53 protein-coding genes and 1 riboswitch (2 of these 54 running past the window's edge) are annotated in these 56,451 nt (G+C 71.0%); of the genes, 17 read left to right on the top strand and 36 right to left on the bottom strand.

What is annotated here, in order from left to right; all coding sequences use genetic code 11:
• Nucleotides 1–728: the 3' portion of an MFS transporter gene (locus ACLQ25_RS03685; protein WP_425729038.1), read on the top strand. 454 nt of this gene lie to the left of the window's left edge; only the last 728 of its 1,182 coding nucleotides appear in the window; the start codon falls outside the window, past its left edge; the stop codon is at nt 726–728.
• A 110-nt stretch (nt 729–838) separates the two neighbouring features.
• Here ACLQ25_RS03685 and ACLQ25_RS03690 read toward each other — a convergent pair whose 3' ends face one another.
• The 20 genes from ACLQ25_RS03690 to mqnC all read right to left on the bottom strand — a co-directional run bounded on the left by ACLQ25_RS03690 (nt 839) and on the right by mqnC (nt 24,031).
• On the bottom strand, nt 839–1,924 hold the full coding sequence (locus ACLQ25_RS03690; RefSeq protein ID WP_425729040.1) for a polyprenyl synthetase family protein: 1,086 nt from the start codon (nt 1,922–1,924) through the stop codon (nt 839–841).
• A 90-nt stretch (nt 1,925–2,014) separates the two neighbouring features.
• Nucleotides 2,015–3,568 carry an NADH-quinone oxidoreductase subunit NuoN gene (gene nuoN, locus ACLQ25_RS03695; protein ID WP_355048261.1) on the bottom strand — a complete coding sequence of 518 codons (1,554 nt, stop codon included), beginning with the start codon at nt 3,566–3,568 and terminating at the stop codon, nt 2,015–2,017.
• Between the two features lie 55 nt (nt 3,569–3,623).
• On the bottom strand, nt 3,624–5,159 hold the full coding sequence (locus ACLQ25_RS03700; protein WP_425729042.1) for an NADH-quinone oxidoreductase subunit M: 1,536 nt from the start codon (nt 5,157–5,159) through the stop codon (nt 3,624–3,626).
• Between the two features lie 64 nt (nt 5,160–5,223).
• Nucleotides 5,224–7,149, bottom strand: a complete 1,926-nt coding sequence (gene nuoL, locus ACLQ25_RS03705) for an NADH-quinone oxidoreductase subunit L (protein WP_425729044.1) — start codon at nt 7,147–7,149, stop codon at nt 5,224–5,226.
• 12 nt (nt 7,150–7,161) lie between these two features.
• Nucleotides 7,162–7,461: an NADH-quinone oxidoreductase subunit NuoK gene (gene nuoK, locus ACLQ25_RS03710; RefSeq protein ID WP_355048264.1), complete on the bottom strand. Its 300-nt coding sequence runs from the start codon at nt 7,459–7,461 to the stop codon at nt 7,162–7,164.
• 117 nt (nt 7,462–7,578) lie between these two features.
• Nucleotides 7,579–8,352 (bottom strand): NADH-quinone oxidoreductase subunit J, encoded by a 774-nt coding sequence (locus ACLQ25_RS03715; protein ID WP_425729046.1) that lies wholly within the window; start codon nt 8,350–8,352, stop codon nt 7,579–7,581.
• Nucleotides 8,349–8,990 carry an NADH-quinone oxidoreductase subunit NuoI gene (nuoI, locus tag ACLQ25_RS03720; RefSeq protein ID WP_355048266.1) on the bottom strand — a complete coding sequence of 214 codons (642 nt, stop codon included), beginning with the start codon at nt 8,988–8,990 and terminating at the stop codon, nt 8,349–8,351. The genes ACLQ25_RS03715 and nuoI overlap by 4 nt, the downstream gene beginning before the upstream one ends.
• A gap of 1 nt (nt 8,991) precedes the next feature.
• A complete protein-coding gene (gene nuoH, locus ACLQ25_RS03725; protein ID WP_355048267.1) occupies nt 8,992–10,344 on the bottom strand; it encodes an NADH-quinone oxidoreductase subunit NuoH in 1,353 nt (450 codons plus the stop codon).
• A complete protein-coding gene (locus tag ACLQ25_RS03730) occupies nt 10,341–12,833 on the bottom strand; it encodes an NADH-quinone oxidoreductase subunit G (protein WP_425729049.1) in 2,493 nt (830 codons plus the stop codon). Before ACLQ25_RS03730 ends, nuoH begins: the two co-directional genes overlap by 4 nt.
• Nucleotides 12,833–14,149, bottom strand: a complete 1,317-nt coding sequence (gene nuoF / locus ACLQ25_RS03735; RefSeq protein WP_425729051.1) for an NADH-quinone oxidoreductase subunit NuoF — start codon at nt 14,147–14,149, stop codon at nt 12,833–12,835. Before nuoF ends, ACLQ25_RS03730 begins: the two co-directional genes overlap by 1 nt.
• Entirely contained in the window at nt 14,146–15,354 is a 1,209-nt protein-coding gene (gene nuoE / locus ACLQ25_RS03740; RefSeq protein ID WP_425729053.1) for an NADH-quinone oxidoreductase subunit NuoE, read from the bottom strand. The genes nuoF and nuoE overlap by 4 nt, the downstream gene beginning before the upstream one ends.
• Nucleotides 15,355–15,406: 52 nt before the next feature.
• On the bottom strand, nt 15,407–16,732 hold the full coding sequence (locus tag ACLQ25_RS03745) for an NADH-quinone oxidoreductase subunit D (protein WP_357175883.1): 1,326 nt from the start codon (nt 16,730–16,732) through the stop codon (nt 15,407–15,409).
• Nucleotides 16,729–17,466, bottom strand: coding sequence for an NADH-quinone oxidoreductase subunit C (locus ACLQ25_RS03750; protein WP_425729055.1), 738 nt, complete (start codon nt 17,464–17,466; stop codon nt 16,729–16,731). Before ACLQ25_RS03750 ends, ACLQ25_RS03745 begins: the two co-directional genes overlap by 4 nt.
• Entirely contained in the window at nt 17,463–18,140 is a 678-nt protein-coding gene (locus ACLQ25_RS03755; protein ID WP_007454590.1) for a NuoB/complex I 20 kDa subunit family protein, read from the bottom strand. Before ACLQ25_RS03755 ends, ACLQ25_RS03750 begins: the two co-directional genes overlap by 4 nt.
• Before the next feature lie 14 nt (nt 18,141–18,154).
• Nucleotides 18,155–18,520: an NADH-quinone oxidoreductase subunit A gene (locus tag ACLQ25_RS03760; protein ID WP_007454588.1), complete on the bottom strand. Its 366-nt coding sequence runs from the start codon at nt 18,518–18,520 to the stop codon at nt 18,155–18,157.
• A gap of 135 nt (nt 18,521–18,655) precedes the next feature.
• Nucleotides 18,656–19,933 carry a geranylgeranyl reductase family protein gene (locus ACLQ25_RS03765; RefSeq protein WP_425729058.1) on the bottom strand — a complete coding sequence of 426 codons (1,278 nt, stop codon included), beginning with the start codon at nt 19,931–19,933 and terminating at the stop codon, nt 18,656–18,658.
• A gap of 139 nt (nt 19,934–20,072) precedes the next feature.
• Nucleotides 20,073–20,297, bottom strand: a complete 225-nt coding sequence (locus tag ACLQ25_RS03770) for a hypothetical protein (protein ID WP_357123511.1) — start codon at nt 20,295–20,297, stop codon at nt 20,073–20,075.
• A gap of 91 nt (nt 20,298–20,388) precedes the next feature.
• Entirely contained in the window at nt 20,389–21,099 is a 711-nt protein-coding gene (locus ACLQ25_RS03775) for a demethylmenaquinone methyltransferase (RefSeq protein ID WP_425729060.1), read from the bottom strand.
• 128 nt (nt 21,100–21,227) lie between these two features.
• Nucleotides 21,228–22,478: an LPXTG cell wall anchor domain-containing protein gene (locus ACLQ25_RS03780; protein ID WP_425729062.1), complete on the bottom strand. Its 1,251-nt coding sequence runs from the start codon at nt 22,476–22,478 to the stop codon at nt 21,228–21,230.
• A 362-nt stretch (nt 22,479–22,840) separates the two neighbouring features.
• Nucleotides 22,841–24,031: a cyclic dehypoxanthinyl futalosine synthase gene (mqnC, locus tag ACLQ25_RS03785; protein WP_425729064.1), complete on the bottom strand. Its 1,191-nt coding sequence runs from the start codon at nt 24,029–24,031 to the stop codon at nt 22,841–22,843.
• 166 nt (nt 24,032–24,197) lie between these two features.
• On the opposite strand from mqnC, the gene ACLQ25_RS03790 reads away from it, so the two are divergent.
• Together ACLQ25_RS03790 and ACLQ25_RS03795 are read left to right on the top strand one after the other, a co-directional pair.
• On the top strand, nt 24,198–24,593 hold the full coding sequence (locus ACLQ25_RS03790) for a hypothetical protein (protein ID WP_421474105.1): 396 nt from the start codon (nt 24,198–24,200) through the stop codon (nt 24,591–24,593).
• A 39-nt stretch (nt 24,594–24,632) separates the two neighbouring features.
• A complete protein-coding gene (locus ACLQ25_RS03795) occupies nt 24,633–25,160 on the top strand; it encodes a hypothetical protein (protein WP_425729067.1) in 528 nt (175 codons plus the stop codon).
• Nucleotides 25,161–25,344: 184 nt separating this feature from the next.
• Here ACLQ25_RS03795 and ACLQ25_RS03800 read toward each other — a convergent pair whose 3' ends face one another.
• Both ACLQ25_RS03800 and ACLQ25_RS03805 read right to left on the bottom strand, forming a co-directional pair.
• Nucleotides 25,345–25,539 carry a DUF397 domain-containing protein gene (locus tag ACLQ25_RS03800; RefSeq protein WP_425729069.1) on the bottom strand — a complete coding sequence of 65 codons (195 nt, stop codon included), beginning with the start codon at nt 25,537–25,539 and terminating at the stop codon, nt 25,345–25,347.
• 7 nt (nt 25,540–25,546) lie between these two features.
• Nucleotides 25,547–26,395 carry a helix-turn-helix domain-containing protein gene (locus tag ACLQ25_RS03805; RefSeq protein ID WP_425729071.1) on the bottom strand — a complete coding sequence of 283 codons (849 nt, stop codon included), beginning with the start codon at nt 26,393–26,395 and terminating at the stop codon, nt 25,547–25,549.
• 299 nt (nt 26,396–26,694) lie between these two features.
• Here ACLQ25_RS03805 and ACLQ25_RS03810 point away from each other — a divergent pair, with 299 nt between their 5' ends.
• Nucleotides 26,695–26,919 carry a hypothetical protein gene (locus ACLQ25_RS03810; protein WP_425729073.1) on the top strand — a complete coding sequence of 75 codons (225 nt, stop codon included), beginning with the start codon at nt 26,695–26,697 and terminating at the stop codon, nt 26,917–26,919.
• On the opposite strand, the gene paaE is transcribed toward ACLQ25_RS03810, so the two are convergent.
• Genes paaE through paaA form a run of 5 tightly spaced genes read right to left on the bottom strand, consistent with a single transcriptional unit; the run spans nt 26,907 to nt 30,598 of the window.
• Complete coding sequence (paaE, locus tag ACLQ25_RS03815) at nt 26,907–28,016, bottom strand: 1,2-phenylacetyl-CoA epoxidase subunit PaaE (RefSeq protein WP_425729075.1); 1,110 nt, start codon at nt 28,014–28,016, stop codon at nt 26,907–26,909. The genes ACLQ25_RS03810 and paaE overlap by 13 nt on opposite strands.
• A complete protein-coding gene (gene paaD / locus ACLQ25_RS03820; protein WP_425729077.1) occupies nt 28,013–28,519 on the bottom strand; it encodes a 1,2-phenylacetyl-CoA epoxidase subunit PaaD in 507 nt (168 codons plus the stop codon). The genes paaE and paaD overlap by 4 nt, the downstream gene beginning before the upstream one ends.
• Nucleotides 28,516–29,241 carry a 1,2-phenylacetyl-CoA epoxidase subunit PaaC gene (gene paaC, locus ACLQ25_RS03825; RefSeq protein WP_425729079.1) on the bottom strand — a complete coding sequence of 242 codons (726 nt, stop codon included), beginning with the start codon at nt 29,239–29,241 and terminating at the stop codon, nt 28,516–28,518. Before paaC ends, paaD begins: the two co-directional genes overlap by 4 nt.
• Nucleotides 29,238–29,525: a 1,2-phenylacetyl-CoA epoxidase subunit PaaB gene (paaB, locus tag ACLQ25_RS03830; RefSeq protein WP_266248073.1), complete on the bottom strand. Its 288-nt coding sequence runs from the start codon at nt 29,523–29,525 to the stop codon at nt 29,238–29,240. The genes paaC and paaB overlap by 4 nt, the downstream gene beginning before the upstream one ends.
• Entirely contained in the window at nt 29,522–30,598 is a 1,077-nt protein-coding gene (paaA, locus tag ACLQ25_RS03835; protein WP_425729082.1) for a 1,2-phenylacetyl-CoA epoxidase subunit PaaA, read from the bottom strand. Before paaA ends, paaB begins: the two co-directional genes overlap by 4 nt.
• Nucleotides 30,599–30,969: 371 nt before the next feature.
• Between paaA and ACLQ25_RS03840 the strand changes: the two genes are divergently transcribed.
• Together ACLQ25_RS03840 and ACLQ25_RS03845 are read left to right on the top strand one after the other, a co-directional pair.
• Nucleotides 30,970–31,956 (top strand): hypothetical protein, encoded by a 987-nt coding sequence (locus ACLQ25_RS03840; protein WP_425729084.1) that lies wholly within the window; start codon nt 30,970–30,972, stop codon nt 31,954–31,956.
• The gene (locus tag ACLQ25_RS03845; protein ID WP_425729086.1) at nt 31,956–32,918 is read left to right on the top strand and encodes a hypothetical protein; all 963 of its coding nucleotides are present in this window, start codon (nt 31,956–31,958) and stop codon (nt 32,916–32,918) included. Before ACLQ25_RS03840 ends, ACLQ25_RS03845 begins: the two co-directional genes overlap by 1 nt.
• A 187-nt stretch (nt 32,919–33,105) precedes the next feature.
• Here ACLQ25_RS03845 and ACLQ25_RS03850 read toward each other — a convergent pair whose 3' ends face one another.
• A complete protein-coding gene (locus tag ACLQ25_RS03850; RefSeq protein WP_425729088.1) occupies nt 33,106–33,957 on the bottom strand; it encodes a menaquinone biosynthetic enzyme MqnA/MqnD family protein in 852 nt (283 codons plus the stop codon).
• A gap of 187 nt (nt 33,958–34,144) precedes the next feature.
• Between ACLQ25_RS03850 and ACLQ25_RS03855 the strand changes: the two genes are divergently transcribed.
• The 7 genes from ACLQ25_RS03855 to ACLQ25_RS03885 all read left to right on the top strand — a co-directional run bounded on the left by ACLQ25_RS03855 (nt 34,145) and on the right by ACLQ25_RS03885 (nt 41,839).
• On the top strand, nt 34,145–35,395 hold the full coding sequence (locus ACLQ25_RS03855; RefSeq protein ID WP_425729090.1) for a DUF222 domain-containing protein: 1,251 nt from the start codon (nt 34,145–34,147) through the stop codon (nt 35,393–35,395).
• 411 nt (nt 35,396–35,806) lie between these two features.
• Nucleotides 35,807–38,104, top strand: coding sequence for a HelD family protein (locus tag ACLQ25_RS03860; RefSeq protein WP_425729220.1), 2,298 nt, complete (start codon nt 35,807–35,809; stop codon nt 38,102–38,104).
• Between the two features lie 221 nt (nt 38,105–38,325).
• A complete protein-coding gene (locus ACLQ25_RS03865; RefSeq protein ID WP_425729092.1) occupies nt 38,326–38,964 on the top strand; it encodes a transporter in 639 nt (212 codons plus the stop codon).
• Nucleotides 38,961–39,287, top strand: a complete 327-nt coding sequence (locus tag ACLQ25_RS03870; protein WP_425729093.1) for a transcriptional regulator — start codon at nt 38,961–38,963, stop codon at nt 39,285–39,287. Before ACLQ25_RS03865 ends, ACLQ25_RS03870 begins: the two co-directional genes overlap by 4 nt.
• On the top strand, nt 39,284–40,231 hold the full coding sequence (locus tag ACLQ25_RS03875; protein WP_425729095.1) for an ABC transporter ATP-binding protein: 948 nt from the start codon (nt 39,284–39,286) through the stop codon (nt 40,229–40,231). The genes ACLQ25_RS03870 and ACLQ25_RS03875 overlap by 4 nt, the downstream gene beginning before the upstream one ends.
• A gap of 11 nt (nt 40,232–40,242) precedes the next feature.
• Nucleotides 40,243–40,980 carry an ABC transporter permease gene (locus tag ACLQ25_RS03880; RefSeq protein WP_425729097.1) on the top strand — a complete coding sequence of 246 codons (738 nt, stop codon included), beginning with the start codon at nt 40,243–40,245 and terminating at the stop codon, nt 40,978–40,980.
• Between the two features lie 94 nt (nt 40,981–41,074).
• Nucleotides 41,075–41,839, top strand: coding sequence for a VOC family protein (locus ACLQ25_RS03885; protein WP_425729099.1), 765 nt, complete (start codon nt 41,075–41,077; stop codon nt 41,837–41,839).
• Between the two features lie 21 nt (nt 41,840–41,860).
• On the opposite strand, the gene ACLQ25_RS03890 is transcribed toward ACLQ25_RS03885, so the two are convergent.
• From ACLQ25_RS03890 to ACLQ25_RS03905, 4 genes are all read right to left on the bottom strand, one after another.
• Nucleotides 41,861–42,649, bottom strand: a complete 789-nt coding sequence (locus tag ACLQ25_RS03890) for an ABC transporter ATP-binding protein (RefSeq protein ID WP_425729101.1) — start codon at nt 42,647–42,649, stop codon at nt 41,861–41,863.
• Entirely contained in the window at nt 42,646–43,743 is a 1,098-nt protein-coding gene (locus ACLQ25_RS03895) for a FecCD family ABC transporter permease (protein WP_425729103.1), read from the bottom strand. The genes ACLQ25_RS03890 and ACLQ25_RS03895 overlap by 4 nt, the downstream gene beginning before the upstream one ends.
• A 31-nt stretch (nt 43,744–43,774) precedes the next feature.
• Nucleotides 43,775–44,704, bottom strand: coding sequence for an ABC transporter substrate-binding protein (locus ACLQ25_RS03900; RefSeq protein ID WP_425729105.1), 930 nt, complete (start codon nt 44,702–44,704; stop codon nt 43,775–43,777).
• A gap of 110 nt (nt 44,705–44,814) precedes the next feature.
• A riboswitch (cobalamin riboswitch) is annotated at nt 44,815–44,879 on the bottom strand.
• 165 nt (nt 44,880–45,044) lie between these two features.
• Nucleotides 45,045–46,925, bottom strand: coding sequence for a M14 family zinc carboxypeptidase (locus ACLQ25_RS03905; RefSeq protein ID WP_425729107.1), 1,881 nt, complete (start codon nt 46,923–46,925; stop codon nt 45,045–45,047).
• Between the two features lie 212 nt (nt 46,926–47,137).
• Here ACLQ25_RS03905 and ACLQ25_RS03910 point away from each other — a divergent pair, with 212 nt between their 5' ends.
• Nucleotides 47,138–48,475, top strand: coding sequence for a C39 family peptidase (locus ACLQ25_RS03910; protein WP_425729109.1), 1,338 nt, complete (start codon nt 47,138–47,140; stop codon nt 48,473–48,475).
• Nucleotides 48,476–48,617: 142 nt separating this feature from the next.
• On the opposite strand, the gene ACLQ25_RS03915 is transcribed toward ACLQ25_RS03910, so the two are convergent.
• The 4 genes from ACLQ25_RS03915 to mqnE form a co-directional block, all read right to left on the bottom strand.
• Nucleotides 48,618–49,091, bottom strand: a complete 474-nt coding sequence (locus tag ACLQ25_RS03915) for a hypothetical protein (RefSeq protein ID WP_425729111.1) — start codon at nt 49,089–49,091, stop codon at nt 48,618–48,620.
• Nucleotides 49,092–49,169: 78 nt separating this feature from the next.
• Entirely contained in the window at nt 49,170–49,466 is a 297-nt protein-coding gene (locus ACLQ25_RS03920; protein WP_425729113.1) for a DUF4229 domain-containing protein, read from the bottom strand.
• A 38-nt stretch (nt 49,467–49,504) separates the two neighbouring features.
• Nucleotides 49,505–49,942, bottom strand: coding sequence for a hypothetical protein (locus tag ACLQ25_RS03925; RefSeq protein ID WP_425729115.1), 438 nt, complete (start codon nt 49,940–49,942; stop codon nt 49,505–49,507).
• Nucleotides 49,943–49,965: 23 nt separating this feature from the next.
• Nucleotides 49,966–51,135, bottom strand: coding sequence for an aminofutalosine synthase MqnE (mqnE, locus tag ACLQ25_RS03930; protein ID WP_425729117.1), 1,170 nt, complete (start codon nt 51,133–51,135; stop codon nt 49,966–49,968).
• A gap of 235 nt (nt 51,136–51,370) precedes the next feature.
• Between mqnE and ACLQ25_RS03935 the strand changes: the two genes are divergently transcribed.
• From ACLQ25_RS03935 to ACLQ25_RS03945, 3 genes are all read left to right on the top strand, one after another.
• Complete coding sequence (locus ACLQ25_RS03935; RefSeq protein WP_425729119.1) at nt 51,371–52,918, top strand: C40 family peptidase; 1,548 nt, start codon at nt 51,371–51,373, stop codon at nt 52,916–52,918.
• Between the two features lie 112 nt (nt 52,919–53,030).
• A complete protein-coding gene (locus tag ACLQ25_RS03940; protein WP_425729121.1) occupies nt 53,031–54,800 on the top strand; it encodes a hypothetical protein in 1,770 nt (589 codons plus the stop codon).
• A gap of 268 nt (nt 54,801–55,068) precedes the next feature.
• A protein-coding gene (locus tag ACLQ25_RS03945; protein WP_425729123.1) for a DEAD/DEAH box helicase crosses the window boundary here: on the top strand, nt 55,069–56,451 show its 5' portion. It continues 510 nt past the right edge of the window; only the first 1,383 of its 1,893 coding nucleotides appear in the window; it begins with the start codon at nt 55,069–55,071; its stop codon lies off the right edge, out of view.

A 56,451-nucleotide genomic window follows, 5' to 3' on the forward strand; every position in this document is an offset into this window, starting at 1 on the left:
CGGTCTCGACGCTGCTAGCCGGCGCGGCGGTGCCCACCATCGCGCTCACCGCCGGCTGGCGTTGGGCGTTCGTGGTGGCGGCAGTCGCGGCGCTCACCACGCTGCCGGCCGTACCCCGGGAGGTTTCCGGTCGTGCGCGTCGGGCCGACGGGACGCGCGGAGGCCGGGGCACGACGGCCCTGGTGGTGGTCGGCGCGGCGGCGACGTTGGCGTCGGGCGCGGCCAACGCGCTCGGCACCTTCCTGGTCGACTCGGCCGCCGCCCGGGGCCTCTCGCCGGGTCTCGCCGGCCTCACCCTGACCCTCGGCAGCGCGGTCTGCGTCGTCGCCCGGGTGGGCGCTGGCGGACTGGCCGACAGACGGGCCAACGGTCACGTCGCGCTCATCGCCGCGATGCTGGTGATCGGGGCGGTCGGGCTGGGCCTGCTCGCGGTGGCCGGCCTGGTGCCGCTGGTGGCGGGCGTGGTGCTCGGGTTCGGCCTGGGCTGGGCGTGGCCCGGCCTCATGAACTTCGCGGTGGTCCGGCTGCACCCGCAGGCTCCGGCCGCCGCCACCTCGATCACACAGACCGGGGTGTACGCGGGCGGCTGCCTCGGCCCACTGAGCCTCGGCCCGCTCGCCGCCCACCTGGGCTACCCGACAATGTGGGCCACGGCCTCGGTGTCGATGCTGCTGGCCGCCGCCCTGATGCTGACCGGCAGCCGCCTCCTGAAAAACCCCCACCCCTGACCCGGTGATCATGAAGTTATTGCCCGATCACACGGCGTGTCGGGGCAATAACTTCATGATCACCGGAGCTGGAGGGTGGACCCGAGCCGGGGAAGGTGGGAGGGGGTGGGTCAGCTTGTGCGGTCGGCTATGTAGTCGCAGAGCGACTCCAGAGCCTGGCGGGACGAGTTCGCCGGGAGCGGGGCCAGACAGGCGCGCGCGTCCTCGGCGTAGCTGCGCACGATCTCCCGGGCCCGCTTGAGCGCCGGGCTCTCCCGCAGCAGCCCCAGCGCCTCGGCGTGCAGCGCGTCGTCGGTCAACGGACCGGTCGCCAGGATCTCCCGCAGCCGCACCGAGGAGGCGTCGGAGTCGTCGGCCGCACGGGCGTAGAGCACCGGGAGCGTCGGGACTCCCTCGCGCAGGTCCGTGCCGGGCGTCTTGCCCGACTGCACCGACTCGGACGCGATGTCGAGCAGGTCGTCGGAGAGCTGGAAGGCGACACCGATCGTCTCGCCGTACCCGGCGAGCGCCTCTACGTACTCCGCCGGAGCGCCACTAAACATGCCGCCGAAGCGGGCCGACGTGGCGATCAGTGAGCCGGTCTTCTCGGCGATCACGCTCAGGTAGTGCGCGACCGGGTCGTCGCCGGCACGCGGCCCCACCGTCTCGGCGATCTGCCCGTGCACCAGCCGGGCGAAGGTGCGCGCCTGCAACCGGACGGCCTCCGGGCCCAGGTCCGCCGCGATGTCCGCGGCGCGGGCGAAGAGATAGTCGCCGACCAGGATGGCGAGCGAGTTCGTCCAACGCGAGTTGGCGCTCGGCGCGCCCCGCCGCACGTCCGCCTCGTCCATCACGTCGTCGTGGTAGAGGGTGGCCAGGTGCGTGAGCTCCATCACCACGGCCGCCGGGACCACCTGCGCGCCCGTGGGATCGCCGAACTGGGCGCCGAACGCCACCAGCAACGGCCGGAACCGCTTACCCCCGGCGTCGAGAAGGTGCCGGGCCGCCTCGGAGACGAACGGGTCGGCGCTGGCCACACTGGCGCTCAGCTCGACCTCGACCGCTTCCAGCAGACCCAGCACGGACGCCTCGACGCGGGGATCGGCGAGATGAAGGCCGAGCGCGCCGAACTGACTCATGCTCGCCCGACCCCGGCGACCGCCGGAACCGGTGGCACCTGAACGCTCGCCAGCCGGAATCACCACACCATCAACCATGCCACACCCGTTCTACCTGCTCCGGCTCGGGGATACGCAGCGGGGGCCGGCACGCTGTCGCGCGCCGACCCCCGGTGGTAGAGCCACGTCTCACCGCACGAATTCGGCGGCTCCGGTAGCCAGGTCGAGCAGCGGTGCCGGGGCAACGCCCAGCGCCAGGGTGGCGAGCACGCCGATCATCAGGGCGGCGGAGGTGAGCCCGCCCGGCACGGTCACGGTCGGGGTGGACTCGCCCGGCTCGGACAGCCACATCATCACCACGACCCGCAGGTACGGGAACGCGAGCACCATGCTGGTCAGCACACCGGCGATCACCAGCCACGCCTGACCGCCCTCCAGGGCCGGCCCGAAGATGGCGAACTTGCTGGTGAATCCGCTGGTCAGCGGGATACCGGCGAACGCCAGCAGGATGAACGTGAACAGCGCGGCGAAGAACGGCGAACGCCGGCCCAACCCCGCCCACCGGGACAGGTGGGTGGCCTCGCCGTCGGCGTCCCGGACCAGGGTCACCACGGCGAACGCGGCGAGCACCGAGAAGCCATACGCGACCAGGTAGAACATCGTGCCCGACAGCCCGTCCTTGCTCGGGGCCAGCACGCCGACCAGCAGGTAGCCGGCGTTGGCGATCGAGGAGTAGGCGAGCAGCCGCTTGATGTCGGTCTGGGTGACCGCGAGCACCGCGCCGATGAGCATGGTCAGCACCGCCACCGCGCCGAGGACCGGGGTGAAGTCCCAGCCCCCGCCCTCGAACGCGACGTGGAAGACGCGCAGCAGGGCACCGAACGCGGCGACCTTGGTGCAGGCCGCCATGAAGCCGGTGACCGGGGTCGGCGCGCCCTGGTAGACGTCCGGGGTCCAGACGTGGAACGGGGCCGCGGCGGCCTTGAAGAGCAGACCGATGGCGAGCAGCGCCATGCCGGCGAAGAGCAGCACCGGGCTGGCCGGAGACTCACTCACCGCCGCGTTGACGGTCGCGAAGTCGACACCGGCGGAACGGCCCGGAACACCGGCGGTGAAGCCGTAGATCAGGGCCACACCGAACAGGAAGAACGCCGAGGCGTACGCGCCGAGCAGGAAGTACTTCATCGCCGCTTCCTGGCTCAGCAGCCGCCGGCGGCGAGCCAGCGCGCAGAGCAGGTACAGCGGGAGGGAGAAGACTTCCAGCGCGATGAACATGGTCAGCAGGTCGTTCGCCGCCACAAAGATCAGCATGCCGCCGATGGCGAACGTGACGAGCGGGTACACCTCGGTGAGGCCGTTGCGGCCCTCAGCCTGCTTCCGGTCGTCGGCCGACTCCGCCGTCACGGCGGCCTGGGCGACGAACGCGCCGCCCCGCTCGACGGAGCGGTCGCCGATCAGGAGCAGCGCCATGGCCGCCAGCACCAGGATCGCGCCCTGGAGGAACAGCGTCGGCCCGTCCACCGCGATAGCCTGACCGGCCGTGATGAGCCGGTCGTCGGCGTTGAGGACCACCATGGTCAGCGCGGCGAGCACGGCCAGCAGTGCCAGCGTCAGCTGCACCAGGTGTCGCGAGCGCCGGGGCACGAAGGCCTCGACCAGCACGCCGAGCAACGCGGTGCCCAGCATGATCAGGATCGGGGCGAGCGCCGCGTAGTCGAGCGACGGCAGTTTCAACTCGGTCACTGTGCCGACCTTTCGTTCGCGACTGCGGGGCTCCGCTGCGCTGCACTCCTCGCGCTCACCGGCCTGCCTCCTGGAGAGTGCCGCCCACCGACGGGGCGGGGTCGGTCCTGCCGATGTCGTCCATGGTCGCCTGGACGGCCGGGTTGATCACGTCGGTGACCGGCTTGGGGTAGAAGCCGAGCAACACGATCAGCGCGATCAGCGGGGCGACCACGACCTTCTCACGCAGGCTGAGGTCCCGGCGCATGCCGTCGACCTCGGTCAGCGCCGGGTTGAGCGTGCCCTGCGTGGTGCGTTGCACCATCCACAGCACGTACGCCGCCGCCAGGATGATGCCGAGCGTGGCGATGACCGCCACCGGCTTGTTCACCGTGAACGTGCCGATCAGCACCAGGAACTCGGAGATGAACGGCGCGGTTCCCGGCAGGGCGAGCGATGCCAGACCGGCGAAGAACAGCACACCGGCGAGCACCGGGACCAGCTTGCCGGCCCCACCGAAGTCACTGATCAGCGCCGAGCCACGTCGGGCGACGAGCATGCCCACCACGAGGAAGAGCAGGCCGGTGGCCAGGCCGTGGTTGAGCATGTAGAGCACCGCACCGGTGCCGGCCTGGGTGGTGAACGCGAAGATGCCCACCCCGATGAACCCGAAGTGCGCGATCGAGGTGTACGACACCAGCCGCTTGAGATCGTTCTGACCGACCGCCAGCAGCGCCGCGTAGATGATGCCGATCACGCCCAACGCCAGCGCCCAGGGCGCGAACCACTTCGACGCCTCGGGGAACAGCGGCAGGCAGTAGCGCAGGATGCCGAACGTGCCGACCTTGTCCAGCACACCGACCAGCAACGCGGCAGCGCCCGCCGGGGCGGCGCCACCGGCGTCCGGCAGCCAGGTGTGGAACGGGAAGAACGGGGCCTTGATGGCGAACGCGAGGAAGAAGCCGAGGAACAGCCACCGCTCGGTGCCGGTGCTGATGTCGACCTGCGACAGCGCCTGCCAGTCGAACGTCTTGCCACCGACCACCCACAGGCCGATCACCGCGGCCAGCATGAACAGACCGCCGACCAACGAGTAGAGGAAGAACTTCACCGCCGCGTACTGCCGCTGGTGGCCGCCGTAGCTGCCGATCAGGAAGTACATCGGCACGAGCATGACCTCGAAGAACACGTAGAACAGGAAGACGTCGGCGGCCGCGAAGACGCCGATCATCGTGCTCTCGAGGATCAGCAGCAGCGCGAAGTAGACCGGGATGGACCGCTTCGACGACTCCGCGTCGTGCCAGGACGCCAGGATCACCAACGGCACCAGCACCGCGATCAGCATCAGCATCACCAGCGCGATGCCGTCGGCGGCGAAGGTGAAGCTGACGCCCCAGTTCGGGATCCAGGTGTACGACTCCCGGAACTGGAACCGGTCACCGCCGGCGTTGAAGCTGACCCACATCACCACCGAGAGCACCAGTACGAGCAGCGACCAGGCGAACGCCACCTGCTTGGCCAGCTCGGGCCGGTGGCGCGGCACGAAGGCCACCACCAGAGCGCCCACCAGTGGCGCCACGGTGAGCACCGAGAGGAACGGGAAGTTGGACATTATGCGGCCTTACCTCCGTGGTGGATGCGTGGTCCGCCGGCGGGGGCGGGCGTCTTCGGGTCGGTCATGCCAACCACCCCGCCTGCACCGCGAGGAACGCCGCCATCACCAGCAGCGCGCCGGCCAGGATCGAGGTGGCGTACGAGCGGACGAAGCCGGTCTGCATCCGCCGGAGCCGACCCGAACCACCGCCGACGGCGGCGGCGAGCCCGTTGACGAGACCGTCGATGCCCCGGTTGTCGAGGAAGACCAGCGCCCGGGTGAGGAAGATGCCCGGCTTCTCGAAGACCGCCTCGTTGACGGCGTCGGTGTAGAGGTTGCGTCGGGCGGCGGTGACCAGGATCCCGGCCGGCTGCGGCGCGGTGGCCGTGCCGGCCCGGAACAGGAACCAGGCCAGGCCGGCGCCGAGCACGGTGACCAGCAGCGACAGCGTGGTGATCACGAGGTGCGAGAGGACCGGCTCGTGCTCCGCGTGCTCGCCGCCCAGACCGGCGGTGGACGTCAGCCAGTCCGGTACCGAGGTGGAGAGCAGGAAGCCAGCGCCGACCGAGCCGATCGCCAGCAGGATCAGCGGAATGGTCATCAGCTTCGGCGACTCGTGCGGGTGCTCGATGTCCTCGGTCCACCGCTTCGGGCCGTGGAAGGTGAGCACGAACAGCCGCGTCATGTAGAACGCGGTCAGGCCCGCACCGAGCAGCGCGGCACCGCCGTAGAGCCAGGCGGTCCAGTCCTCCCGCTCGAAGGCGGCCACGATGATCGGCTCCTTGGAGAAGAAGCCGGAGAACGGGAACATGCCGATGATGGCCAGCCAGCCCATCATGAACGTCAACCAGGTGACCTTCATGTACGACGACAGCCCACCGAAGCGGCGGATGTCCACCTGGTCCTTCATGCCGTGCATGACCGAGCCGGCGCCCAGGAACATGTTGGCCTTGAAGAAGCCGTGCGCCAGCAGGTGCACGATGGCCAGCGCGTAGGCCCCGCCGCCGAGACCGACGCCGAGGAACATGTAGCCGATCTGGCTCACCGTCGACCAGGCGAGTACCCGCTTGATGTCGTCCTTGGCCGCGCCGATGATGCAGCCCATCAGCAGGGTGAGCGCGCCGACGCTGACCACCACCAGCTGGAGCGTCGAGTTCGCCGAGAAGATCGGGTTGGAGCGGGCGATCAGGTAGACGCCGGCGGTGACCATGGTGGCGGCGTGGATGAGCGCCGACACCGGGGTGGGGCCCTCCATCGCGTCCGGCAGCCATGCCTGCAACGGGAACTGGCCGGACTTACCGGCCGCGCCGAGCAGCAGCAACAGGCCGAGGACCAGCACGGTGGTGCCGGTCAGTGAGCCGACGCCGTTGAAGACCTCGTCGTACTGGGTGGTGCCCAGGGTCGCGAACATGATGAAGATGCCGATGGCGAGGCCGGTGTCACCGACCCGGTTCATCAGGAACGCCTTCTTGCCGGCCGTCGCGGCGCTCGGTCGCCCGTACCAGAAGGAGATCAGCAGGTACGATGCCAGACCGACGCCCTCCCAGCCGAAGTAGAGCATCACGTAGTTGTTGCCGAGCACCAGCAGCAGCATGGCGGCGACGAACAGGTTGAAGTACGCGAAGAACCGGCGGCGACCCTCGTCGTGCGCCATGTACTCGACGGCGTACAGGTGGATCAGGAAGCCGACGCCGGTGATGAGGAGCACGAAGACGGCGGCCAGCGGGTCGAACAGCAGGCCGAAGTCGACCCGCAGGTTACCGACCGCGATGAAGTCCCACAGGCTCAGCTCGACGGACTTGTTCTCCAGGCCCCGAAGCTGAAAGAAGGACGCCAGCCCGAGCACGAACGCGGCGCCGATGGCCGCGACGCCCAACCAGTGCCCCCAGCGGTCGGCCCGCCGGCCGAGCAGCAGCAGGATGGCCGCGCTGACCAGCGGGATCGCCACCAGCAGCCAGACGCCCCCGAGCAGCCCCGTGGCCTGGGCGTATTCCACAGTCTCTTCCACCGGTGGACCCCTTTAGTACTTCAGCAGGTTGGCGTCGTCGACGCTCGCCGAGCGTCGCGTCCGGAAGATGGCCATGATGATCGCGAGGCCGACCACGACCTCGGCGGCGGCCACCACCATCACGAAGAACGCCATGATCTGGCCGTTGAGGTCACCGTTGATCCGGCTGAAGGTGACCAGCGTCAGGTTGGCCGCGTTGAGCATCAGCTCGACACACATGAACAGCACGAGCGCGTTGCGCCGGACGAGCACCCCGGCTGCGCCGATGGTGAACAGCACCGCGGCCAGCACCAGGTAGTAGTCGGGAGTCATGGCCGGGCCTGCCTTTCGTTCGCGATTGCGGGGCTCCGCTTCGCTGCACTCCTCGCGCTCACCGGGCCTGCCTTTCGTTCGCGACTGCGGGGCTCCGCTTCGCTGCACTCCTCGCGCTCACCGCTGATCCGTCCCCTTCAAGGTGGTCTCCTGCGCGGTCAGCTCACGCACCGGCAGGATGTCCGGCGTGCTCCGCTCGGTGAGCCGGCCGTCCGGCAGTCGCGCCGGGGTGGCCACCGAGGAGGAGGTCGCGAAGACGCCGGGGCCCGGCTTGGGGCCCGGGTAGTTGCCCGGCGCGAAGCGCGCCCGCATGGTCGCCGGCTGGTCCATCTTGTCCTGCTTGCGCCGCTCGACGTGCGCGAGCACCATGGCGCCGACCGCTGCGGTGATCAGCAGCGCCGACGTCAGCTCGAACGCGAAGACGTACTTCGTGAAGAGCAGCCGGGCGATGCCCTGCACGTTCCCCTCCGCGTTGGCCTCGTCCAGACCGACCGCGGTGGAGCCCTCGACGGCCCCGTAGAGGGCGCTGCCGACGAGGCCGGCGAAGCCCAGCCCCAGCACGATCGCGGCGACTCGCTGACCGCGCAGGGTCTCGATCAGCGAGTCGGACGCGTCCCGACCGACCAGCATCAGCACGAACAGGAAGAGCATCATGATCGCGCCGGTGTAGACGATGATCTGCACCATGCCGATGAACGGCCCGGCCTGGAGCACGTAGAACACGCCCAGGCAGAGCATGGTCAGCACCAGCCAGAGCGCCGAGTGCACCGCGTTGCGGGCCGCCACCATCCCGATCGCGCCGATCAGCGCGAGCGGCGCGAGGATCCAGAAGGTGACCTGCTCGCCGCCGGACACCCCGCCCGCCGCGGCGAGCACCGTAGACGTGGTCATGCGTTCTCTCCCTTGCCGACCGCCGCACGCTGGGCGGCCTGCTCGGCGCCCGGGAACGTCACGCCGGGGTGCTCCTCGACCTGGTAGCGGCCGGGGCCCATCGGCGACGTCTCGGCACCGGCGGAGGTGCCCGGGTTGTCCAGCGCGCCGACGTAGTAGTCCTTCTCGCTGTCACCCAGCCGCATCGGGTGCGGAGGCTGCTCCATGCCCTCCAACAGCGGGGCGAGCAACTGCTCCTTGGTGAAGATCAGGTCCTGCCGGTTGTCCCGGGCCAGCTCGTACTCGTTGCTCATGGTCAGCGAACGGGTCGGGCAGGCCTCGATGCACAGTCCGCAGAAGATGCAGCGGGCGTAGTTGATCTGGTAGGTGCTGGCGTACCGCTCACCCGGCGAGAAGCGCTGCTCGTCGGTGTTGTCGCCGCCCTCGACGTAGATCGCGTCCGCCGGGCAGGCCCAGGCGCACAGCTCGCAGCCGATGCACTTCTCCAGGCCGTCCGGGTGCCGGTTGAGGATGTGCCGCCCGTGGTAGCGCGGCGCCGACACCGGCGGCTTGAACGGATAGTCGGTCGTGACGACCTTCCTGAACATGTGCGAGAAGGTGACACCGAATCCCTTGAACGTTCCGGTGATCGCGCCCACGTCACACCTCCCTGGAGTCCGAGCCGGCGACGATGTTGGCCGGCTCCCGCTCGGCGACCACGCGCGTGATACGCGGGCTCGGTGGTACCTGTAGATCCATCGGCGGCAGCGGGAAGCTCCCGTACGGCCGGCTGTCGACCTGCTCCTGCGTGGTCGGCTTCGGCTGCGGCTTGCGGCTCGGCCAGAAGAGCGTGGCGAGCAGCAGGATGCCGGCCGGGATACTGACGGCGATGACCTTGCCGCGCGTGTCCCAGTCCTCGATCGAGCGCAGGCCCGACAGGACCAGGATCCAGACCAGGTTGATCGGCAGCAGCACCTTCCAGCCGAAGCGCATGAACTGGTCGTAGCGCAGTCGGGGCAGCGTGCCGCGCAGCCACACGAAGACGAACACCAGCGCGATCACCTTGCCGAAGAACCAGAGCATCGGCCACCAACCGGAGTTGGCGCCCTCCCATAGCGTGATCGGCCAGGGTGCCCGCCAGCCGCCGAGGAACAGCGTGGTGGTGACCGCGGACATGGTCACCATCGCGACGTACTCGCTGAGCATGAAGAGCGCGAACTTCAGCGAGCTGTACTCGGTCATGAAGCCGGCGACCAGCTCGGACTCGGCCTCGGGGAGGTCGAACGGCGCCCGGTTGGTCTCACCCACCGTGGCGATGAAGAAGATGACGAAGCTGGGCAGCAGCAGGATCGCGTACCAGCCCGGGGCCGGGATCTCGGTGCCGAAGATGGTCAGCCGGGTGGCGTCACCCTGTGCGGCGACGATCCCGCTGGTGCTCATCGTGCCGGCGGTCATGAAGACCGCCACGATGCTCAGACCCATCGCGACCTCGTACGAGATCATCTGGGCGCTCGACCGGAGACCGCCGAGCAGCGGGTACGTCGAGCCGGAGGCCCAGCCGCCCAGCACGATGCCGTAGACGCCCATGGAGGAGCAGGCCAGCAGCAGGAGCACGGCCACCGGCACGTCGGTGACCTGCAACGGCGTGTGGTGGCCGAAGATGCTCACCATCGGGCCGAACGGCACCACCGACAGCGCGGTGACCGCGCAGATCACCGAGATCGTCGGTGCGAAGAAGTAGACGACCTTGTCGGCCGCCTTCGGGAGGATGTCCTCCTTGAAGGCCATCTTCAGGCCGTCGGCGAGGGTCTGCAACAGGCCCAGCGGGCCGACCTGGTTCGGGCCGGGCCGCACCTGCATGTAACCGACCACGCGCCGTTCGAACCAGACACCGAGCAGGGTGGCCAGCAGACCGAACGCGAAGGCGAAGACAATCTTGCCGAGAACCAGCCACCACGGATCCCGACCGAAGTCGGCAAGCGTCGGGTCCTGAGCCAGGACGATCGAGTTCACTGGTTACCCCCAGAACTGAGGATGGTCTCGTCGGCCGCTACCCGTCCGGCCGGGATGGCCGTACCCGATGCGGGGACGGAGATCCGGACGACCGTGCCGGACGTCGCCCCGAGGCTGCGTCGCACGGTCGAACCGGGTGAGTTCGTGGGCAGCCAGACCACGCCATCCGGCATCTCGGTGATCTCCGCCGGCAGGGTCAGCGCCCCCCGGTCGGTACCGACCGTGACCGCGTCACCGTCGGCGACACCGAGCGCCTCGGCGGTGCCCTTGCCCAGCCGGACCACCGGCGGGCGGGCGGTCCCGGCGAGGTTCTCGTCGCCCTCGGTCAGGGTGCCGTTGTCGACGAGCTGGTGCCAGGTCGCCAGCACGGCCTCCCCGGCGCCCGGGTGCGGCACCGTGCCCGGCGACACCGACGGCGCGGACGGCCGGGTCATGCGCGTGGCCGGCAGCGAACCCAGCTCGCGGCGGACACTCGGCACGTCGGCGGTGCCCAGGCGGACGTCGAGGAGCGCGGCCAGCGCGTCGAGCACCCGCCCGTCGGTCATCGCGGCGGTGTTCAGCACCGCCTCGAACGGACGCAGCCGGCCCTCCCAGTCGAGGAAGCTGCCGGCCTTCTCGACCACCGGGGCGACCGGCAGCACCACGTCGGCCCGCCGGGTCACCGCGCTGGCGCGCAGTTCCAGGCTGACCAGGAACGGCACCGCGTCCAGCGCGGCCTCGGCCAGCCGCGGGTCGGCCAGGTCGGCCGGATCGACGCCGCCGACCAGCAGCGCGCCGAGCTGTCCGTTGGCCGCCGCCGCCAGGATGCCGTCGGTGTCCCGACCGGCCTGGCTGGGGATCACCCCGGCCGGAATGTCCCACGCCTCGCCCAGCTCGGCCCGCGCGGCCGGCTCGGTGACCAGCCGGCCCCCGGGGAGCAGGTTGGGCAGGCAGCCCGCGTCGACCGCGCCGCGGTCACCCGCGCGCCGCGGCACCCAGGCCAGCTTCGCACCGGTACGCCGGGCCACGTCCGCCGCGGCGGAGAGCCCGCCCGGCACACCGGCCAGCCGCTCACCCACGATCAGGATCGCGCCCGGCGCGCTGAGCGCCTCGGTGACGGTGGCGTGCTCGGCGAGCACGCTCGCCTCCTCGCCCGGCACGACCCGGGCCAGCTTGGCGCCGAGCTTCTCCAGGCCGCGGGTGGCGAACGGCGCCAGCGCGTACACCGTCAGGGTCTTCTTGAGGTACGCCTTGCGCAGTCGCAGGAAGAGGATCGGGCACTCCTCCTCCGGCTCCAGGCCCACCAGCACCACGGCCGGCGCGTTCTCCACGTCGGTGTAGGTGACGTCGGTGACCCCGGCGACCGAGCTGGCCAGGAAGTCGGCCTCCTCGCGCGAGACCGGCCGGGCCCGGAAGTCGATGTCGTTGGTGTTCAGCGCGACCCGGGCGAACTTCGCGTACGCGTAGGCGTCCTCGACGGTCAGCCGACCGCCGGTGAGCACCGCCGTGCCCTGGCCGCCCTCGCGGGCCGCGTGCAGCCCCTCGGCGGCCCGGGTCAGCGCCTCACTCCAGGACGCCTCCCGCAGCTCACCGGTGTGCTCGTCGCGGACCAGCGGGTTGGTCAGGCGGTCGGCGGCCCGGGTGTACTGGAAACCCCACCGACCCTTGTCGCAGTTCCACTCCTCGTTCACGGCCGGCTCGTCACCGGCGAGCCGGCGCAGCACCTTGCCGCGCCGCCAGTCGGTGCGCTGCCCGCAGCCCGCCGAGCAGTGCTCGCAGACGCTTGGGCTGGACACCAGGTCGAACGGGCGGGCCCGGAACCGGTACTGCGCGCCGGTCAGCGCGCCCACCGGGCAGATCTGCACGGTGTTGCCGGAGAAGTAGGAGTTGAACGGGACGTCCCCGGCGTCGCCCTGCTCGCCGTAAGCGTCGTCCCGGTAGATGTTGATTTCCTCGGCGGACGACCGGCCCATCAGGTCGATGAACTTGTCGCCGGCGATCTCCTCGGAGAACCGGGTGCAGCGCTGGCAGAGCACGCAGCGCTCGCGGTCCAGCAGCACCTGGCTGCTGATCGCCATCGGCTTCTCGTACTCGCGCTTGTGCTCGTGGAAGCGCGAGTCGGTGCGGCCGGTGGACATCGCCTGGTTCTGCAGGGGGCACTCGCCGCCCTTGTCGCACATCGGGCAGTCGAGCGGGTGGTTGAGCAGCAGCAGCTCCATCACCCCCTCCTGCGCCTTCTGAGCGACCGGGGAGGTGAGCTGGGTCCGGACGACCATGCCGTCGGCGACGGTCTGGGTGCAGGAGGCGACCGGCTTGCGCTGCCCCTCCACCTCGACCAGGCACTGTCGGCACGCGCCGGCCGGGGCCAGCAGCGGGTGGTCGCAGAACCGGGGGATCTCGGTGCCCATCTGCTCGGCGACCCGGATCAGCAGCGCCCCCTTCGGGGCGGTGACCTCGACGCCGTCGATGGTGAGGGTGACGGTTTCGGTCTGCTTGGCTACGTCGGTCATCAGTGCGCCCCTACCAGGGTCTTCTCCGACAGCATGGGAGCTTTACGACCCTCGATGTAGTCGAGGTAGTCCTGCTTGAAGTACTTCAGGGACGAGGTCACCGAGCTGGTAGCGCCGTCACCCAGGCCGCAGAACGAGCGGCCGAGGATGTTGTCGCAGGTGTCCAGGAGGGTGTCCAGGTCCTCGTGGGTGCCCTGGCCGGAGAGGATCCGCCGGTAGACCCGGACCATCCAGTAGTTGCCCTCCCGGCACGGGGTGCACTTGCCGCACGACTCGTGGTGGTAGAACTCCAGCCACCGGTACGTCGCGTAGACCGGGCAGTCCTGGTCGGAGAAGATCTGCGTGGCCGTGGTGCCCAGGATCGAGCCGGCCGCCGCCACGCCCTCGAAGTCCAGCGGCACGTCCAGGTGCTCGGCGGCGAGCAGCGGGGTCGACGATCCACCCGGGGTCCAGAACCGCAGGTTGTGACCGGGCTGCATGCCGCCGGCAAGTTCCAGCAGCTCGCGCAGCGTGACACCCATCGAGCACTCGAACTGGCCCGGGTTGTTGATCCGCCCGGAGAGCGAGTAGATCATCGGGCCGGAGGACTTCTCGGTGCCCATGGACTTCCACCAGTCGGCCCCACCGAGCACGATCGGCGGGACGCTGGCGATGGTGCCGACGTTGTTCACCACCGTCGGGCTCGCGTACAGGCCGTGGGTGGCCGGGAACGGCGGGCGCAGCCGGGGCTGCCCCCGGAACCCCTCCAGCGAGTCCAGCAGCGCCGTCTCCTCGCCACAGATGTACGCCCCGGCGCCGGAGTGCACGACCAGTTCCAGGTCGAAGCCGCTGCGCAGGATGTTGCGACCCAGGTAGCCCTTGTCGTACGCCTCCTGGACGGCGTTGCGCAGCCGCCGGGCGGCGTGCACCGCCTCGCCCCGGATGTAGATGTAGGCGCGGCTGGCCCGGATCGCGTACGACGCGATGATCACGCCTTCGACCAGCGCGTGCGGATCGTGGGTCATCAGCGGGAGGTCCTTGCAGGTGCCCGGCTCGCCCTCGTCGGCGTTGACCACCAGGTAGTGCGGCTTGCCGTCGCCCTGCGGGATGAAGCCCCACTTGAGACCGGTGGGGAAGCCGGCGCCGCCACGACCGCGCAGCCCGGAGTCCTTGATGAGCTGGATCAGGTCGTCCGGGTGGGCCTTGAGGGCCTTGCGCAGCGCGGCGTAGCCGTCGAGCTGCTCGTAGGTGCCGATCCGCCAGGCGTCCGGTGACAACCAGCGCTTGGTCAGCACCGGCGTCAGCTTGGCCAGCGTCTCCGGGCGGGGAGTGGTCACTTGTGGGCCCCCGTTTCGCTCGCGGCGGCGGGGTCCGTGCCATCCGCGTCCGCCGACGCTTCGGTGAGGTTGCGCTGCTGCGCGCCGGTCGAGTCACCGGCGGGCTTACCGTCGCCGGCCGGGGCGTTGGCCGCCGCGCCGGCGGCCTGGGCCGCCTGCGCGTCGCGCGGGGCCGGCGGCGAGGTCTCCGCCGGCACCTTCGTGCCGGGCGCGTCCGGCACGGCCGTCTCCGCGTCTGGCTGCCGGGTCTCGGCGGTACGCACCTGCGGCGACTTGTCGTCCGGCGCCTTCACGTCCGGTGCGGTGCTGCCGGTGGCCGCCTCCGGCTCGACCCGCTCGGCGGTGCCGGCCGTACCCGTGGGGGTGGCCGCGCCGTCGCCGCTGGTGACCGGGGTGGCGGGGGCCGCGGCCGGGGTGGCCGCTCCGTCGCTGCCCTTGACCGGCGCGGTGGTGGCCTCGACGGGCGCCGGCTTGGCGGCCTCCGCCTTCGCCTTCGCCTCGGCGGCTGCCTTGTCGGCCTCGGCCTTGCTGCGGATCGGGGTGTTCGGGTCGAAGCCCGGCACCGAGACGCCGTGCTCCTGCGCCAACCGCAGACCCCGCAGGGTCGGCTCGCCCGGCCCGCCGTCGGCGACCGCGCCGTCGCGCTCGTCGGCGAAACCGGCGAGCTGCACCGCCATCTCCTTCAGCGTGCACAGCCGCGCGCCGCGCGTCGGCATCGGCCGTCCGCCCGCGCGCAGCTCGTCGACCACACCGACCGCCGTGGACGGGTCCACGCCGTCGAAGAAGTCGTAGTTGACGGTCATCACCGGGCCGTAGTCGCAGGCCGCCAGGCACTCGGCGTGTTCCAACGTGATGGTGCCGTCAGCGGTCGTCTCGTCGTGCCCGACACCCAGGTGCTCGGAGAGGGTGTCGTAGACCTCCTGGCCGCCCAGCACGTTGCACATCGTGTTGGTGCAGACGCTGACCAGGAAGTCGCCGGTGGGCTTGCGCTTGTACATGGTGTAGAAGGTGGCGACCGCGCCGACCTGGGCCTTGTTCAGCCCGAGCACCTCGGCGCAGAACGTCACGCCGGCCGGAGAGACGTACCCCTCCTCGGACTGGACCAGGTGTAGCAGCGGCAGCAGGGCCGAGCGGGACCGGTCCGCCGGGTAGCGGGCGATGATCTCGCGTGCCCGCTCCCGCGTCGTGTCAGTGAAAACCGTCATCAGAGCCGCCCTTCGTTCGCGACTGCGGGGCTCGCAAGCTCACTCCTCGCGCTCACCTGTCACACCCACCCATCACGGGATCCAGCGAGGCGCCGCCGGCGATCACGTCGGCGATCAGGCCACCCTCGGCCATCGCCGGGAGGGCCTGGAGGTTGACGAAGCTCGGCTCCCGGTAGTGCACCCGGTAGGGCCGGGTACCACCGTCGGAGACGGCGTGTACGCCCAGCTCGCCGCGCGGCGACTCGATGCCGACGTACACCTGGCCGGGTGGGACCCGGAAGCCCTCGGTGACCAGCTTGAAGTGGTGGATCAGCGACTCCATCGACTGACCCATGATCTTCGCGACGTGCTCCAGCGAGTTGCCCATGCCGTCGACGCCGATGGCGAGCTGCGCGGGCCACGCGATCTTGCGGTCGGCGACCATCACCGGGCCCGGGCGCAGCCGGTCCAGCGCCTGCTCGACAAGCTTCATCGACTCACGGATCTCGGCGAGCCGGACCTGGTAGCGGCCCCACACGTCGCCGTCGGGGTGGGTCGGCACGTCGAACTCGTACGTCTCGTAACCGCAGTACGGCATGGTCTTGCGCAGGTCCCAGGCGAGCCCGGCCGAGCGCAGCACCGGACCGGTGATGCCGAGCGCCACGCAGCCGGTGACGTCCAGCACCGCGACGCCCTTCGTCCGCTCGGTCCAGATGGGCTGGCCGGAGAGCAGGTCCTCGTACTCCTTGAGCTTCTTCGGCATCATCTTGAGGAAGTCACGGATCTTGCGGATCGCGTCGTCCGGCACGTCCTGCGCCACACCGCCCGGCCGGACGTACGCGTGGTTCATCCGCAGGCCGGTGATGGTCTCGAAGATGTCGAGGATGTACTCCCGCTCGCGGAAGCCGTACAACATGATCGAGATCGCGCCCAGCTCCATGCCGGTGGTGGCCAGCCAGACCAGGTGCGACGAGATCCGGTTGAGCTCCATCATCAGCACGCGGATGGTGGTGGCCCGCTCGGTGACGTCGTCGGTGATGCCGAGGAGCTTCTCCACGGCCAGCGCGTACGCCGTCTCGTTGAAGATCGGGGAGAGGTAGTCCATCCGCGTCACGAACGTCGAACCCTGGACCCAGTTGCGGTACTCGAGGTTCTTCTCGATGCCCGTGTGCAGGTAGCCGACGACCGAGCGGGCCTCGCGGACCGTCTCGCCCTCCAGTTCGAGGATCAGACGGAGCACCCCGTGGGTGGACGGGTGCTGCGGCCCCATGTTGACCACGATGCGCTCGTCGTTGATCGGGTCGGTGCCCGAGACAACCGTGTCCCAGTCCCCACCGGTGACGGTGAAGACCCGGCCCTCGGTGGTCTCGCGTTCGGTCGCATAGTTCGACGTGGTCACTGGTAGGACCTCCTACGGTCCGGCGGTGGAATTTCCGCACCCTTGTACTCGACGGGCACACCACCGAGCGGGTAGTCCTTGCGCTGCGGGTGGCCCTCCCAGTCGTCCGGCATGAGGATCCGGGTCAGGTTGGGGTGGCCGTCGAAGACGATGCCGAACATGTCGTACGCCTCCCGCTCCTGCCAGTCGGCCGTCGGGTAGACGGCGGTGACGCTGGGCAGGTGGGGAGACTCGGCGGAGACGGCGGCCTCCAGCCGGATCCGACGCCGGTAGGTCATCGAGGTGAGCAGGTAGACCGCGTGCAGCCGGCGCTCGTCGGCGCCGAGGTAGTCCACCCCGGACACCGAGGAGCACAGCTCGAACCGCAGCGCCATGTCATCGCGCAGCACCTGGCAGACCTCGGCGATCCGCTCGGGGCGGACGTGCAGGGTCAGCTCGCCGCGGTCGACGACCACCTTCTCGACGGCATCGCCGAAGGCCGGGTACGCCTCCTCCAGCGCGTCGCGGACCTCGTCGAAGTACCCGCCGTACGGCCGGGCGGCCTCCTCGATCGGCTGGCGCGGGCGGACCAGGCCGCCGTAGCCGGACACGTCACCGGTGCCCTGGTTGCCGAACATCCCGCGACCGGCCGGGCTGGCCGGCGGGTACTCGGCCGGGGCGGTCGAGCTGGCGCCGGGCGGCGTTACCGGCACCGGTACCCCGCCGTCGTTGGTCTTGTCCGTGGGAGACGTCATTTCGGGCCTGCCTGCGGGTGGAGATGGTTCTGGGCGTTCATCCAGTTCTCGATCCGCAACTGCTCCTCGCGCCCCTCGCGGACCGCCTGGGTCCACTCGGCACGCCGGGCCTTGTCGTTGCGGTAGGAGGACGGCATCGAGCCGTACGGCACGACCGGGACGTCGCCGCGCTCCTGGCGGGCCGCCAGCATCTTGCGACCGTTCGGGCCCAGCGGCTCGTACATGATCTTCTCGCGGAGCTTGAGGATCGCGTCGATGAGCATCTCCGGCCGGGGCGGGCAGCCGGGCAGGTACATGTCGACGGGTACGACGTGGTCGACGCCCTGCACGATGGCGTAGTTGTTGAACATGCCGCCGCTGCTGGCGCAGACGCCCATCGAGAGCACCCAGCGGGGCTCGGCCATCTGGTCGTAGATCTGGCGCAGCACCGGCGCCATCTTCTGGCTCACCCGGCCGGCCACGATCATGAGGTCGGCCTGCCGGGGCGAGGCCCGGAAGACCTCCATGCCCCAGCGGCCCATGTCGTAGTGCGGACCACCGGCGGCCATCATCTCGATGGCGCAGCAGGCCAGGCCGAAGGTGGCGCCCCACACGGACGACTTCCGGGACCAGTTGACCAGCTTCTCCACCGAGGTGAGCAGGACGCCGGCGGGGAGCTTCTCCTCGATGCCCATCTGACGTTCCTTCCTCAGTCCCAGTCCAGGCCGCCGCGACGCCACACGTAGGCGTACGCAACGAAGACCGCGACGATGAACAGGACCATCTCCACGAAGCCGAAGATCGGCAGAGCGTCGAACGAGACCGCCCAGGGGTAGAGGAAGATGATCTCGATGTCGAAGACGATGAAGAGCATCGCCGTCAGGTAGAACTTGATCGGGAACCGCCCACCGCCGACGGGCTGCGGGCTGGGCTCGATGCCGCACTCGTACGCCTCGAGTTTGGCCTTGTTGTAGCGACGGGGACCGGCGAAGCGGGCGGCTCCGACGGAGAACAGCGAGAACGCCGCGGCGAGGGCGAACAGCCCGATGATCGGTGCGTAAGGCGAGAGCGACATCGTTTTCTCCTGCTCGTCCTTCCCTGCCGTCAGTGCTTGACGAAAATCACACTATTCACGTCCCTCGCGGTGGCTGCCGGCGGGGGTCGATCTTTGTCGGCTTCGAGGCTGTGACCAGCACCGATGCCGTCCCAACTAGACGGCCGGCGCTGCCTTCGTCATCGCATTGATGACCCGGTCCATCGCGTCCCCACCTCGGGGGTCGGTCAGGTTGGCCAGCAACTTGAGGACGAAACGCATCAGCGTCGGATGGGGCATGCCGTGCTTGGTGGCGATCCGCATGATCTCCGGACGGCCGATCAGTTTCACGAAGATGCCACCGAGGCGGTAGTAACCACCGAGGCGGGCCTTCAGCTCGTTCGGGTACGCCATCAGCGCCCGCTCCCGCTCCGGTCCGGCCGGACGCGCGAGCGCCTGCACCGCGACCTCCGCGGCCAGTTCGCCGGACTCCATGGCGTACGCGATGCCCTCGCCGTTGAACGGGTTGACCATGCCGCCGGAGTCGCCGACCAGCAGGACGCCACGGGTGTAGTGCGGCACCCGGTTGAAGCCCATCGGCAGGGCGGCGCCGAGGATCGGGCCGTCCGCGTTGGTCTCGTCGGTCATCCCCCACTCGGCGGGGGTGTTGGCCAGCCAGTCGGTGAGCAGCCGGCGGTAGTTGGTCTTGCCGAACGCGGACGACGAGTTGAGCACGCCGAGGCCGACGTTGACACGCCCGTCGCCGAGCCCGAAGATCCAGCCGTACCCCGGCAGCAGGTTGTCGCCGCTGTCCTTGCTGCGCAGCTCCAACCACGACTCCAGGTAGTCGTCGTCGTGCTTGGCCGGCGAGTGGTAGTAGCGGCGGACGGCCACGCCGATCGGCCGGTCCTCCCGCTTGGCCAGCCCGAGCGCGAGCGGGAACCGACCGGAGACACCGTCGGCGGCCACGACCAGCGGGGCGTGGAAGGTGGCGGGCTCCTTGCCGGGCCCCACCTCCGCCTCAACGCCGGTCACCCGACCGTCCTCGTCGAGCACCGGGCCCAGCACGTTGACGTTGGTCCGCAGTTTGGCGCCGGCCGCGACCGCGCGCTGAGCGAGCAGGTCGTCGAAGTCCAGCCGGGTACGGACCAGCCCGTAGTTCGGGAAGCTCGCCAGCTCCGGCCAGTCCAGCTCCAGGCGTACGCCGCCGCCGATCACCCGCAGACCCTTGTTGTGCAGCCAGCCGGCCTCGGGCGAGGTGTCCACGCCCATCCGGATGAGCTGGCGCACCGCACGCGGGGTCAGTCCGTCACCGCAGACCTTCTCCCGGGGGAACTCGGTCTTCTCCAACACCAGGACCCGTACGCCGTGCCGGGCCAGGTGGTACGCAGTCGCCGATCCACCGGGACCGGCGCCAACGACAATGACATCGGCGTCGTGTTCCACCGCGGTCATTCGCGCCTCCTCCCGCACGCTCGTGAAATGCTTCACAAGCCAGACGGGACGAGTGTATGACCGGCGTCATACCTGCGCAGGATCAGGGGTACCTAACTCGCCGATGTGACAGCCGGCGACCGTCCACAGCAGCCGAGTGTCAGGCCGGGCTGGGCGCGTCCAGGCCGGCGTCGACCCGGATCGTCTCCGGTAGATGCTCCCGTAGCGCGCCGCCCGCCGCACGGTCCAGGGCGGCCAGCACCTCGGCGACCACCTGCCGGACGTCCGTCGGGTCCGCGCCGGCCAGCGCGCGCAACTGCGTGATGAGTTCGGCCGCGTCGTCGTCGGTGGCGGCCACCGGGCTCGCCGGGTCTGCTCCGGTCATGCGGACGAGCGTACGGCGCAAAGTGGACTAAAGTCGGATATTCCCGAAACGCGCAAGCGTCTCGCGTGCTACGCGCGGCCGTCTCGCCGTGCTACGCGCGGACGGCCCGGTGCAGCGCGACCACGCCGCCGGTCAGGTTGCGCCACGCCACCCGACCCCACCCCGCCGCGGCCACCCGCCCGGCCAGCGCCGCCTGGTCCGGCCAGGCCCGGACCGACTCGGCCAGATAGACGTACGCGTCGGGGTTGCTCGACACCGCGCGGGCCACCACCGGCAGCGACCGCATCAGGTACGACAGGTACACCGTCCGGAAGACCGAATTGACCGGCGTGCTGAACTCACACACCACCAGCCGGCCGCCGGGCCGGGTGACCCGGGCCAGCTCGCGCAGCGCCGCGTCGGTGTCGTTGACGTTCCGCAGGGCGAAGGAGATGGTCACCGCGTCGAAGCTCGCGTCGGCGAACGGCAGCCGCAGCGCGTCACCGGCCAGCAACGGCACCTTGGGACGCACCCGCTTGCCGACCTGGAGCATGCCCAGCGACAGGTCCGCCCCCACCGCGTACGCCCCGGACTGGGTCAGCTCGCGGGTCGACACACCGGTGCCCGCTCCCACGTCCAGCACCCGCTCACCCGGTCCTAGCCCCAGGGCCGCGCGGGTGGCCCGCCGCCAGGAGCGGTCCTGCCCGAAGGCGAGCACGGTGTTGGTCAGGTCGTAGCGCTCGGCCACGCCGTCGAACATCGCGGCGACCTCGTGCGGTTGCTTGTCGAGACTGGCGCGCTGGCCCTGCGGGGTACGGCTCACCCCGTTCACTCTGCCAGCCCCGCGCGAGCCCTCGGCCGCTGGGTCCGCGTACCCCACGGTGGTCGGCGCCGCCGATACGCGCGAGGGCGGGGTGGTCGCCCACCCCGCCCTCGCGTCGCGCCTGCGTGTCAGTCGGTCGACTTCTCGTCGCCGGGGGCGACCAGGACGACCTTGCGACGGCGGGAGAGCACCAGCAGCGCTCCGCCGACGAGCAGGATCAGACCACCGATGCCACCGATCAGGCCGGCCTGCACACCGGTGACCGGCAACCCACCGCCGCCGGAACCACCGCCGCCCGTGGTCGGCGACGTGCTCGTACCCGGCGTCGTCGTGCCGTCCGGAGTCGGAGTCGCGGTCGGAGTCGGCGTGACGGTCGGCGTCGGGGTCGGCTGCGCGCTGAGGTCGACGAACACGTCGAACTGCGCGGTGTTGTCCACCTCGTCGGTCTCGGTGAACGCCCGGCGCTGCGCGCCGGAAGCGTCCTTCGGCTCCTCCTCGGGGCTGCCCTGGGTGGCCTCAAGACCGGCGGCCCAGACGAATCCGGGCCGGAGCACCGACTCGGTGACGTCCTCGCCGATCTTCACCCGGACGTCGCCCGTGTAGAACTGCCCGGGCTTCAGCACGACGCCGCTGTCCTCGCAGTAGGCGTTGGCGAACCCGCCCAGCGGCTGCTCGACGCAGCCCTCCGGCAGCTTGGCGAAGGTGACGCCGGCCGGCAGCGTGATCCCGTACGCCACGCCGGTCGCCTTCTTGCTGCCGTCGTTGTAGACCGCCCAGTCCAGCGGCGCGGTGTCGCCCCGCTTGACCGGCTTGAGGCCGGACTCGCCCGCCTCGTCGCCGTCCACCGTCACGTCGGCGTAGACGTCCTGCACCCAGGTCGTCAGGTCGTAACCCGGCTTGGTGACGGTGATGTCGTGCTCGACGGTGTTGTCGTCGAGGACGGGGTCCTGGGTTGCGGAGCTGATGGTGACCACCAGCGTGCCGGCCGCGCCGCGACCGCCGGTCGAGAAGATCGGGATGCCGAAGTCCTCGGTGGTGCCGGCGGGCAGGTCACCGAGTAGGCAGGTGACGGTCTTGCCCTGGATGTCACAGCCGTCCGGCGCGATGACGCCGACCTTGCGGTTCTTCAGGCCCTTCGTGTCCACGGTGACCCGGACGTCCTTGGCGTCGACCGTGCTTCGGGTGTTGTCGACCTGAAACTTGAACGGCTTCGCCTTGGCCGCCTTGACGCCCTGAGCCAGCTCGTAGCTGAGCGGCACCAGGGCCAGGTCGGCCTGGTCGGCGGCCTGCGCCGGGGCGGCGACGGTGGCCACGCCACCGGCCGCGAGCAGGGCCACGACGCCGGCACGGGCCAGGGCCGAGCGGTGGAACGCTGTCATCAGTCCCCCGGGGGTCGGGAAGAAAAAGGAATGGTTGCGGGAACGTGCGGACGTTATCCGAGGTCGATCTCCCACGCCAGCGTGGCGGACGGTTTTCAACCGTCTGGACTGGACCCGCCACACGGATCGGGCGGGATGGTCACCCATCCCGCCCGTACCGCCGTGCGTTATGTGAACGACCCTCATGGGCCGATGGAGGACGCGCCTCAGGCAGACGGCCGCACGTTATCCGTCGGCGATCATCTCCACCAGACCCACACCGGGCTATGCGCCGGCGAGCCCACCGGGAGAACCCGTACCGCCGAGTGGACGCAGGCGGAAGCAGGATCCCCGGTCAGCCGAACGGTCGGCCGCGACGTACCTCAGTTGACCTCGACGAGCGGCAGCGACCGGCCCGCGCCGCCGCCCGGCAGCGCGATCGAGGAGAAGTGCGAGACCACCCGCTCGTCGGTCGGGTCGTCGGCCGGCGTGTGGTGCACCGCCAGCCGGTTGTAGAGGGTGTCGCGCTGGGCCGGGATCCGGTCGGCGGAGCGGATCATGCCGATCAGCTCGTGCAGGTTGGAGCGGTGCCGGGCGCCGGCCGAGGAGATCACGTTCTCCTCCAGCATGATCGAGCCGAGGTCGTCCACGCCCATGTGCAACGCGAGCTGCCCGATGTCCTTGCCGGTGGTCAGCCAGGACGCCTGAAGGTGCGGCACGGTCTCGAAGAAGAGCCGGGCCACCGCGACGAGGCGCAGGTATTCGAGCGTGGTCGCCTGCGTACGGCCCTTGAGGTGGTTGTTCTCCGGCTGGTACGTCCACGGGATGAACGACCGGAACCCGCCCGTACGGTCCTGCACGTCGCGGATCATCCGCAGGTGCTCGATCCGCTCGGCGTGCGTCTCGCCGGTGCCCATCATCATGGTGGCGGTCGACTCGATGCCCTGCCGGTGGGCCAACTCCATGACCTCCAGCCAGCGCTCACCCGACTCCTTGAGGGGCGCGATGGCCTTACGCGGACGCTCCGGCAGCATCTCCGCGCCGGCGCCGGCGATCGAGTCCAGACCGGCGGTCTTGATCCGGGCGATGGCCTCGTCCAGGCTCACCCCGGAGACCTTCGCCATGTGCAGGATCTCGCTCGGCCCGATCGAGTGGATGACCAGCTGCGGGTACGCCTGCTTGACCGAGGAGAACAGCTCCTCGTAGTACTCCACGCCGTAGTCCGGGTGGTGCCCGCCCTGGAGCATCACCTGGGTCGCGCCCAGCTCGACCGCCTCGCCGCAGCGACGCAGGATCTCCTCCGTCGGGTGCGTCCACCCCTCGGCGTGCTTCGGCGCGCGGTAGAACGCGCAGAACTTGCACGCCGTCACGCAGACGTTCGTGTAGTTGATGTTGCGATCGATCAGGTAGGTGACGACGTTGTCCGCATAGCGCCGCCGGCGCACCGCGTCCGCCGCCTCGCCCAACGCGTGGAAGGGCGCCTCGGTGTAGAGCAGCAGGGCATCCTCGGGCGTGATCCGCCCGCCGTCCGCGCCACGCTGCAGGATGTCGTCGATCTCCCGGCTCACCGTCACAACCCCGAGCCTACGTCGGCGTCAACTCGTCTCGCGGATCTGGGGACACTGATGTGACCCCCAACAGAGTTCCAACATATCTTCAAGATCAATATATGATGTTGAGAGACCATTGACTTCTTATGTTTCAACCTCGAAGATATTGCCGAGGTCGAGGGGGCGCGATATGAGCGACACGGACACCGCTCCGGGCATCGCTGCCCGCTGTCGAGCCGACGGCGGACTAACGCAAGCAACTCTGGGCGAGTTACGGGACGAGTTGGGCTACCGAAAACTCGGCCGCTGGGTCCTCGCGGAGATCGCTGAGACGCTCAGAGCTACTGGCCTCGGCTTCTTCCCTCCAGAGCGACTCACTGCCGAACTCAACACCGAGCCGCGCCAGTGGCAGACGGTCTGGATTTACGTTCGGGATGGCGGGTCGCGGGCGCGAGTGATCGATGCCGTGCTTCAGCCCGACGACTGCGATGTACGCGCAGAACTCGACGCCATCGGCACCAAAAACCCGGCAACGCTGACACCTCAGCAGAGACTGGATCGGATCCGAGACATCCTCAACGCGTAGGTCAGGGTCAGCGACCACCACAGGAAGGGTGCACGCGCCATGAATGCGCACGTCTTCGTGGACGAGACAAAGGAGCGAGGGCTTCTCGTCGCGGCTGTGGTCGTGCTCCCGGCGGACCTGACCGCTGCCCGCCGGACCATTCGCGATCTGATCCTGCCCGGCCAGCGCCGCATCCACTTCCACAAGGAGAAGGACGACCGGCGCCGGCAAATAATCGCTGCCGTCGTCAAACTGTCCGCCCACGCGGTTATGTTCGACGCGAAGAGACACCACGATCCAAGGGCGGCCCGCGAAGCCTGCCTCGTCGAGCTCGTGCAGCACGCAGCGAAGATCAGCGCGGCACGTCTCGTCCTGGAGCGCGATGATTTGACATTCCAAGCCGACCGGCGTCTGCTCTTCGAGCAGGTGAGGAAGTCGGGAACGTCCAACAACCTGCGTTACGACCAACTGAGAGCCCACGAGGAGTGCCTGCTGGCCATTCCCGACGCACTGGCCTGGTGCTGGGCCAAGGGCGGACGATGGAAGACGTCCGTGCAGCGCGTCGTCAGGGAGGCGCGGCAGGTTTGACCAGGACCGGGAGACGCGAAACCCGGCTCACCCACCGTCCGGAAGGCTGCCGGGTCCACTTCCAAAGAGCTACTGCCCCTGGCAGTTGCAGGCTACCTCTGTCCGGAGCTTCCGGACAAGGAATTGACCAATTCCGTCTCTCACGCCCACCCTCAGCCTCTCCTGCCGTGACGGGTCACCCGGGTTAGCGCTCCGACGGCATGCGACAAACGAATCGGGCCCAAGCTGCACGCTCGAAGGCCAGGACCGGACCAGCCTGGTCCTTCGAGTCGCGTACGGCGATCACCTGGGTCAACTCGGCGACCTCGACGCAGTCGGCGTTGGTGCCACTGCGGCTGGACTTGCGCCAGGTCGCGCCGGACAGCTCTGGAGTGATCATCGAAGGCTCACTCTCGCTCGTGCTCCGTTGCGACCCGCGCAACGAACTCCACCGAATCGACGGGGCTCAGCGCCACCTCGGCCAGCCTATCGGCCTCCCGCCGGAAGTGCGCCACCTGCGGCGGCTCCTCCAGGAACAGCCCGGCCACCTTGTGGTCCAGGTAGACCACCGATCGGTTGCGGGGAAAGTCGAAGAGCGCGAACGACCCGTCCAGCCCGGTGTGTCCGCCGACCGCCAGCGGCACCACCTGCAAGGCGACGTTCGGCCGTTCTGCGGCATCGATCAGATGCCGAAGCTGACGGGCCATCACCCGGGGGCCGCCGAGCACCCGGCGCAACACCGTCTCGTCGAGCAGAGCGTGCAGCGTCGGCGGCGAGGCGCGGGTGAGAATTGCCTGCCGGCCCAACCGGGCCGCCACCCGCCCCTGCGCCTCGTCATCCGGAATGCCACCGCTGCGCATCAACGCCTGGGTGTAGTCCGGGATCTGCAACAGGCCGGGCACCAGCAGCGGCTGCCAGTTGACGGTGCTGGTTGCCTCGGCCTCCAACCGGATCAGCGTCCGGGACTCGTCGGACAGCCCACCGATCGCCTCCCACCAACCGGTCTCGGCCGACCGCTCGGCCATCCCGAGCAGGCGTTTGCGCTCGTCCCCGGTCACGCCGTAGATGACCAGCAGCGAGGCGACGTCGGCGGCCTGGATGCCCTGGGTGCCGGTCTCCATCCGGGACAGCTTGGACGGCTGCCAGCCCAGTCGGCTGGCCACCCGACGCAGCGGCAGCTTGCGCGCCTCCCGCAGCTCACGTAACTCGCCGCCGAGACCTCGACCGACGACTGTGGGTTGAGTGGCCTTGGGCATCCTGGTCCTCCGGGTCGACTCCCATAACGCCGTCACAGTGACGGCATGAACTCGTCGCGTTGAGTATTGACTTGATCTCAACAACCCGCAACCATCACCCGCAACGTTGCTGATGACCGTCCCCGGAGGAAGCTATGCCTGTCCGGACCCACCAGCCCGCCTGGCTGCGACCGTACGATCCAACCGACTCACCCGGGCCGATCCCGTCGGTGATCGCCCACTTCAAGCGGCGCGGACGCGACGAGGAGCCAGCGCCCACCGAGGCCGAGCGCGAGGCAGCCCGCTAAACGGTGGTGCTGGTGCCGCCCGAGGCGGCCGAGGCACTCGGCGAGGTGGGCCTGCAACTGTTCCGCGACACCGACTGGGACCACTACCCGGCACACCTCGATGAGGCGGTCAAGGTGATCGAGGAGGCGTGCGGCGAGCGGGTCGCGCTGGTCGAACACCGCTCCGACCTCACCTACTGGACGGCCCACGTCCGCCCCGCCGACTGCCGTCGGGCTGCCGGGGGTCAGGCGTCGTAGTCGACCGTGAGCTTGTCGGTAGTCGGGCTGGACTGGCAGGTCAGCACATAGCCGGCAGCCACCTCGTCCGGCTCCAGGGCGTAGTTGCGGGCCATCGTGACCGACCCGTCGACGACCTTCGCCTTGCAGGTCGAGCAGACACCGCCCTTGCAGGCGTACGGCAGTTCGCCGCGCACCTTCAACGCGGCGTCCAGCACCCGCTGCTCCCGGCCCATGGTGAAGCTCGACGAGCGGCCGTCCAAAACGATGGTGACGTCCGTCCCGACGCCCTGCTGCTCCGTGGGACGCGCCACCGGCTCGGGCGGCGCGTCGACGTGGAACAGCTCGGTGTGCACGGCCGACTCCGGCAGACCCCGCGCGGCCAGCACCTCCCGAGCGTCGACCACCATGCCGTACGGCCCGCAGAGGAACCATTCCTCGATCAGTTCGCCCGGGACGATGGTGCCCAGCAGGCGCCCCAACCGTTCGGTGTCGATCCGTCCGGACAGCAACGGCGACTCGCCCTGCTCCCGGGACAGCACGTGCACCAGGTGCAGCCGGGACGGGAAGCGGTCCTTCAGGTCGGCCAGCTCCTCGGCGAACATCACGGTGTTCGCCGTGCGGTTGCCGTACACCAGGGTGAAGGTGCTGGCCGGCTCGACGGCCAGGGCCGTCGCGACCAGCCCGAGCACCGGCGTGATGCCGGAGCCGGCGACGACCGCGCCGTAGTGGCGGACCCGGTCCGGCGCGAACGCCGTGGTGAAAGTGCCCAGCGGGGGCAGCACCTCGACCGTGTCGCCGCCGCGCAGCGCCCCGCACGCGAAAGCCGAGAAGGCGCCGCCGGGAACCTCCCGCACCCCGATCCGCAGCCGGCCGCGCCGGGCCAGGTCGTCGGGGGTGGAGCAGATGGAGTACGACCGGCGCACGTCCTCGCCGTCGTCGGTCACCCGCCGCACCGTCAGGTGCTGGCCCGCCTGGAAGGCGAAGGTCTCCCGCAACTCCTCGGGTACGGCGAAGGTGACCGCCACGGAGTCGTCGGTGAGCCGGTCGACGGCCGCGACCGGCAGTGGGTGAAAGGCCGGCCGACGACGGACCGGCCGGGTGATGGTGACTGTCACAGCGCCTTCAGGTGGTCGAAGGGTTCGGAGCAGGAGCGGCAGCGCCACAACGCCTTGCAGGCGGTCGAGCCGAACCGGCTGACCTGCTCGGTCTCCGGCGAGCCGCAGAGCGGGCAGCGGACCGCGAGGGTCAGTGCCACCACGCCCGGGGCGGACGCCGGGGCGGGCGGGGCGATCCCGGCAGACGCGAGCTTTGCCCGCCCGGTGTCGGAGATCCAGTCGGTGCTCCACGGTGGGCTGTAGACCGTTCGCACGTCCGCGTCCGGGTAACCGGCCGTCGCCAGGGCACGGCGCACGTCGGCCCGAATCACGTCCATGGCGGGGCAGCCGGTGTAGGTCGGGGTGATGGTGACGACGACCCGACCGGTGACCCGGTCCTCCTCGACCGCGCGGAGGATGCCCAGCTCGTCGATGGTGATCACCCGGATCTCCGGGTCCACCACGCTCGCCGCCGCCGTCCACGCGTCGGTCCGACTCCGCTGTGCGGTCGCTCCCGCGCTCACCACTGCGCCCCCGGGTGGGCACGGTGCAGCACCTGCATCTCGGCCAGCAGGTAGGACAGGTGCTCGGTGTGCACACCGGCCCGCCCGCCGGTCGGCGCCCAGCCGCGCTCGGGACGGGTGAGCGTAGCCTCGGCCAGCACCGGACCGACGACCTCGTCGAACGCCGGCCGCAGACCCGCCGGATCGACCGGCGCCGCCGGGTCCGCCGCGAAAAGCTCATGGGTGTACGGCCAGACGTGGTCCACGGCCTCCTGCATCCGGCGGTGCGACTCCTCGGTGCCGTCACCGAGCCGCTTCACCCACAGCGCGCCGTGGTCCAGGTGGTACGCGGACTCCTTGCGCGCCTTCGCGCCGATCGCGGCCAGCCGCTCGTCAGCGCAGCCGGCGAGCGCGGTGTAGAGCGGCACCTGGTACGCCGCCAGGAAGAACAGCTTCGCCATCGTCACCGCGAAGTCGCCGTTGGGCAGCTCGACCAGGAGCACGTTGTGGAACTCGCGGTCGTCGCGCAGGTACGCGAGCGCGTCCTCGTCCCGACCCGCGGCTTCCAGCTCACCCGAGTACGACAGCAGCAGCCGGGCCGCGCCGAGCTGGTCGAGGGCGATGTTGGCGAGCGCGATGTCCTCTTCCATCTCCGGCGCGCGGGTCGCCCACTCGGCCAGCCGCTGCGCGGCGACCAGCGCGTCGTCGCCCAGGCCGAGACTGAAGGCGAAGGGCCCGTTCACAGGTGCGCCACCCCGTCCGGGACCTCGTAGAACGTGGGGTGGCGGTAGACCTTGTCGGCCGCCGGGTCGAAGAAGGCGTCCTTCTCGTCCGGGCTGGACGCGGTGATCGCGCCCGCCGGCACCACCCAGATCGACACGCCCTCCTGGCGGCGGGTGTAGAGGTCACGGGCGTTGCGCAGGGCCAGCTCGGCGTCCGGGGCGTGCAGGCTGCCGACGTGGGTGTGCGACAGACCCCGCCGCGCCCGGACGAAGACCTCCCACAGAGGCGAGTGTTCGTTGCTCACGCGGCCACCTTCTCCCTCGTGTCGGCCCGCTTGGCGGCGTACGCCGCGGCGGCCTCGCGTACCCATGCGCCGTCGGCGTGGGCGGCCCGGCGGTGCGCCATCCGCTCCCGGTTGCACGGCCCGTTGCCCTTGATGACCTGCATCAGCTCGTCGTAGTCCGGCTGGCTGTAGTCGTACGCCCGCCGCTGCTCGTTCCAGCGCAGGTCGTCGTCAGGAATGCGGAGCCCGAGGACCTCGGCCTGCCCGACGCACATGTCGACGAAACGTTGGCGCAGGTCGTCGTTCGAGAAGCGCTTGATCTTCCAGGCCATCGACTGGGCGGAGTGAGTGGAGTCGCCGTCCGGCGGACCGAACATGGCCAGCGACGGGTACCACCAGCGGTCGACCGCGTCCTGGGCCATGGCCTTCTGCGCCGGGGTGCCGTGCGCGAGGGTGTGCAGGATCTCGTACCCCTGGCGCTGGTGGAACGACTCCTCCTTGCAGACCCGGATCATCGCTCGGGCGTACGGCCCGTAGGAGCACCGGCACAGCGGCACCTGGTTGACGATTGCCGCGCCGTCCACCAGCCAGCCGATCGCGCCCACGTCGGCCCAGGTCAGGGTGGGGTAGTTGAAGATCGAGCTGTACTTCTGCTTGCCATCTAGCAGCATCCGGACCAGTTCGTCGCGGCTGATGCCGAGGGTCTCGGCGGCGGCGTAGAGGTAGAGGCCGTGGCCCGCCTCGTCCTGGACCTTGGCCAGCAGGATCGCCTTGCGCTTGAGCGAGGGCGCCCGACTGATCCAGTTGCCCTCGGGCTGCATGCCGATGATCTCGGAGTGGGCGTGCTGCGCGATCTGCCGGATCAGCGTCCGCCGGTACGCCTCGGGCATCCAGTCGCGCGGCTCGATCTTCTGCTCCGCGTCGACAACCTCGGTGAAGTAGGCCGCCAGATCCTCGTCCGGCGCCGGGCCGCCGCGCCGTTCACGAGCGGCGGCGGCGCGCAGCTCGGCCTCGGCCGCTTCGACCTCGCCGAGCAGGCCCGCGCCGGGCGCGTCCGGTGCGTCGCCGGGTGCGGAGAAGTCGTTGCCATACATGAGGACAAGTGTTACAGCTTGCACCCGGATGCACTAGGGGGTGTAACAGGAAACCCGAGTGACGTTCCGTCACCGATGGGCAGATCTCCGCTACCCACCGCGACATCGGCGTTTATGACGTGGCTCACGGAAACGAGGTCAAATCTCCCATAAGCCGCAAAGTGTCGGGACTTTCTCCCGATTTCGCACGTTGCCTGGTGTCGACCTCTGGCGATCGGCGCGTCCGGACGTAGACTTCTGCCGGTCACACGATCGGCTGCCCCCACGCCGTCTCCACAGAGGCCACCTCCCCCGGCCTCGGCGCACGCACCGGTCGCCCCGGACAACGAAGCCGGTCCCCCCGGCCCTGACATCTGGAGCTCACCCAACTCATGCGATCTCGCGTGACCATGGTGTTCGCCGTCGTGGCGGTGATTCTCGGTGGCGTCCTACTGGTCCCCACCGCGTACGCCCGACTGTCCAGCGACGCCGGCGAAGGCGGCGGTGGTGGCGGCACCACCAACAGCGTCGCCGCGCCCGCGCCGGCCCCGCCACCACCTCCCACGCTGGCCGCAGGCCGCGTGTCGGTGGCATTCAAGGGCGAATTCTTCTCGTGGGCGCTGCTCGACCGGACGACCGGCAAGATCTCCGGACCGTCGAACATGAGCGCGACCAGCTCCACCGAATCGATGATCAAGGCGTGGATCGTCTCCGACTACCTACGTCAGCTCAAGGACAGGGAGCCGCCGGCCACGCTGAAGCGGGCGGCCAGCCTCGCCATCCGGGACAGCAACGACGATGCCGCCAACGCGGTCTACAAGGCCGCCGGCGGCTCGTATGCCACTCCGCCCGGCGGACAGCCGGGGCCCGTGATCAAGCGTGCGATCAGCATCTGCGGCCTGACCGACACCAAGCGCGGCAACGTGCCCAAGTTCGAGGGCTGGTGGAGCTTCACCCGGATGTCCCCGCGCGACGCGGCCCGGCTCGGTGACTGCATCGCCGACGGCAAGGCCGCCGGCCCCAAGTGGACCAAGTGGGTGCTCAGCGAGATGAGCCAGGTCCGCGGCACCACCGACGAACAGAAGGCCAGTTCCGGTGGCGGCCGCTGGGGGATCATCGACGGTCTACCCAAGTCGATCACCGCTCAGGGCCCGGTCAGCATGAAGAACGGCTGGACACCGATTGCCTACGACGGAAACTGGCACGTCAACTGCCTCGCGGTCAACGGAAAGTGGAGTCTCGCGGTGATGCTGCGCTACTCGATCAAGCTAGGGCTGGACTACGGCGCGAAGGTCTGCGCCAGCGTCGCCACCCAACTGGTCACCCCGCAGCCCGGCGCCGCGCTCAAGGTGCCGCAGCAGCCGGTCGGGAAGCTCTGATGGCCGGCAACCGGCGCGCCGATCGACGCGGTGGAGGCGAGACCTCGCCGCTGCGCCTGATCGCCGTCGCGGTCATCCTCATCGGGCTGGTGCTGGTCTCGCTACGCCTGCTGCCCGGGTCGCCGTTCGAGTCGGCCGCCGCCGCCAAGTGGGGTGACGCCGGGGCGACGACCAGCGACCGGTCCACCAACGCGGCCACCGACCGCAGCGCCCGCCAGCCGGCCCCGCCGAGCCCCAGCCCCAGCCCTTCGCTGACGCCGCTGCCGTTCCAGGCCAAGGACCTCGACCTCGACATCGAGGGCTGGTACTCCTGGAGCGTCCTCGACCGCCGGACCGGGAAGATCATCGGTTCGAAGAACATGGGTGAGACCAGCACCACCGCCTCGCTGATCAAGTCCTGGATCGTCGCCGACTACCTGCGCCGCGCCGCCGAGGCCGGCCAGACACCGAGCGACGCGAAGCTCGCCGACGCCACCCGCATCATCCGGGACAGCGACAACACGCGGGCCGAGCAGTTCTACAACTCGGTCGGCCGGGACGCCTCGATCCGGCGGCTGCTCTCCATGTGCAAGCTGACCGACAGCAGCGTCGCCCCGGACAAGGGCTGGTCCCGTACGGCGCTCTCCCCCCGCGACACCGCGCGGCTGGGCAACTGCATCGCCACCGGCACCGCCGCCGGGCCGAAGTGGACCAAGTGGCTGCTCAACGAGATGAAGCTGGTCCGGGGCGCTGGAGACTTCGGTATCCGCAAGGCGTTCCCACCCGCGCAGCAGAAGCAGATCGCCATCAAGAACGGGTGGATCGACCGGACCGCCGAGCAGGAGATGCACATCAACTGCCTGGCCATCGGCGACACCTGGACGATGGGCGTGATGGTCCGCTACCCGATCAACATGGGCTACGAGTACGGCATGAAGAACTGCCAGAAGATCACCGAGGCGCTGCTGCGCCCCGGCACCTGACGGCGGCTGTCCTTCCGCATCCGAGCGCCGCTCTGCCTGGCAGAGCGGCGCTCCGTCCATTTCGCGGCGCTCAGCGTCCTTCGCGACGCGGCGCGGCGGCTTCGCGGCGCGGCGGCTTCGCGGCGCGGCGGCTTCGCGGCGCGGCGGCTTCGCGGCGCGGCGGCGTCCTCTCGGACTCGCCGGCTGGTCAGCCCGCGAAGAACTCCGGACCGTCGGCGGGCAGTGCCGGGACCTCGCCGAGCGCGGCGACCCGCCGGGCGAACTCGCGCAGCCCGGAGACCTGCCGCTCGCCGAGCGAGAAGTCCAGGGCCCGGAAGTACGTGGCCAGCGTCGCGGCGTCGAACGCCTCCCACCGCGCCGCCGCCTCGGCGACCTGGTCCAGCTCGGAGAGGCAGAGGTCGCGCGAGCGCAGGAACGCCTCGTGCACTTCCTTGACCAGGCCCGGGTGCGCGGCCGCGAAGTCGCGGCGGACGGCCCAGACGGCGAAGACCATCGGCAGCCCGCTCCAGTCCCGCCAGGCCTGCCCCAGGTCGGTCACGGTGAGGCCCCGCAACGGCGCCTCGTAGTACGCCCGCAGCGCCACGTCCCCGATCAGGACCCCGGCGTCGGCCTCCAGCAGCATCTGGGTCAGGTCCGGAGGGCAGCGGAAGTACTCGGGCCGCACCCCGTACCGCTCGGTGAGCAGCAACTGCGCCAGCATCACCCCGGTCCGCGACGTCGAGCCGAGCGCCACGCGGGCACCGTCCAGCTCGGCGAGCGGTCGGGTGGAGACCATGTTGACCGAGAGCACCGGCCCGTCGCTGCCGACCGCCAGGTCCGGCAGGAGGAGCAACTCGTCGGTGTGCTTCAGGTACTCCATCAGCGTGATCGGACCGATGTCGAGGTCGCCCGCCACCAGCGCCGCGCTCAGCCGGTCCGGGGAGTCCTTGTGCAGGTCGACGTCGAGCAGGCTGCCCGAGCGCATCAGGCCCCAGTAGATCGGCAGGCAGTTCAGGAACTGGATGTGCCCGACCCGCGGGCGTGCGACGCGCTCAACCATGACGCGACCGTATCCCCGGCCTCGGGATCCAGCCCGGCGGGCCGGCGCGGAGTGGCCAACCCCGCACCCGACCCACCCGGCTGCGGGCGCGCCTCGTCGCCCGCCCTTGAGCCGCAGTCCGAAGACGGTGGCGCTGGCCGGGCCCTTCGCAACGGAAACTGTCGTACACCTGTTCTAGTGTTGGTTCATGTTGAGGGCGTTGGCGCAGGCGGGTGACGGTGTCGACGCTTGCGCCGACACCGCGCCGTGGGCCCTCTCCGACGACGAACTGCTCGCGGCGCTGGACGCGTCGCACGCCTTGGCGCAGCGTCTGGCAACCATCCAGCTCGCTCTCGTGCGCGAGCTCGACGGCCGTGGTCTCGCGGTCGCCCAGGGCGCCTCGTCCACCGCCGTCTGGTTACGGGAGCGGCTGCGGCTGTCCGGGCGGTCGGCCCGCCAGTTGGTCCAGCTCGCCGCCACCATCGACGCGGCGCCACCGACGGTCCGCGCCGCCCTCCTCGACGGCAGCCTCACGGTGGAGCAGGGCAAGGTGGTGGCGGAGACGATCGCGGACCTCCCCGTCGAGGCCGGCCCGGAGGTGGCAGAGAAGGCCACCGAGTTGCTGATCGCCTGGGCCGACCGCTTCGATCCGACCACCCTGAGTCGCCTCGGTGAACGCGTCCTCGCGCACGTCGCGCCCGACCTGGCCGACGAGGCCGAGCTGGCGGCCCTCGACCGGGCCGCCGAGCGGGCCGAGGCTCGCCGGCACGTCACCCTCTCCGAGCCGAAGGACGGGCAGGTACGCCTCACCGGCAACCTCGACATCGAGACCGCGAGCCTGCTGCGGGAGGCCGTCGATCCGCTCTGCGCCCCGGCGGGCGAGCACGACGACCGCAGCCCGGGCCAACGCAGGGCCGACGCACTCGGCGAGATCTGCCGGCTGGCACTGCGCACCGGCCACCTGCCCGACAACGGTGGAGACCGCCCGCAACTGGTCGTCACCATGCCGCTCGACGCGCTGGTCAACGAGCTCGGCGCGGGCACCCTGGACACCGGAGTGCGTCTCACGCCGGGCGCGGTCCGCCGCCTGGCCTGCGATGCCGCCGTGCTGCCGGCGGTCCTGAACGGCAACAGCCAGATTCTGGACGTCGGGCGGCAGCGTCGGCTCTTCACCGGTCCGCTGCGGCGCGCGCTGGTGCTACGCGACGGCGGCTGCGCCTTTCCCGGCTGCGACCGGCCACCCCGTTGGTGCGACGGCCACCATGTGCGCCACTGGGCCGACGGCGGCGCCACGACCCTGGGCAACGCGGTCCTGCTCTGCGGGCATCATCACCGGGTCCTGCACCAGGGCGACTGGGTCGTCCGCATCGCGTCGGACGGCCAGCCCGAATTCCTCCCACCTGCCTGGCTGGACCCGCTGCGCGCCCCACGCCGCAACCTCTACCACCGGCGCTGCTGAGCGCAAGCGGTTCATCCCGCCACACGTCACGGCACCCACACCGAGGCGATGCTCCCGCTCGCAGTTCGGCCCGGCAGGCAGCCCGCTGTCGCGCGAGGTCGGGCGAGGTCGCGCGAGGTCGGGCGTTGCTGTCACACCGTCCCACGACGCGCCGACTCGTCCGGGTGGTTGGCTCGGTAATTCGGTGGAAGGGGCGGCCGGGAAGGCGTAGGGTTGTAGCCCGCTTGACGGCCGAGGTGAGCTGCACCGGAACGGACGTCGTCGCGCCGGGAGGTCGGCCATCCGTCCCCGGAAACGCGAGCGAGCAGCAGATGTGAACGATGGGACGTCAGCATGCCCGCACCTGACCTCGACACGGATCTCGCGTCCGAACGCACTCACCTGGCCAACTCCCGCGCGGCCCTGCGCCGGATGCGGGAGCGGGCCGAAGCCCTCTTCTCCACCGGTAACCAGGTCGCCGGCGACTCCTACGCGGCGGAGACCCTCGGCCGCGCACTCGCCCGCCGGGTCGCCGAACTGGCCGACGATCCCACCACGCCGCTGTTCTTCGGCCGCCTCGAATTCGGCGGACAAGCACCAGACGAGGACACCGCAACCGGCCTGACGCAGGCAACCAGCAACAGCCCGACCACCAGCAACCCGGCCCGCGCCAGCGCAAGTAGGAGTGCCGGCAGCCCAAGCGAAAGCAGCAGCGGCGGCAGCGGCGGCAGCGGCGCAAGCAGGGGTGCCGGCAGCCCAGGCGACGGCAGCAGCGGCAGCAGCGCAGGCAGGAGTGCCGGCAGCCCAGGCGGCAGTGGCAGCGCCAGTAACGGCAGCACGAGCGGCAGCGGCAGCGCCAGCGCCAGTAACGGCAGCACGAGCGGCAGCGGCAGCGGCAGCGGCAGCGGCAGCGAGCATGCTGGTCGGCGGTACCACGTGGGGCGGCGACATGTCACCGACGAGCTTGGCGAGCCGCTGGTGCTGGACTGGCGGGCGCCGGTCTCCCGCTCGTTCTACCGGGCCAGTGCTCGTGATCCGCAGGGTGTCGCGGTGCGGCGGCGGTTCGGGTTCAGCAACGGGGTGCTGACGAGCTTCGAGGACGAGCGGCTGGACCGGGGCGAGGAGCTGGGTACGGCCAGCCGGATCCTCACGGCCGAAATCGAGCGACCGCGTGTGGGGCCGATGCGCGACATCGTCGCCACCATCCAACCGGAGCAGGACGAGCTGGTCCGAGCCGACCTGGCCGACTCGATCTGCGTGCAGGGGGCACCGGGCACCGGGAAGACGGCCGTCGGCCTGCACCGGGCCGCGTACCTGCTCTACCTGCACCGGGAGCGGTTGCGGCGGGCGGGCATGCTGATCGTGGGGCCGAACCGGGCGTTCCTGTCGTACATCGCGGCGGTGCTGCCGGCCCTCGGCGAGGTCGAGGTCGAGCAGGCCACCGTGGAGGAGCTGATCTCGCGGGTTCCGGTACGGGCGGTGGAGACGCCGGCCGCCGCCGCGCTGAAGCACGACGCGCGGATGGCGACCGTGCTGCGCAGGGCGGTGCAGGCCCAGATCGGTACGCCGACCGACTCGATCACCGTCTCTGACGGCTCGTTCCGGTGGCGGATCGGGCTGGAGCCGCTGCACCGGATCGTCGAGGAGACCCGAGGGGAGGGGCTGCCGTACGGCACCGGTCGGGAGCGGGTACGGGCGCGGGTGGTGAGTCTGCTGCAACGGCAGGCCGAGTCGCGGCGGGCCGAGTCGCCCGGCGACGCGTGGCTGCGCCGGATGGGCCGGTGTCGGCCGGTGGTGGACTTCCTGGACGCGGTCTGGCCGGCACTCACCCCGGAAGGGCTGGTGCACGGCCTGCTCGCCGACCCGGGCCGCCTCGCCGCCGCCGCGGACGGGCTGCTCAACGACGCCGAGCAGGAGTTGCTGGTCTGGGCGAAGCCGGCGCGTACCCCGAAGGCCACCCGCTGGACCGCCGCGGACGCCGTCCTCGTCGACGAGGCGGCCGGGCTGTTGGAGCGACCTTCCGGGTTCGGGCACGTGGTGGTGGACGAGGCGCAGGACCTGTCCCCCATGCAGTGTCGGGCGATCGCCCGGCGCAGTGAGCACGGTTCGATCACGCTCCTCGGTGACCTCGCGCAGGGCACCGCGCCGTGGGCGGCGACCGACTGGCGGGAGTCCCTGACACACCTGGGCAAGCCGGACGCCGTGGTGGTCCCGCTGACGGTCGGTTTCCGGGTGCCCGCGGCGGTGGTGGCCTTCGCCAACCTGCTGCTGCCGGCGCTCGCGGTGGACGTACCCCCGGCGGAGTCGCTGCGGCACGACGGCGGCCTGGAGGTGCGTACCGTGGCCGACCTGACCGCCGCCACGGTGGCCGAGGTGCGCGCGGCGCTCGCGCACGACGGGTCGGTCGGCGTGATCGCCGCGGACGACGCGGTCGACGGGCTGCGCGCGGCGCTGGCCGCCGTCGGCGTCGCCAGCGCGACCGCCGACGACGTCACGGCCGCCCAGCGGGTCACGGTGGTGCCCGCGACGCTGGTCAAGGGCCTGGAGTACGACCACGTGGTGGTGGTCGAGCCGGCCGCGATCGTCGCGGCCGAGCCGCGCGGGCTGCACCGGCTGTACGTGGTGCTCACCCGCGCGGTGTCCCGGTTGTCGGTGCTGCACACCGAACCGCTGCCCGCGCCGTTGCTGACCGCGCCGCAGGCCACACCGCTGGCGCCGGTGCCGCTGTAGGTCGCCTGTCGCAGATGCCCCGGCGTCGGGTGCGTCCTGGGGCACGGTCGACGCCTGCCGCACGGGCGTCGGACGAGTCCCGGGGGAAGGCCGACGCCTGTCGCACGGGCGTCGACCGCGTCCCGGGGCGCGGTCGACGGGCCAGCGCGCGGCGTCTCTGTCGGCAACCGGGCAGTCGCGCGGGGCACACGGGTTCGACTTTGCGTCGTAAAGTAGTTTGCATGGGGCCCGACGACGACCTTCCACCCACCGACGCCGCCACCGCTCTCCGGCTGATCGACGACCAGCGGGCGGCCACCGTGCGCCGCCTACAGCCCGACGCCCGGCTGCTCTACTGGCCGTGGGGCGTGGCCTGGTTGATCGGTTTCGGGCTGTTCTTCCTGCGCTTCTCCCCGGGTGGTCGGGTGCTGGTTGCCCTGCCCGACTGGCTGCCCCTAACCGTGCTCTTCGCCCTGCTGATCGTCGCCGGGGCGATCCAGGCGGTGGCGGGCGCGCGGGCGTACGGGCAGGTGACCGGCGACTCGGCGGTGCGTGGCCGCTGGTACGGGTGCGCCTGGGCGCTGGGCACGGTGAGCGTCTACGCGGCGGTCGGCCGGGTGTCCGAGCACCTGCCGCACGACCTGGCGGGCCTGCTCTGGTCGGCCGCTGCGGTGGGCCTCACCGGCGCGCTGCACATGGCCGGCGGCGCGATCTGGCTGGACCGGGACCTGTTCCGTCTCGGCGTCTGGATCAGCGTCATCAACGTGGTCGGCGCGATCGCCGGGCCGGGTTGGCACGCGCTGGTCATCTCGCTGGCCGGCGGCGTCGGAATCCTGGTCGCCGGGGCGATCGCCCGACTGCGCCAGCGTGGGCGCTCGTGACCGACCTCGATCCGGTCATCCACGCCCAGGCACGGCTGCGGGTGGTCGCCGCGCTCTCCGCGCTCGGCGACGGCGACCGAATCACGTTTCCCCGGCTCCAGGAACTGCTCGCGATGACCGCCGGCAACCTCTCCGTCCACCTCCGCAAGCTGGAGGACGCCGGCTACGTCGAGATCAGCAAGACCCACCGTGGACGTACGCCGGCCACTCTGATCCGGCTCAGCCGGCGCGGTCGGCTGGCGTTCGAGGAGTACACCGAAGCGATCCGGAGCCTGCTCGACCCCTCCCCTGCGGACTCCACAGCGTCGAAGGAGCAGTCATGACCCTCGCCCGCGCCGACCAGGTCAGCCGCCGGTACGGCGACGTCCTCGCCCTCGACCGCGTCGACCTGGAGGTTCGGGCCGGCGAACTGGTCGGCCTGCTCGGCCCGAACGGCGCCGGCAAGAGCACCCTGATGAACCTGCTGGTCGGTCTACGCCGACCCACCTCCGGGCGGGTCGAGTTGAACGGCCGCGACCCGCGCGACCCGGAGGCGCGGCGGCAGATCGGCGTCACCCCGCAGGAGACCGGCCTCCCGGGCACGCTGCGGGTCGGTGAGGTCGTCGACTTCGTCTCCGCCCACTACCCTGACCCGGTACCCCGAGGCGAACTGCTCGACCGTTTCGGCCTGGGCGACCTCGCCCGGCGGCAGACCGGCGGACTGTCCGGCGGCCAGCGTCGCCGGCTGGCCGTGGCGCTGGCCTTCGTCGGCCGGCCCCGGCTCGTCCTGCTCGATGAGCCGACCACCGGCCTGGACGTCACCGCCCGGCACACCCTGTGGGACGCGATCCGGGCCTTCCACGACGACGGCGGGACGGTGCTGTTGAGCAGCCACTACCTGGAGGAGGTGGAGGCGCTCGCCCGTCGCGTGGTGGTGATCGGGCAGGGCCGGGTGCTCGCCGACGACACCGTGGACGCCGTACGCGGCATCGTCGGCGTACGGCGGGTCAGCCTGGTCACCGACGAGCTGCCCGAACTGCCCGGCGTCGTCCGCGCCGAACGGATCGACGGACGACTACACCTGCTCACCACCGACGCCGACGAGCTGGTCCGGGCGCTGGTCCGCTCCCAAGTCGCCTTCACCGACCTCGAGGTCCGCCCCACGTCGTTGGAGGAGGCGTTCCTCGCGCTCACCGGCGGGACGGACACGGCCCTCACCGGCGGGACCGACACGCCGGCTCAGGCCCCACCCGCTGCCGCCGACAGCGGCCAACCCACCGCCGTCTGAGGAGGCGCACCGTGCAGCTCGCCCTGGTCCACGCCCGCTACCAGCTTCTGGAGACCATCCGGATTCCGGTGGCCGTCTTCGGCAGCGCCTTCTTCCCCGCCGCCGCCATGATCTTCTTCGTGGTGCCGTTCACCGGCGACGATGCGGTCGGCGCCACCTTCGCCACCGCGTCGATGATCACCTTCTCGGTGATGAGCGCCAACATCTTCCAGTACGGCGTCGGCGTCGCCGAGGACCGCGACCAGCCGTGGAATCCGTACACCCGGACCCTGCCGGCCGGGCCGGCGCCCCGGTTCGCGGGCCGCGTGCTGGCCGGCCTCGCGTTGACGTACCTGTCGCTGATCCCGGTCGTGGTGATCGGCGCGACGCTCACCCCGGCCCGGGTCACCGCGACGGCGTTCCTGCTGACCGCCGTCATCGTGGCCGTCATCTCGGTGCCGTTCACGCTGATGGGCCTCTCCATCGGCTACTCGCTGCCCAGCAAGGCGGCGATCGTGGTGGCGCAGGTCGTCTTCCTGCCGCTCGCGTTCGGCGGCGGACTGCTCTCCGCGCCGGGCGAGGCGCCCGGCTTCATCGAGACGATCGCGCCGTTCCTGCCCACCCGGGGCGCGGCCGAACTGATGTGGTGGGCAGTCGGCGGTTACCGGGTCGAACCGCTGTCGTTGGTCATGCTCGGTGTCTGGGTGGTGCTCCTCGCCGCGCTCGCCGCCTGGGCGTACCGGCGGGACGAGGGTCGCCGGTTCAGCTGACGATTCGTCCGTTTCCGCCCCGTGCCCCAGCGGGACGGTGCCAGGATTCCCGCAGGAGGCCCGCCCGTGGCCGCCGGCCGAGAGGGGTCTTGACGTGAGCACCGTCCCGCCGGGCACGCCGTGCTGGGCCGACCTGGCCACCCCGGACCTGACCGACGCGCGGCGCTTCTACCCCGAACTGTTCGGCTGGACCGGACGGGTGACACCGGAGCCCGAGGCGGGTGGCTACACGGTCTTCCTGCTCGACGGCAGGCCGGTGGCCGGCGTCGGCCCGCCCGCCATCGAGGACCAGGTGCCGATCTGGTCGACGTACATCGCCACCGACGACGCGGCGCTGGCCGCCGGCCGGGTCGAACGGGCCGGCGGGCAGGTCGTCGTACCGCCGTTCGAGGTCTTCGACCGGGGCTGGATGGCCGTGTTCTCCGACCCGGCGGGCGCGACGTTCAGCGTCTGGCAGCCGCTGGCGATGCCCGGGGCCGAGGTGTTCAACGTGCCCGGCGCGATGAGCTGGAACGAGCTGGTCACGCCCGACCCGGAGGGCGCGAAGGTCTTCTACGAGCTGGTGTTCGGCTGGCAGCCGGACGAACAACCGGTCGGCGGCATGACGTACACGGGGTGGCGGCTCGGGGCGCGGATCGTCGCCGGGATGATGCCGCCGCTGGGCGACGGCTACCCGGCCGACCTGCCCGCGTACTGGACGGTGTACTTCGCGGTGACCGACGCGGACGCCGCCGCCGCGCGCGCCGCCGAACTGGGCGGGACCATCCTGGTGCCACCGCGAGACATCCCGACCGGCCGGTTCGCCGCCCTGCGCGACCCCCAGGGCGCCCTCTTCTCGGTCATCGACCTCGGCCCCTGACCCGAGAGCCCGCCGCCCGGGTCACGCACCAGGGCGGACGGGGACCACCAGAGGGCCGTTGGTGCCGGGGAGCACCCGGACGCTCGCCCGGTAGTGGGTGGCGAGGAGGTGTTCGGTCAGCACCTCGTGCGGCGTACCGGTCGCCACCACCCGACCCTCGGCGAGCATGACCATCCGGTCGGCGTACTCGCCCGCGAGGGAGAGGTCGTGCATGGTGGCGAGCACCGTCAGGCCGTGTGCCCGGCGCAACTGGTCGACCAGTTCCAGGACCTCCTGCTGATGGCCGATGTCCAACGCGCTGGTCGGCTCGTCGAGCAGCAGCAGCGTCGCGCCCTGCGCGAGCGCCCGGGCCAGGAAGACCCGCTGCCGCTCACCCCCGGACAGGGTGGCCAGCTCGCGGCGGTGGAAGCCGCCGAGGTCCAGACGGTCCAGCACGTCGTGGACGGCGGTCACGTCGGCGGCCGACTCCCGACCGAGCGGCGGGATGTACGGGGTGCGCCCGAGCAGCACGTAGTCCAGGACCGACATGCCGGGCGGTACTACCGGGGACTGCGTCACCGTCGCCACCACCCGGGCGCGTTCGCGGCGGTGCAGCGCGCGGCTCGGCGTACCGAAGAGGGAGATGGCGTCCGGCGCGGGCAGCAGGCCGCCGACGGCGCGCAACAGGGTCGACTTGCCGGCGCCGTTCGGACCGATCACGGTGACCCACTCGCCGACGGCGACGGTGAGGTCGACGCCGGTGAGGATCGGCGTGCCGTCCAGGCTGACGTGCAGCGCGCGGACCTCGACGGCCGGTGCCCCCGGAGTCACGTGAGCACCCGGCGGGCGGTCCGCAGCACGAGGACGAAGAACGGGCCGCCGAGCAGGGCGGTGACCACGCCGATGGGCACCTCGGCCGGGGCGGCGGCGGTACGGGCGACCACGTCGGTCAGGGCCAGGAACGCGGCGCCGAACAGCAGCGACAGTGGCAGGATCACCCGGTAGCTCGACCCGGCGAGCAGCCGGACGGTGTGCGGCACGATGATGCCGACGAAGCCGATGAGGCCGGTCGCCGAAACCGCCGCGGCGGTGCCCAGGGACGCGGCGGCGATCAGCAGGTACCGGGAGCGCTGCGGGTGCAGGCCGAGGCTCGTCGCCTCGTCGTCGCCGAGCGCGAGGACGTCCAGCTCACGACGGTGCAGCAGCACCACGACCGTGGTCACCGCGGCGTACGGCAGCACGAGCAGCACGTCGTGCCAGCCCGCCGTGGCCAGCCGTCCCAACAGCCAGGAGTAGACCGGTTGGATGCTGTCGGCGTGGCGCTGGAGCAGGTACGTCTGCCCGGCGGAGAGGAACGCCGAGACCGCGACCCCGGCCAGGATCAGCATGGCCGGGGACCGGCTTCGCCCGCCGGCCGCGCCGAGCAGGTAGGTCATCGTCACGGCGAGCAGCGAGCCGACGAACGCGGCCAGCGGGATGGTCAACGGCAGCCCGGAGATCGCGCCCTGCCGACCGGCGCCGCCGAGGGCGATCACCGCGGTGACCGCGAGGCCCGCGCCGGCGGCCACCCCGAGCAGGTACGGGTCGGCCAGCGGGTTGCGGAAGACGCCCTGGTAGCAGCCACCGGCGAGGGCGAGCAGACCGCCGACGAGCAGGCCCAGCACGACCCGGGGCAGCCGCAGTTCGGTGACGATGGCGATTTCCCGCTCGTTCAGTCCACTGTCGAGGTGCACGCCGGGGATCAGGTTGAGCAGCTCGGCGGCGACGCTGCCCGGTGGCAGGCTGACCGGTCCGAGCGACACCCCGGCGACGAGCGCGACGAGCACCGCGAGGACGCCGATGACCAGCCAGCGCGCACGCAGCCCGGCGGGCCGGGACGCGCGAGGCGTACCGGCCGGCCGGGTGGCGGGTGCTTCAGAGGTCATCTGCGACGTTCCGGTCACGGATGGACCACGGTCACGCGGGCACCTTGGCGACCGCGTCGATGATCGTCCGGAGCAGGTCGACGACGCGCGGGCCCCAGCGGGAGGCGATGTCGTCGTCCAACGTGACGACCTGGTTGTTCTTGACGGCGGTGAGCCCGGCCCAGCCGCTGCGGGCCTTGACCGAGTCGCCGTTCTGCTGGCAGCACTTGGAGTCGGCCAGGAAGACGAAGTCCGGGTCGGCCTTGACGATGACCTCCTGCGACAGCTGCGGGTAGCCGCCGTTCTTGCCGTCGGCGTCGGCCGGGTCGGCGATGTTGGTCAGGCCGACGAGGCTGTAGATCGAGCCGATGAAGGTCTTGCTGGTCGCGCTGTACAGCTCCGGGCCCAGCTCGTGGTAGTAGGTGAGCTTCTCGGTGCGCTGGGGCAGGTCCTTGACCAGCTTGGCGATGTCGTCCTTCATCCGCTTGGCGACGTCGGCGGCCTGGTCGGCGTGCCCGGTCAGGGTGCCCAGGTCGGTGATCTGCTGGTACGAGTCGTCGAGCGTGGTCGCCGCCGAGGTCAGGTACACCGGGATCTTCAGCTTGCCGAGCTGGTCGACGATCTTGTTGGTGTCGTTGGAGAGCACCACCAGGTCGGGGTTCTTGCCGGCGATCGCCTCGGCGTTCGGCTGGAAGCCGGACAGGTCGCTCTTGGGCGCCTCAGCCGGGTAGTTGGACTGGTCGTCGACGGCGCTCACCTGCGAGCCGGCGCCGATCGCGAAGAGCATCTCGGTGGCGCTGGGCGAGAGCGACACGATCTTCTCGGGACGCTTGTCGAGCGTGAGCGAGCCGACCGTCACCGGGTAGCTGGCGGCCGCGGTGCCGGCGGCCGGCTTGTCGTCGGTCTTCTCCGCGCACGCGCCGAGAGCGAGCGCGGCGACCGCGAGGGTCGCGGCGAAGAGCCGAGGGGTACGTCTGAACATGGGGCCTCCTGTCGGTCGAGGAGTGTGGTGCTTCGCCGACAGGACTTCGGTACGCCCGCCCACGAGGCGCCCTTCCTCGAGAGCGCGTGTCGCGACCCCTCCGCAGGCGACCTGGCTCGTCCCCGCCGTCGGGAGGGGCATCACAGTTGCGGGACAGCGCCGGTTTCACACCGGCTTCGCTGCGGATTGGTCGCTAAGACGGTAGCGCACCGCCGGGACGTGCCGGATCGATCAACGAGCGATCGACGTACGACGATCAGACGTGGGGCCTTTGTCCCGGATCGGGAGGCTCGGGAGCGGGTGGTGGGGCCCCGCAGGGGCGGTACGGGGCCCCACCCGATCAGGAGGCCGTGATGGTGACGTTGTCCACAGCCGCCTCCACCAGGCTCGCGCCGGACGCGTCCGCCGCCTCGACGAGGATGCGGACCGACTGCCCGGCGTACGGGCTCAGGTTGAGGTTCGCCACCGCCCAACTCCCGTTACGGTTGCTGGCCGCGCCGGCCTGGGTGAGCAGGGCGGTGGTGCCGCCGCTGTGCACGACGCTCACCCGCAGGTAGTCGGCCGACGAGGCGTTCGAGCCGTGCGCCAGGTACCAGGCCAGCGAGAGGGTCAGCGTGCCGGACGACGGCAGCGTCACCGCCGGGGACCGGGCGCTCGTCACACCGCCGTCGACGTCGTAGTCACCGGCCGCCGACCCGGCGAGTCGGCCGGTGACCAGGTCGTTCGAGCCGGCGTACGGGGTGAGCTGCTTCGCGCCGGAGGAGGTGGTCGCCTGGGCGGCGCCCACCTCGAACGCTCCGAGGGTCGCGGTGTCGGTGCCGGACGGGTTTATCGTCCAGCCGGTGGCCGTCTCGAAGGTGTCCGACCAGACCCTGGTGCCCCCACCGCCGCCGCAGTACTGCGACTGCTTGCCGATGGCCCGGTACGGACAGTCGGCGTACTCGCTGAGCATAAGTACGGCCTCGCGGTTACGGGTGGTCTGCGCGGGGATCACCTCGTCGGGCGGGTAGAAGCCGCCACCGCCGGAGGAGCCCGGGTACATCTCGAAGGTGTACGCCCAGATGCCGTGGGTGGCCCACATCCAGTCGATGCTGGTGCCGTCGGCGATGTACAGGTCGCTGGACTGCTCCGGGGTGTAGCTGTTGGTGGCCGCCATCTGCTGACCGATGGTGGCGAAGGTGCTGTACTGGTCCGCGTTCATGCCGGTCGCGGTGTTCGCGGTGGTGTAGCCGTAGGGCCAGAGCACCAGTTGCGAGTACGTGTGGAAGTCGATGTTGGCCTTGATCTGCTGGACGCCACCGACGACGCGGCTGTTCACGAAGTTGCGCAGCGCCTGCGTCTCCGGCGCGGAGAACGCCGACGGGCCACGGTACGTCTCCGACGAGGTGGTGCCGGACGACCCGCCGCAGCAGCCCCACTGGTAGGACCAGTTGCGGTTCAGGTCGGTGCCGACGTTTGACGAGCCGCTGTTCGGCTGGCGGTTCTTGCGCCAGGACCGGTACGACCCGGTGGCGATGTCGTACTCGCTGCCGTCCGGGTTGACCGTCGGCACGATCCAGATCTCCCGGCTGTTGACGATGTTGGTGATCCGGGAGTCACTGCCGTAGCTGTCGGTGAAGAGGTTGAGCAGGTAGATCGCCATCTCGACGGTCAGGTGCTCGCGGGCGTGCTGCTGGGCGTTGAACAGGATCTCCGGCTCGTTCTCGTCGGTGCCGACGTTGTCGGAGATCTTCACGGCCATCAGGTCGCGGCCCTCGTACGACGTACCAATGCTGATCTTGCGAGCGATGGCCGGATGGTCGGCGACGGCCTGGTTCACGACGGCGGTCAGTTCCGCGTAGTCGTGGTAGTTGGAGTCGGCCGGCGGGAACGCGAGCGTGCCCATCTCGCCCGCGCCGCGTTCGGCGCTCGGTGGCGGGGCGAGCGGTTCCAGCCGGTAGCCGAGTTTGCCGATCGCGGCAGCCTCGGCGGCGGTGGCCGAGACGTGCAGGACGCCGTGCTCGGAGTAGTCGATGGCGGCCCCGGTGCGGGCCACCGCGTTGCGGTCGGCGAGGGTTCGGGGCCCGAGCACCCGGTAACCGGAGGCGGCGGCCGGCTCGGTGGTCCGGTCCGGCGCCGGTTGGGCGGCGACCGGTCCGGCGGCGACGGTGACGATTCCCAGTCCGGTGACGACGGCGAGCACCAGGACGCGGCGGAGAGAGTGAGGTGGGCGGAGGGCCATGGACTACCTCCTCGAAGGGCGGAAGATCCCGCTCGGTGATGCACACTTCACCATCAGTCACATGGTCATCTCAATATCGATCGCCGCGAAATCCATCTCAGGTTGACCATCGCTGCGGCAATGATTTTCTGCCGCTCAACATCTGGCGAAACTTCCTTCCAAGCGGAAAACTGACCAGCGACGATGCCCCCACTCGACACCGCGGAGCACCCATGGCCCCCTCCCGCCTGCACGCGGCCGCCCTCGCCGGCGTCAGCGCGCTCACCCTGCTCGCCACCGCGGCCCCCGCCGCGGCGGCCCGGCCACCCGCACCCGCCCACGACGAGCAGATCACCTTCCAGGACTGGTCCGGGCCGGCCGACTGGCACCGTGGCAGCCAGGCCGGCACCCGCGTCGTGCCCGGCTCTCGCTCCGGCGTCACCCTGGGCCGCCCGACCGGCACCACCGAGTACGCCGACCCGCACACCGGCGCCACCCGCACCTGGGAGTACGGCACCTGGACCTCACCCGTGACCCGGATCGGGTTCGACGCCACCGAGCTGATCGCCTCCTGGAACGCCCAGACCCCCGCCGGCACCTGGATCCAGGTGGAGATGCAGGGCGGCTACACCAGCGGCGACCAGACCCCCTGGTACGTCCTGGGCCGCTGGGCCTCCGGCGACACCGACATCAAGCGGACCAGCGTCGACGGGCAGGGCGATCCCTGGTCGACGGTCTGGACCGACACCTTCAGCATCGACGACGCCGACGCCGGGGTGCTGCTGCGGTCGTACCAGCTGCGGCTGACCCTCTACCGGGCACCCGGGCAGACCGCCGCTCCGGTGGTGCGGATGCTCGGCGCGATGAGTTCCACCGTGCCGGACCGGTTCACCGTGCCGCCGAGCGCCGGGCACATCGCCTGGGGCGTCGAACTGCCGGTGCCGCGCTACTCGCAGAACGTCCACAAGGGCCACTACCCCGAGTACGACGGCGGCGGCGAGGCATGGTGCTCGCCCACCTCGACGGAGATGGTCGTCGAGTACTGGGGGCGCAAGCCGTCGGCCGCCGACACGTCCTGGGTGGACCCGACCTACCCCGACCCGACCGTCAACCACGCCGCCCGGATGACCTTCGACTACGCGTACGACGGCGCGGGCAACTGGCCGTTCAACACCGCGTACGCGGCCAGCTTCCCCGGCCTGGAGGGGCGGGTCACCCGGCTGCACTCACTGGACGAGCTGGAGCGTTTCATCGCCGCCGGCATCCCCGTGGTGACCAGCCAGTCCTTCCTCGCCAGTGAGCTGGACGGGGCGAACTACGGCACCTCCGGGCACCTCTTCGTGGTGGTCGGCTTCACCGCCGACGGCGACGTGATCGTCAACGACCCGGCCTCGCCCAGCAACGACGTCGTCCGCAACGTCTACAAGCGCACCCAGTTCGAGCAGATCTGGCTGCGTACCAAGCGCACCAACGCCAGCGGCGGAGTCTCCGGCGGCTCCGGCGGTGTCGCCTACCTCATCAAGCCCGAGTCCAAGCCCTGGCCCAAGGTCCCCGGCTCCACCAACTGGTAACAGCCCCGGCCCGACCCGGCCCGACCCGGCCCGCCCCGGCCGGACCCACCCCGTTGATCATGAAGTTATTGCCCGACCGCTCGGCGTGTCGAGGCAATAACTTCATGATCAGCGCGCTTCTGCGAGGGGGGTGGGGAGGGGGTTAGGGCTGGTTGACTGGGTCGGGGAGGGCTTCGGTTTGGGCTCGACGGCGGCGGATCTTCCAGGTGAGGAAGAGAACCCAGGCGACTGCGGCCACCACACCGGCGAGGGTGAGGGCGGTGACGAGCAGCCAGGTGGAACCGCCGGCGGCGGCGAAGACGCCCTTGCGCGCGCCGGTGTCCAGTGCGGGAGCCGTCTCGCCCGTCGACAGGGTGTCCGGGGCGTCGTAGAGGATCACGTCCGCCCGCTTGGCACCGTCGTCGGCCACGAAGTCGCCGTGCCAGGTGCAGCTTCGACGGGAGCACTCCTCCGAGACGGCCGTGAAGGTGCCCGCGGTGCCACCACCGCCCTTGGCCTGCCAGGCCGGTCCGAGGTCACCAACGCCCAGCAGCAGACCGATGCCGGCGATGACAGGCAGGCCGACCCAGACGAAAACCTTGGCCCGCCAGTCGTTGATCTTGTTGAAGATTTCCACGGCGGGAGACACTAACGGCAAGCAGCCGCTCCCGCCGCCCCGTTTCGACGGGTCCCGCGCGGCGCGCGTCCGCAGGCCCTACGGCTGCCGCCGCTCACCCTCGTCGGACTGCTCGTCCTCGTCGGACTGCTCGTCCTCGCCGGCCAGGGCGGAGCGGAGGCGCTCCTTCTCTGCCTTGCGACGGGCCGTGGCCTCGGCCATCTCGTGGGCCATCTCGTCGCGCCAGCCGCGCAGCAGGAAGAAGGAGAGCGCGGCAGAGAACGCCAGCGCCAGGATCAGCTTCAGGAAGATGTCCACGTCGACCAGCCAGAGGGCCGCCAGTACGGCGACGAACAGCCCGATCCGGCCCAGCGTGTACTTGAGCGCCGCGCTCACCTCATGTACTCCTTCTCCGCGCCCGGTGGGCCGGTCACTCAGCCCGTCCGGCGGGCCAGCCAACGGACGCCGGGAAACCAGATCGTCGCGTACGCCACGGTGAACGCCGCCGCCGCCAACGCGCCGGACAGCAGCGGCGCCAACCCCGCGCCCAGCCCGGCGACCAGCAGCCCCACGAACACCGCGACCGCCGCCGCGACGAGCGCCGCCACCATCCGGGCAGCCCCGAACCCCCAGGCGCGGAAGTCGTCCCAGAACAGCCAGGCCGGCAGGATCACCGCGAGCCAACCATTGGTGTGCCCGAAGTCGGCGGCGCCGAACGAGGCGAACGCCCACTCGAACAGCACGAGCGCCAGCACACCGATGACCAGGCCGGCCAGGCACACCCCGAGCAGGTCACCCAGCGTACGCACGCGTCCCTCGGCGTCCCGTCGGGGAAAGCCGCCCTGCTGCTCGGCGCTGCGCTGCTCGGTCATCGACTGCGAGGGTACGTGGTGTCTCAGGCCCAGACCTGCTGCGGCTCGGCGCGGCGCTCGGCCAGCGACGGCGCCCTGTCGTACTCCCGGACGACGTTGTAGCGGGTGTCCCGCTCGACCGGCTGGAAGCCGGCGTCCCAGATCAGGTGCAGCAGGTCGTCGCGGTGCATGGTGTTCGGGGTGCCGTACGAGTCGGCGTCGTGGGTGATCTTGTATTCGACCACCGAGCCGTCCAGGTCGTCCACGCCGAAGTTCAACGAGAGCTGGGCCACCGACAGGCCGTGCATCACCCAGAAGTTCTTCACGTGCGGCACGTTGTCGAACAGCAGCCGGGACACGGCGAACGTCTTCAGCGACTCGGCCGGCGAGGCCATCGTCGTCCGCGCCTGGATCCGGTTACGGATCTTGCCGTCCGCCGAGTCGACGAAGTCGTGCTGGTAGCGCAGCGGGATGAAGACCGCGAAACCGCCGGTCTCGTCCTGCAACTCCCGCAGGCGCAGCACGTGGTCGACGCGGTGCCGGGGCTCCTCGATGTGGCCGTACAGCATGGTCGCCGGGGTCTTCATGCCCTTGCTGTGGGCCAGGGCGTGGATGCGCGACCAGTCCTCCCAGTGGCACTCGTGGTCGACGATGTGCTGGCGGACCTCCCAGTCGAAGATCTCCGCGCCGCCACCGGTCAGCGACTCGAGGCCGGCGTCCATCAGCTCGTCGAGGATCTCGTCGGCGCTCAGGCCGCTGATCTTCTCGAACCACTGCACCTCGGTCGCGGTGAAGCACTTGAGCTTGACGTTCGGCAGCGCCGCCTTCAGCTCGCGCAGCACCTTCGGGTAGTAACGCCACGGCAGCGTCGGGTGCAGGCCGTTGACGATGTGCAGCTCGGTGAGCTGCTCATCCTCCATCTCCTTGGCCTTGCGGACCGCCTCGTCGATGCGCATCGTGTACGCGTCCTTCTCGCCCGGCTTGCGCTGGAACGAGCAGTACGCGCAGGACGCCGAGCAGACGTTCGTCAGGTTGAGGTGCCGGTTGACGTTGAACATCACCCGCTCGCCGTTCAACTCGGTGCGCTTGTGGTGCGCCAGCCGCCCCAACCAGGTCAGGTCGTCGCTCTCGTAGAGGGCGATGCCGTCCTCCCGGGTCAGCCGCTCACCGGCGTACACCTTCGCTTCGAGCTCACGCTTGAGTCCGGCGTCCATGGCACTTCCTTCCACCTGCGGTCTTTCCCGAGGGTACGTCGGGGTCCGGGTGGCCGGGCGGCACGGTCGGCCACAGCGATCCACTTCACCGGACTCTCAGCCTCCCGTAACCTGCCGACGCATCGACATCGCTGCCGCTGTGCGGTAAGACAAGGTGGGGCGGAACTCACACACTGGTACCGTCCCGACGGTCGCGCCCACCGAGCGTGACGACGAGCACCGGACGGGGAGCGGAATGGTCGACAGCGGGCGCGGGCGACGGCAGCGACGACGGAGCCCGGTGATCTCGCCGGTGCTGCGGCCGAAGCTCTGGGCCGCCCTGCTCGGCGCGATCGCCGCCGCGGTGCTGGCCACCCCCGCGTACGCGGAGCCCACCGTGCCCTCGACCGTGCCGGACACCGGCGCGCGTCCGCCGGCCATCGGCGCCCCGCAGGTGCCGGGCAGCCCGCCCGTCGCCGGCATCCCGGCTCCCCCGGTCAACCTCGGCAACGGCCCGCTGGCCGCCCAGATCGCCGCCGCCGAGAGTCAGGTCGGCCTGCTCGGCGACCAGCTACTCCTGACCCGGCAGAAACGTACCGATGCGCAGGCACAGCTCGTCGCGGCCGGCAAGGTGCTGGCGACCACGCAGGACGCCCTCCTCCGCGCCCAGCAGGCAGCCGACTCCGCAGCCTCGGACGCGGTCAAGGCGGCCGCCGCCCTGCCGCCGGGTGACTTCGTCGACGACATCCAGGGCCTGAGCCGACTCCAGCGCATCAACCGTGGCGAGAAGGTCGAGGGTGCCACCACCGCCGTGACCGGCGAGTTGGCGCGGGCCCGGGCCAGCGAACAGACCGCCTACCAGGCACACACCGCGGCCAAGGCGGCCGTCGACGCCGCCGAGGCTGAGTTCGCCACCGGCGAGAATGCCCTGCGCACGGCCGAGACCAGCCTGCTCAAGCTCCGCAAGGACAACGCCGCCCAGCTGATCCTGCTCGAACGGCAACAGGAGGCCGCCGACCAGCAGTTCGGGTCGGGCTACGTCGCCGGCCAGAGCACCAGCGGCATGTCCGCGCACCCGCGGGCGCTGGCCGCCGTCCGGTACGCGCTCGCCCAGCTCGGTGACCCGTACAAGTGGTCCGAGGAGGGGCCGGACCGGTTCGACTGTTCGGGTCTGATGTGGGCCGCGTACCGCTCTCCGGGCGCCGACTACTTCGACCTGCCCCGGGTCTCTCGCGACCAGTACTCGGCCACCCGGTCCCGGACCGTACGGCCCACCGAGGCGCTCCCCGGCGACCTGCTGTTCTTCGCCTCCGGCAGCAGCTGGACCACGATCCACCACGTCGGCATGTACATCGGCAACGGCAAGATGGTGCAGGCGCCAACGACCGGCGACGTGGTCAAGATTTCGGTGGTCGGCTGGTCCCGGCTCTACGCCGTTACCCGGGTGATCGGGGCGGTGCCGACCCCGAACGTGCCCCTTCCGCCCGTGGTGCCGCCCACCACGACCAAGCCGACGCCCACCGGCAAGCCGACGCCCAAGCCGACGCCGACCGGCAAGCCGACCACCAAGCCGACGCCCACGCCGACCGGATCGGGGACGCCGAAGCCCACCGGCACTCCGACCGGTACGCCGAAGCCGACCGACAGCGGCACGCCGACCCCCACGGACAGCCCGACCAACACGCCGACGACGCTGCCGCCGCCCCCCACCACGGCCGCGGCCAGCTCATCGGCCTCCGCCACCAGCACGCCGTCCACCAGCCGGAGCGGGACGACCAGCGACAGCCCGAGCGCGGGACGCTGATCCGCCACCGGGGCTCCGGCTGTCCGCCTGGGACGATCTGTGGCACGGTGACAACCAGGCACACCCGGTCCGATGTCACGGATCGGGTGCGAGCGTGGCGCGGAGGGCGGAGATGGCCGAGCAGAGAGATCCGGCGGAGAGTGTCGACGTCGGCCGGGCCGCGAGGCTGACGACCGCTGATCCGACGACCGACGCCGATACCGGCTCGCCGGCCGGTGCTCCCAGCGCCACGCTAACCAGCGCCAACCGGGACACCGCGCGCACCGACGCCGCAGTGCGGAACGGGAACGCCACGCTCGACGGCGACACCGGCGACCGGGTCGCGGAGCCCGGCGGCGACGGGGTCGCGAAGCCCGGCGGAAAGGCCGTCGGCACGTACGACGCGACTGCCGGGGACGACGCGGCAGGCGACCCCGTCGACGACGTCGCCACGCACGGCCGCGGGGCGGACGTCGAGCCGTCGGAGAACGCCGCCGCCGATCCGGCCGCCGCCCCGGTGCGGGCGCGGGCCAGCGTCGCGACAGCCCACCCACGCCCCGGTGATCTTCCGGTGAGCGCTCCAGCCACCGCGACCACCTACCGGGCGACCGGCTCGGCCAGCACACTGCCCGCGCAGCGGGACAGCTCGCCCGCACCGGCATCGGCCGACGCCTCGACCGCCCCAGCACGCGCCAGCGCGACGGCGTCGGTGACCGCCAGCGCCACCGCGCCGACCAGCGCCACCGCCACGGCCCCGAGCCCGACGCAGGCGCAGGCCAGCGCCACGGGCCCGACGCCGGCGCAGGCCACCCCCACCGGCCCGACGCCGGCGCAGGCCACCCCCACCGGCCCGACGCCAGCGCCCGCCACCGCCACGGGCCCAACGCCGGCGCGGGCCAGCGCCACGGTCCCCGGCAGCAGCCGGGTCGCGGCCGGCGGCGAGGCCGCGTCGGAGCCCCGGGCGAGCACGTCCGCCGTCTACCGGTCGGGACCGGTGAATCCCGAACCGCCCGAGCCGGCGCAACCCCCGGAGCCGGCGCAGCCACCCGCGCGTCCGTCCCCGGAACCGACACCGCCGGGGCCGGGCGAGCCGGAGCCCGCACCGAGCCCGGGGCCGTACCCGCCCGGTCCGACGCCGACGCCGGGCCCCTTCCCCACGCCCCGACCGGACCCGGTGCCGCCGGTTCCGGGTCCGCCCGTGCCACCACCCTCGCCGGTGCCGCCTGTCCCGGGGCCGCCGACGCCACCCGTCCCCGGGCCGCCGATGCCGCCGCCCGGCCCGCCCGTGCCCGCGCCACCGCTGCCGCCCGGCCCGATGCCGGCGCCACCGTTCCCGCCGCCACCGGCGACGACCGGCTCGCCGGGCGCACCTGCCACGAAGTCGGTCTCCGCGCCGCCGGTCACCTTCTCCGCATGGACCGCCGCACCGCCCGCCCCGGGCAGCGCCTGGGCCGGGACACCCGTGTCCGCCCCGCCGGTGGTTCCCGCGCCCGCGCTGCCGACGTGGCCGCCGTCCACCACCACCCCTCTGACCGGCGGTACGGACCACCGGGCGACCACCCCGCACGGCGGGCCCGAGCGGCGGAGCACGACGGCCGGTGGTCGTACCGGAGCCCGTGCCGGCGGCGCCGACCAGGCGGGCACCGTCTACGCCAGCGGTGACGGGCCGGGTTTCACCACGATCGCCCTGCCGGCGAACGCGGCGGTGGAGAATTCCGGCTCGCTGACCGGACACATCCTCGCCCAGGGCTGGGCCGACACCCCGGCCGAGCGCTCCCGGAACACCCGCGTGGTGATCGTCCTGATCGCCGCGTTGGGGCTCCTGATCGGGATCAGCGTGCTGGTCGTCCTGCTCGCCAACAACGCCCTGGACGGCCTCGTGGGCGGCATGCTCGACGGCTGACCCACGCGACGGATGCGAGGTGAGTCCGCCCACTACGGTCGGTCAACCGGCTGGCGACTCCGCCGAATCGCCGTACACTGGTCGGGATCACTGACCTGGCGCGCCCAATGTGCGCCCATGGGCGATCTTGCGGGCGATCCGGCGGCACAGCCGCGGCAGGCCATCGCGAAGATGCGCCCCGCTTGAAGGGCATTTTTTGACCACCTCTGCTGACCCCAGCACTGTTCCGTCCGTTTTCGATTCCGCCACGGCGGCGGTCGACGCCCCCGTGGCGTCCAACGCCCCCGAGACGATCGACGCCCCCGAGACGTCTGACGCCGTTCCGGCCGAGACCGCCGAGTCGATCGACTTCGCCGGTCTGGGCCTGCCCGAGCCGCTGGTTCGCGCTCTGGCCCGACAGGGCATCACCGCCCCCTTCCCGATCCAGCAGGCCACCGTCCCTGACGCCCTCGCCGGTCGGGACGTGCTCGGTCGTGGGCAGACCGGGTCGGGCAAGACCCTCGCCTTCGGCCTCCCGCTGCTGGCCCGCGTCGCCGCCGGGCGTCCGGCGCGTCCCCTGCGGCCGCGCGCCCTGGTCCTGGTACCGACCCGCGAGCTGGCCATGCAGGTCAACGACGCGCTCCTGCCGTTGGGCAAGGCGCTCAACGTGTTCCTGAAGACCGCCGTCGGCGGCGTTCCGTACGACCGCCAGATCGACGCGCTCCGACGCGGTGTGGAGATCATCGTGGCGACCCCGGGGCGGCTCCGCGACCTGATCGAGCGGGGTATCTGCCAGCTCGACGACGTCGAGGTGACGGTGCTCGACGAGGCCGACCAGATGGCCGACATGGGCTTCCTCCCCGAGGTGACCGAGCTGCTGGCGAAGACGCCGGCCGGTGGTCAGCGCCTGCTCTTCTCCGCCACCCTGGACGGCGACGTCGACGCGCTGGTCAAGCGATTCATGAACGACCCGGTGACCCACTCCACCGCGCCGTCCACCGCCTCGGTGTCCACCATGGACCACCACGTGCTGCTGATCCCGCCGCACGACAAGTTCCCGGTGACCGCCTCGATCGCGGCGCGGGACGGACGGACCATGGTGTTCGCGCGTACGCAGATGGGCGTCGACCGGCTGGTCGAGCAGCTGGCCGCGGTCGGCGTACGGGCCGGTGGGCTGCACGGCGGCAAGACCCAGCGGATGCGGACCAAGACCCTCGCCGAGTTCCGTGAGGGTCGGATGAACGTCCTGGTCGCCACCGACGTGGCGGCCCGGGGTATCCACGTCGACGGGGTCACGCTGGTGCTGCACGTCGACCCGCCGAAGGACCCGAAGGACTACCTGCACCGTGCCGGTCGTACCGCCCGGGCGGGCGAGTCCGGCGCCGTCGCCACGCTGGTGCTGCCCAAGCAGCGCCGTACCACCCTCGCGATGATGGAGAAGGCCGGCGTCGCGCCGGCCGAGGCCCGCGTCCGGGTCGGCGACCCGGTGTTGGCGGAGCTGATCGGTGCCCGCGAGCCCAGCGGCGTTCCGGTTCGTGTCGAGGCGGAGCCGCGCGGCTTCGGTGACCGCTCCGGCGGTGGACGACGGTTCGACGACCGCTCCGGCGGCCCGCGCCGGTTCGGCGACCGTCCGCAGGGCGAGCGCCGCTACGGCGACCGGCCCACCGGCGAG

Origin of the sequence: Micromonospora sp. DT44 (assembly GCF_049841635.1) — a bacterium.
Classification (GTDB): Bacteria; Actinomycetota; Actinomycetes; order Mycobacteriales; family Micromonosporaceae; genus Micromonospora.

Coding starts and splice junctions, on each gene's coding strand:
- ACLQ25_RS03690 (WP_425729040.1), bottom strand. CDS start 1,924: ATGGTTGATGGTGTGGTGATTCCGGCTGGCGAGCGTTCAGGTGCCACC.
- ACLQ25_RS03700 (WP_425729042.1), bottom strand. CDS start 5,159: ATGTCCAACTTCCCGTTCCTCTCGGTGCTCACCGTGGCGCCACTGGTG.
- nuoK (WP_355048264.1), bottom strand. CDS start 7,461: ATGACTCCCGACTACTACCTGGTGCTGGCCGCGGTGCTGTTCACCATC.
- ACLQ25_RS03715 (WP_425729046.1), bottom strand. CDS start 8,352: ATGACCACGTCTACGGTGCTCGCCGCGGCGGGCGGGGTGTCCGGCGGC.
- ACLQ25_RS03730 (WP_425729049.1), bottom strand. CDS start 12,833: ATGACCGACGTAGCCAAGCAGACCGAAACCGTCACCCTCACCATCGAC.
- nuoE (WP_425729053.1), bottom strand. CDS start 15,354: ATGACGGTTTTCACTGACACGACGCGGGAGCGGGCACGCGAGATCATC.
- ACLQ25_RS03750 (WP_425729055.1), bottom strand. CDS start 17,466: ATGACGTCTCCCACGGACAAGACCAACGACGGCGGGGTACCGGTGCCG.
- ACLQ25_RS03755 (WP_007454590.1), bottom strand. CDS start 18,140: ATGGGCATCGAGGAGAAGCTCCCCGCCGGCGTCCTGCTCACCTCGGTG.
- ACLQ25_RS03760 (WP_007454588.1), bottom strand. CDS start 18,520: ATGTCGCTCTCGCCTTACGCACCGATCATCGGGCTGTTCGCCCTCGCC.
- ACLQ25_RS03765 (WP_425729058.1), bottom strand. CDS start 19,933: ATGACCGCGGTGGAACACGACGCCGATGTCATTGTCGTTGGCGCCGGT.
- ACLQ25_RS03770 (WP_357123511.1), bottom strand. CDS start 20,297: ATGACCGGAGCAGACCCGGCGAGCCCGGTGGCCGCCACCGACGACGAC.
- ACLQ25_RS03780 (WP_425729062.1), bottom strand. CDS start 22,478: ATGACAGCGTTCCACCGCTCGGCCCTGGCCCGTGCCGGCGTCGTGGCC.
- ACLQ25_RS03790 (WP_421474105.1), top strand. CDS start 24,198: ATGAGCGACACGGACACCGCTCCGGGCATCGCTGCCCGCTGTCGAGCC.
- ACLQ25_RS03795 (WP_425729067.1), top strand. CDS start 24,633: ATGAATGCGCACGTCTTCGTGGACGAGACAAAGGAGCGAGGGCTTCTC.
- ACLQ25_RS03800 (WP_425729069.1), bottom strand. CDS start 25,539: ATGATCACTCCAGAGCTGTCCGGCGCGACCTGGCGCAAGTCCAGCCGC.
- ACLQ25_RS03805 (WP_425729071.1), bottom strand. CDS start 26,395: ATGCCCAAGGCCACTCAACCCACAGTCGTCGGTCGAGGTCTCGGCGGC.
- paaA (WP_425729082.1), bottom strand. CDS start 30,598: ATGTATGGCAACGACTTCTCCGCACCCGGCGACGCACCGGACGCGCCC.
- ACLQ25_RS03840 (WP_425729084.1), top strand. CDS start 30,970: ATGCGATCTCGCGTGACCATGGTGTTCGCCGTCGTGGCGGTGATTCTC.
- ACLQ25_RS03845 (WP_425729086.1), top strand. CDS start 31,956: ATGGCCGGCAACCGGCGCGCCGATCGACGCGGTGGAGGCGAGACCTCG.
- ACLQ25_RS03850 (WP_425729088.1), bottom strand. CDS start 33,957: ATGGTTGAGCGCGTCGCACGCCCGCGGGTCGGGCACATCCAGTTCCTG.
- ACLQ25_RS03855 (WP_425729090.1), top strand. CDS start 34,145: ATGTTGAGGGCGTTGGCGCAGGCGGGTGACGGTGTCGACGCTTGCGCC.
- ACLQ25_RS03860 (WP_425729220.1), top strand. CDS start 35,807: ATGCGGGAGCGGGCCGAAGCCCTCTTCTCCACCGGTAACCAGGTCGCC.
- ACLQ25_RS03865 (WP_425729092.1), top strand. CDS start 38,326: ATGGGGCCCGACGACGACCTTCCACCCACCGACGCCGCCACCGCTCTC.
- ACLQ25_RS03875 (WP_425729095.1), top strand. CDS start 39,284: ATGACCCTCGCCCGCGCCGACCAGGTCAGCCGCCGGTACGGCGACGTC.
- ACLQ25_RS03895 (WP_425729103.1), bottom strand. CDS start 43,743: ATGACCTCTGAAGCACCCGCCACCCGGCCGGCCGGTACGCCTCGCGCG.
- ACLQ25_RS03900 (WP_425729105.1), bottom strand. CDS start 44,704: ATGTTCAGACGTACCCCTCGGCTCTTCGCCGCGACCCTCGCGGTCGCC.
- ACLQ25_RS03905 (WP_425729107.1), bottom strand. CDS start 46,925: ATGGCCCTCCGCCCACCTCACTCTCTCCGCCGCGTCCTGGTGCTCGCC.
- ACLQ25_RS03910 (WP_425729109.1), top strand. CDS start 47,138: ATGGCCCCCTCCCGCCTGCACGCGGCCGCCCTCGCCGGCGTCAGCGCG.
- ACLQ25_RS03925 (WP_425729115.1), bottom strand. CDS start 49,942: ATGACCGAGCAGCGCAGCGCCGAGCAGCAGGGCGGCTTTCCCCGACGG.
- mqnE (WP_425729117.1), bottom strand. CDS start 51,135: ATGGACGCCGGACTCAAGCGTGAGCTCGAAGCGAAGGTGTACGCCGGT.
- ACLQ25_RS03935 (WP_425729119.1), top strand. CDS start 51,371: ATGGTCGACAGCGGGCGCGGGCGACGGCAGCGACGACGGAGCCCGGTG.
- ACLQ25_RS03940 (WP_425729121.1), top strand. CDS start 53,031: ATGGCCGAGCAGAGAGATCCGGCGGAGAGTGTCGACGTCGGCCGGGCC.